Genomic DNA, 57,671 nt, shown 5'->3' with positions numbered 1-57,671 from the left:
TGACTAATTAGATCTATAATGTCACTACCATAGTTTGCACCGCCAATACTGGTTACTGAGGCAATTAAATCTGGCCTGACTGAGGCAACATAGCGCACTGTTTGCGCGCCTTGGCTGTGGCCAATCAAATTTACTTTTTTTGCGCCAGTCAGTGCTAAAATTGCTTTTACGCGAGTGAGTAATTGTTCGCCCCGTACTTCAGAGCTATTAATAGCCGAGACCGCTGGCGTGAACACCAAGGTACCATCTTGATTGAGACTTGTAGCAACATTATAAAAATAATCTAGGCCGAGTAGGTTATCGAATCCCATTAGCCCATGAACTAAAATTACCGGATATTGTGTCGTTGTTTTTTTTGCATGGCAGTAGGGGGTCATTAAAAAAAGTAAGGTAGCAAATAAAATTAAGGGGATTTTTTTCATACCTTTTACTCTTCTACTGCAATTTTTATCACTAACAAGCCTTGAAAAAGCCTGATTTTTGCGTGCTGTTGATTCACTTTACCCTAAATTACGGTTCGCTGTAATGTTAACTTTAAGTAAACAAGAAAAGATGGTTTTAGTGTTTCGTTATATGTTTATCAATTTGTGTTGTTTCTGCGGTTATGCAATTTATTTTTAATCCGGTATTTGCTAAAGTCCGCGCCGTCCTCATCCTGTAGGACATCCTGTTGATGATGCATCTGAAAGGATGCAACGTATTGATAGCTTCTCCCCAGTTTGCTATACCGGCTCACTCCTTGTTGAGTGAGTCGCTTTTTCTTTCTCTTATCATACAATTCATTGCACAAATTAACGCAAGTGATACCATCAAAGTGATTCTTATTTACTTTCGAAGGAATGCGTTATGTTTAAATCTTTGGCAATTGCTGCCTTTTCATTATCGAGTATTTTAGTTGCCCCTTTAGCCAGCGCAAACTGGCAAGTTAATAATGAGCAAAGCAATGTGAGCTTTGTGTCTATCAAAAAGAATTCAGTTGCAGAAGCGCATCATTTCAAAAACGTGTCGGGTACACTTAACGAGCAAGGTCAATTTAAGTTGATGATCGATCTGACATCGGTTGAAACTCTGATCCCTATCCGCAATGAGCGCATGACCAAGTTGTTATTTGAGACAGCTAAATTCCCTAATGCAGTGTTAACTGCTGATTTAAGCAAAGCGCTGTTAACGCTAAAACCAGGTCAACATGTGCTTAAAGGTTTGAAAGCTGAATTAGACTTCCATGGCAACAAGAAAGAGTTAACAATTGATGTACTTGCCAATATGTCACCGAAAGGCGATGTTACTGTTTCATCGTTTACGCCGGTGATTATTAATGCAAGTGATTTCAAAGTAACAGAAGGTATTAGTGAGTTACAAAAACTTGCGGGTTTACCATCAATTGCGACAGCTGTTCCTGTAACATTTTCTTTGACGCTAGATAAAGAAAAATAATGCAATCACTTGCTGACTTAGAAGCCGCTCTTCAGGCACCCGATAAACCTTTTGATCAATGGCAGCCACAAAACTGTGGACAAGTGCCTATATTGATTGATGCGCAAGGGCGGTGGTTTTATGCCGGCAGTGAAATAAAGCGCGAGGCAATGGTTAAACTCTTTGCCTCTGTGCTTTGCAAAGAAGCAGGTAGTTATTTTTTAAAAACACCCGTCGAGAAAATGGCTATCACGGTCGATGATGTACCTTTTATTATTGTTGATTGGCGCTTTGAAGATACAGAGCAAGGCCGTGCGCTTTGTTGTGTTGATAATTTACAGCGCGCTTGGTTGGTTTCAGCAAAGCAACCACTATTACTGAGAGAATTTGAAGGTGTCAGTGTGCCTTATCTTCAATTAGCACATGGCTTGGCTGCGAGGGTATCGAGAAATGTTTATTATCAGTGGGCCGAAATAGCCTGCTCAGACGAGCAGGGCTACTATATAGAATCATTAGCCAAGCGTTATTACTTGGCCTAAGCGATTAAGCTTCTGGTTGTTCGTCAGACTCAGGTGCTTGAGCTTCAATGGGCCCTAAGAACCACTCATCAAGCTTTTTAGCAACTTCAGGTAAGCCTGTGCCTTTTAGTGAAGAGAAGGCATGTACTGTAATATCACCATCTAAACTACTTAACTCACGACGAACTTGTAAAACTTGAGCTTTTCGCGCGCCCTGTTTTAGCTTGTCGGCTTTAGTTAATAGTGCCAGCACTGGAATTTCGCTGCCCACGGCCCAGTCGATTAAGTCACGGTCTAAATCTTTTAACGGGTGGCGAATATCCATCAAAACAACGATACCTTTTAAGCTTTGACGTTTTTGTAAGTATTCACCTAGTGACTTTTGCCATTTCTTCTTCATTTCGATAGGAACTTTAGCAAAACCATAGCCTGGTAAGTCGATAAGGCGTTTATCGGCATCAAGTTCAAAGGTATTGATCAGCTGAGTACGACCGGGTGTTTTAGAAGTACGCGCTAACTTTTGATCTGTTAACGTGTTTAAAGCACTTGATTTACCCGCATTAGAGCGACCAGCAAACGCGACTTCAATCCCCGTATCAGCAGGTAAGCGTGAGATATCAGGTGCGCTGGTAACAAAGGACGCAGTATTGTATTTGATACGAGATTTGAGCACAGGCTCTCCTAGTCTTTTATAAAAAATAACAAACAGTGGCTAATTTCCACTTAAGGCACGTATTTTATACTATTAAAGCAGCATTCAAAAGCGTATTTAAGCGTGCTAAATTGGCTTTAAATTAGGAAAATTACTAGGTATAAACTTAATCTAAGTCAAATCCCTATAAATTATGAGCTTAATGTGGGCAGAAAACGTGCCAGAGAATTTATTATCGTGTAGAATATAGAAATCACAACATCCATATTGTAGATGATACAGGGTCGGAAACAGAGAATTCACCATGAAAAAAATAGCACTATCTTTAACTATATTGCTTGGTACGTTGTCAGCAAGCAACGCAACAGCATTTGATGGCGATGTAAACGCAGGTAAAGAGAAATCGGCAACGTGTGCGGCTTGTCACGGCCCAGACGGTAATGCACCGGTTAATATCTACCCTAAAATTGCAGGCCAACACGCAGATTATATCTATAAACAATTACAAGAGTTTAAATTAGGTATGACATCTGGCGGCAAAGAAGGTCGTATGGATCCAGTAATGAGTGGTATGGCTATGCCGCTTAGCGATCAAGACATGAAAGACCTAGCAGCTTACTTCTCTTCTTTAAATATGTCTGAAGGTACAACGCCTAAAGATGTAGTAGAAGTAGGTCAGCAGCTTTATAAAGCCGGTGATGCAGAGCGTGGTATTCCAGCATGTGCTGCGTGTCACGGTCCTCGTGGTAACGGTACATCACTAGCTAAATTCCCGAAAGTTTCGTTCCAACATCCAGAATACATCAAGTCACAACTTGAAAAATTCCGTGATGGTACGCGTAATAACGACTTAAACGGTATGATGCAAGACATCGCTAAAAAGCTAACAGACAAAGACATCGAAGTACTTTCAAAATACTTAGGTGGCTTACACTAAAGTCTGATTGCGGGTAGTAATACTCCGCAGTAATATGTGATTAGTGTGAAAAAAGCAGCGCAAGCTGCTTTTTTTGTATTTAAACTATGTCGAAATCTCCTACGCCTTTGTGAGACATTGTCCATATCGAGCTGTAAGCTAAATCTTATTTTTATTTCAATTTTATACATAACTCTTTGTTATTAAATAAGTTGAGCTTGTTGCAATATCTTATCTGTAAGAAAAATTATATAAATCAGTTGTAACAAAATTATTAATGAGTAAATTAACCACTGTCGCTGAGACAGCAAAAACAACATGGACAATGTAATAAGGAAAGTGACTGCGGCAAGTCTTTAGGGGTTGACACTGGTTAGGTGTCCTAAAGGAAATAACAAAAAAGCGTCAGGATTGACCGAGAATAATAAAAGCTCATGGAAGTTTAATAATAAAAACAAAATGGAATGCTACACGGAAGGTTAAAACAATAACAAAATGGATAAACAATAATAATAAAAATAATAAAGACTAAAAAGTCGAAGGGAGAAGTGTCCAGATAATTGGCGCTCAGATTAGTAGGCGGTAGAGATGTTTTCTCTACCGCCTTTTTATTTGTCCTGTTACAATAGCCACCGTTTGTACTAAAAGTATGAAAAGTGCGCAGTTCGTCAAGTTGACCAACCACATCCGCACATCGAATTCTTCTGGTTATGCCAGCATTACAATGCCACAAAGGCGTTGTGCACAACCTCTTAAGTGAGATGATCAAGATATGAGTAGAAAGAAAAAGTCGCGTAAAATTCCATCGAATGGTCCTGTACGTCTAAGCAAAGAAAAGCTTAGAGAGATGCGCGCGTTAAAAGAGCAGCGAGTTAAAAAGACCAAAGGTGCTAAACCTGGGTCTCGAAATGCACCTGATGCACAAAATGCAGAAAACACTGCTGTAAACAATCAACCGAAAGATAAGCGTGTTGGTAGTAAAAAGCCGGTTTCTTTAGTTGCGCCTAAGGCTGAGCCGAAAGTTGAAATGAAACGCAACTTAAAACCTATGGTTGAGCTTAAGAAAGTGGCTGAGCCTGAACTAACACCAGAGCAAGAGTTAGAAGCGCTAGAGAATGACGAGCGTCTACTTAAGCTAGTTGAGCGTCATGAGCGCGGTGAGTTATTAACAGGTAAAGATGCTAAGTACTTCAATAGCCGTATTGCTCGCCACCAAGCACTGTGTGAGTTATTAGGCATTGAAGATGAAGACGAGTACGAAGATGACTTTGAAGATGATTCATACGATGAAGGTGAATCTGACTTCGATAAGTACTTATCTGATGACTTAGCCAATGAATGGTTTGATGACGAAGATGAGGATGAGCGATGAGCACAACCTTGATTATTGCCATTGTAATTGGTGCGGCAATTATCGCAGGGCTTGCGTTTTATGCAGGGCAACTTCTGTATAAACTAAAAGAGCAAAATAAGCTTATCGCCAAGAAGCAAGCTGAGCATGAGCAAAAGCTTGCGGCATCAAAAGCAAAGCGTAATGCAAAGCTAGCCGATAGCATTCATTTAATTGCCCGTGCAATGAATGAAGAGCAATGTGAGTTCTCAGAAGGTTGCTTACGTATTTGGGTGCTGATCTCTCAATACAGCTTTGCAGAAGAGTTTGAGCTAAGTGAGCGCTACCCAGGCATATTTAAAATGTACGAAGTCGTAAAAGATATGCCAACGCACGATGCCCGTAAGAAATACTCTAAAAAAGAGATTTTTAAAATGGACACCGCTCGCTGGCGTGCTGAAGAACAGCATAGCGATGAAATTAAAGCAGATTGCGCACGTATAATTGAAGAGTTTAAAGCCGCTCCAGGCAGCGAAAACGTAGTATTCAATTAAACAAACATGCTGCGATTTAAGCAAAATAGAAGCAGAGCCTAGGCTCTGCTTTTTGTTGGGCTAGATAACTCGTGAGAAACGAGTTTGCTTGATTTGTTGTTGTAGGTGCGCATCAAAGCACATACAAATAATACGAATAAATAAATTACCGCGAGCTGTTACTGTGATCTTATCTTGGCTAACAGACACCAAGCCATCAGCTAGTAATGGGTCGAGTGCCTGTAGTGCCTCGCAGAAGTAGCTGGCAAAGTTAATATTAAACTGTTTTTCGATTGCTGGAATATCCAGCTCAAACTGGCAGATCAATTGTTTGATCACTGCGGCACGTAACGTATCGTCATCAGTTAAAGCAACACCTTTACAGATTGCACTGCCATAGCCTTCTTGCACAGCTTTGTAATAGTGCTTCAACTCTTTTTCGTTTTGTAAAATGGCATTGCCTATTTGCGAAATCGATGACACACCCAAACCTAATAAGTCACATTGGCCATGCGTTGTGTAACCTTGGAAATTACGGTGTAATTGACCTGCGTTTTGTGCAATCGCTAGTTCATTGTCTTTACGGGCAAAGTGGTCCATACCAATAAACTGATAACCCGCCGCTAACATCTGCTCAAGGGTATTTTTGAACATAGTGAGCTTATCGCCCGCAGATGGTAAGTCAGCGTCTTTAATTTTACGCTGTGCAGCGAATCTATCTGGTAAGTGAGCATAGTTAAATACCGACACGCGATCAGGGTTTAGCTCAATCAGCTGTGCAATCGTCTCTTTAAAGCTCTCAGGTGTTTGCAGTGGCAAACCGTAAATCATATCGGCATTAATAGATTTAAAGCCAAGTTCACGAGCCTCACTAATTAAACCTTTTACAGATTGCACGCTTTGCGGGCGATTAACTGCCAGTTGCACATCATCATTAAAGTCTTGAATACCAAATGAGACACGATTGAAGCCAAGCTGACGTAGGTGTACTAGCATGCCATCAGCTAAAGAACGAGGGTCAATCTCAATACCGCGCTCGGCATCATCAGCAAAATTAAAATGCTGCTCAACCAATACCATTAAGCGGCTCATTTGCTCTGCCGATAAGAACGTTGGCGTACCACCCCCTAAATGCAGTTGTTCAATGTTATAATCGGCAAATAGCGTTGCTTGCTCAGCAATTTCAAGCGCTAAATTATCTAGGTATAAATCGGCTTTAGATTGATGACGAGTGATCACCTTATTACAACCACAGTAATAACAAAGCTGACTGCAAAAAGGGATATGGATATACAAAGATAAAGAACGGCTTTTCGACGCCGCAATCGCGTTAATCATATCTTGTTGGTTATAACCATCAGCTAAAGACAATGCTGTTGGGTAAGATGTATATCGAGGACCAGAAATATTGTACTTGTTGATCAGAGATTGATCCCAGCTTGGTAAATTTATCACAGTCAGCACTCCGCAATTGATTGAGCGGCTATTTTAACGAGTTTAGTGATTTAGCTATTTGATCTAGAACAATGTCGGAGGCTAGAAACTAATCGGCATGCTTTAAGGTCGTTGTAAAAACAAAGAGTTTACTATTTGAGCAGTTGATTTAGTGATTGTTAAAATAAAGGGTTTTGCTAGTGACAAGGTTACAAAAACTTTTTATACTGCATCCCGCTTTAGTCAGTTAAACCTGCTAAACGCATCAAAAAAATTTAGCTTTCGCTAATACAATGGCCCCTTAGCTCAGTTGGTTAGAGCACACGACTCATAATCGTTAGGTCCCCAGTTCTTATGTGGTATACGAATTCTCGTATATTAAATAAGACAGAAAGGACAAAGGGAAGAGAAGAAAAAAGAGGACAAGAAGTCCTTGAACTGCGAGTTTACTCGTAAGTAAAAATGGAATTGAGAATATACATTTAAAACAAGTTTATTAAATTGTTTTAAATGTATATTCTTCTAGATTATACGAAATGAAGAGATGGCCCTTTAGCTCAGTTGGTTAGAGCACCCGACTCATAAGTTATTTGTGACCTATAGCAGTAATGTTATATGGAAAAATCGGATGAATTGCTGGAAAGCTTCGTTTATTTCTAAAATAAACATGCCAATCAGCAGCCAAGCCTGATAAGCGTATCAGGAAGGTTCAGAGACTAGGTGGAGTAACACGATCTTGTTACGTAATACACCATTAGCGTCCGACACCCCACCGTACTAATACGAGGGTGATGATATAGTCCAGGCTTATGTGAAAACATAGGATTATCTGAATCGGTAGGTCCACAGTTCAAGTCTGTGAAGGGCCACCATTTCTTCAATCTTCCTTTACTAGTAAATTCTTTTTTAGTTCATAATAAGTAGACTTTAACGACTCAACACCTCCTTCAGAAATAACTTCAACTGGTTGTTTTCCATTAAAAAATTCATTTTTGTTTGGCATTCTCATAAAGCCATATATATTACTTTCATTATTGAATTTTGTTCTTAAAACAGCATGAATGTTTGCAATGTAACTGGCTCGTATGAGCTGCTGATCTGATAAGACTATTTCCTTCTCTTTCCAAGAATTAGGCTCTAAACCAAGTATTTTACCTTTTTGTTCAACCCCACACTCCCATTTGTCCAAAATATTAATGACTAACTTAACAACGACACAATGATCTACATTAGCAGCATGTAAAACTATCTCTTCGTTTCTTCTCAATTCAGTGTATTCGAGATCAAGCATCGCAACTTAACTCGATTGCTTTTATGTAATACTTCAATGCCTCAAATTTGCCATTATTTAATAGCCATTCGGGGGTACGTGAGCCTAAGCTAGCAATAATATCGTTTTCAAACCAGAACATAGCCTCAAGTTCATTATTGAACCAAGGGAGTATTTTCCTCAATATCCAATCTTTTTCCTGCTCGTGGGTCATTGACCTTTTGTCGATAGTGAGAGGAAGTTCGGAAGTATCGTAAAATGGTTTGCCTTGGTTGTATTGAATCCAATGATCTGATTGCTGCAATTGACGAACAAGTCTGTCTTCTAAAGAGCTATGGAGTTTAGATCTTTCATCAACTACATAATCAATTTTAAGTGCTTTGAAAACCTTATTGAGCTTTTCAACAGATAATCCGTTCAATTCCATTAACTCAGCAGGACTTATGCAGAAATCGTAACCATCTATATCATTTAAAACTGCCCTAATTCTAGAATTCCACAGAGAGTCGTACTCGAATAGAAAAGGGATTTTATCTAATGGCTTTCTAACTTCTTTTCTGAGCCGCTTAATCTTATTATCCGAGTATATTTGATTCATGGTCTCTAAATCATGGGTGAAATGATAAAAGACATAGTCAACACACTTATTTAATTCTTCAGCAATGTTGTAAATCGACTGGCCTCTATAACAAAAGCCTACAATGCGAGAGATATAATCATGTGTGTATTCAACATCAAACTTTAAACAAGGGGCTACTGAATTATGATCTAGTCGAGAATAGGTTTTGGATCGGTCGTAAACTACACAACCACACTTAACGGACAATGCACTCATAATGATACCTATAAAACATAAACCCACCACGCGTATGTCACATAAATCATTAAGTTTTTACGGATGCTGAGCTTCGTCGTATATTGGCGGCACAGGCTGTCCGCACAGCCCTGAATTCATATTGATAACGAATACACAATTAGTCTACGCCAATTAACTTATTTAACTCAAGTCTGGCTACACCAATTAAGAAAAATCGCCGACCTTAATAGTAGTTGATGCGACTTCCCTATGAAGCATCATAGTAAAACTAGCTGGTCGGCAATATATATGAATTGTCTTTTCAAGCGCACTGACTCTTAATTTAAAAAGCTTTAACTACGAGGAAACACAACGAGAATGGATAAGAAATCGTTAATCTTGATTGATGACTTTCTCTAATTCAAGCTCATCAATTTTAAGGATATGTGAAATAATTTTTTTAGTCTCAATTCCCTTTAGGTATTTAATCTGAGAGAAGTTTATAGACCAGTCTTGCCAGTTAGTTTTTATAACAGAAATTAATAGAGCTGTGTCTTCGTGTTCCCAGTCCAGTAAACAAGCTTTTATCTCTGGAAGCTCACCTTTTTCTATCGCCGATTTTAGTTTAGCCCAAGACATATAACCAAATACATCAATAGCTAAAGTCATTTGAGCCTGATTTAGCTTGCACCCTGACAAATCAGACAGCGCTCTGGCCTGCCGTTGTGCAGTTCTTAATAATCGTGATTTTCCTTCAGACACTACTAACCCTCAGAGTATCAAGAAATCCACAGCACTTCTGATACCTAGACAATAAGTAGCAATTTTAAAAATGGGCTTTCGCTTCGTAATTGTGGTCACAGGCCGCCATTACGGCCTTTATCAACTATACACAAAATCAATATTACTTTCTTGAAATTGTTAAGCAATTTCGGCTCACTAGCTGCAATATATTTAGTTCAAAGCGTCATCCTTAAAGTTTCTAATATCGACAGAATCCACTAGAGGAGTAGACTCAATATTGATTTATCCAACATTTCAGGTAAACTTCAATTATTGGATAAGCTTAATTTAAATAGTTTGTCAGGCACACTAACTTGGAGCATTGAGTAATGCCAACCGTTGAAAACTTTATAGATATTTTTGACGCATTGTCTCGGAAGGATTGGAATGATGTGAAAGCCGTTGCCGACAATATTTATGAGTCTGAGAGAAAGAAAAAGCACTACAATGCCGCAACTAGAATAAAAGAAGCGGCTGATATAGCAATTAATAACAATCTAATCTCAGATACATTTGTTATGTCTGAACATAGCCTTTCTGCTCCTCCTATAGATCTACTTGAAAGATTCAACGATATCAACGCAGAAAAGCCAGTTCTCCCAAAGTGGATGAATAATGAATTAGCTCTCTATTTTAGAGAGTGGAATATGTTCAAAGAATTAAAGTTACAAGATATAAAACCTAGAAATACTCTCCTATTACATGGTCTTCCGGGGTGCGGAAAGACTATGCTTGCAAAACATATAGCATCAGAAATGAAACGAGAGCTTTATACGGTTAGATTTGATTCTCTAATATCATCATATTTGGGAGAAACGGGCGAAAATATTCGAAAGATATTTAGCTTTTTGAAAACTAATAATTGCATTCTTTTCCTAGATGAAATTGATGCAATAGCCAAACTGCGTGATGATAAGTCAGAATTAGGTGAGCTCAAACGAGTCGTAATATCATTACTTCAAAATATTGATAACCTTCCAGAAGATAGAATTCTCATAGCTGCTACTAACCATGCTCATATGTTAGATCCCGCAATTTGGAGGCGTTTTGACGTAGTATGGGAGTTAGTTCCTCCTAAAGATAACGTGAGAGATAACCTGTTAGAAACCGAGCTAGGTGAAAGTTATACTAGCTCAGAATACAAAAAAGAAATCCTCGAGCTGACAGCTGGCATGACTGGTGCCGATTTGAATAGAACTATTAATGAGTCTAAACGGCGAAGATTAATTGAAAAAACTGACCTTATTGAATCGTTTCTCTTGTCTACAATCGAAAACGCAAGGCGAGGAGACTCAAACCAATCAACTAATGAAGGGCGCTTAATACAAGCAATTAAGTGTTTGAAATTAGCATACAAAAAGAAATATACATATTCAAAATTAGAAGACATTACAGGTATTTCTCATTCAACAATCCACCACAAAATAAAGAGCTCATAACATGGACGTAGGAAATCAAAGGCCGCATATTTTTATCAAAGATGAACCAGCTCCTCCCGTTAAAAGAGAATATGACGGCGGAGGTGGCGGTACTTATCCTAGGGATAGCTACCGCAAGCATGCTCACAAAGTATTTGCCGAAGCAGATCGTCTAAAGGCTATTTTCGCGACATCACAAGATAAAACAATCGGTAATAGATACTTTAAGGTTGAAATACCAGAGGAACAAAAAGTATCTACATCAACAGGTAAAAAGTTAGAGGAGAATCTACTTTCAAAAATTGTTGGGTCACCTAAGAGTAACATTGCTCACGTTAGCACGTCTAAAGAATCATTTGACGACTTAGTTTCACAATTAAATACTTATAGTGAGTCGTCAGAAAGTAAAGGGAAATCAAAATACGCATCTATAGAAGAATTATCTCTAATCCCTTTTGAAGAGAAGGTATCCGAAAGGTTTCAATTAGATTTTACTGAAGACAATACCGAAGGAGATGCATTAATTTCTCTTTTTCCTGATATAGATTCAAATGATCTCGATGTGATTTATGCTGGAGTTAAGAGTTATATCGAAGCTCTTGATGGTGAAATACTCTCTTTCCTGCCTAGAGAGGAAGGAACATTACTTAGAGTTAGGTCAAAGAAATCTGTTCTAAAAAACTTAGCTGAATCGTTTGTATCTATTCAATCTTTGGACTCTGCTGATGAGATTATTACTGAAATGGCCAGTGTTGGCGAACCTTTAGACAACACAATTAACGTCACACCAAATACATCAAAAGCATACGCATGTATGTTCGATACTGGGATTCAAAAAGACAATCGCTTTTTGATTGATAGCATCATCGAAGATATCTGCCCATTTGGAGACAATCGAGGTGTAAACACAGCACACGGAACTTTTGTGGGCAGCAGAATCATTTATGGTGATTCTATAAAAGATCAATTAACGACTGGCAGCCTTAGCCCTGACGTGAAATTGTTGAGTGTTTGTATTAATAAGTTTGATGACTTAGGTAATAAAGTAAAAGTAACCGTTGATCAATTAATAGAACTTATTCGTTCAACGGTCGAAAAGTGGCACAAGCAAATTCGAGTTTACAATTTGTCTATTTCTTGCACACCTCAAAACCCATATGCTCCAGCTTCAATCAAAGATGACATCGTACACCTTTTAGCCAGTGAAATTGATATTTTATCTAGGAAGTATGATGTTTTGTTTGTTATATGCACTGGAAATATACCATGGTCACCAAGCTGCCCACTACCACAAGAGAGCTACCCTAAATATTTTGATCTCGATGAGAGTAGACTAATGTCGCCCGGCGAGTCCATGCTAGGCTTGACGGTTGGTTCTGTTGCATTTGAGGATGCAACAGGAAGTATGGCGAAATCTTCAGAGCCCTCCCCTTTTACTAGAAGAGGTCCCGGCTTTTCGGGATATCACAAGCCTGATCTAATCGCACATGGCGGGAACTGCGGAAATAATTGGTCACAACACGACTTTCTTAATGTTGTGGGTTTATCTAACACAGGTGATTATTTGTCTTACGCCAGAGGTACAAGTTTTTCAGCGCCTCTAATAACTCGCTTAGCAGCAAAGCTATTCGAGTTTATTCCTAGTGCTTCGGCTTGCTTGGTCAAAGCAATGCTAATACATTTTGCGAAGAAAACTGAGTTATTAGACTTCGAAACTAAAAATTTAATGCATTTGCAAGGACATGGATACCCTGATGTCGCATTCTTATGTAATTCAACTAAAAACATACAGTCTTATTTATATCAAGGAGATATGGATTTTCGGGACATGATTGAAATCCCCTTCTACGTCCCTTCAGTTTTAGTTAACAGAAAAGTTCGAAACAAAATAAAAGTAAAAGTAACGATATCTTTCTTTCCAGAAACAAGTGCTGTTTTGAAAAGTGGATACTGCAAATCCCATATCCGCACAAAAATAATAAAACTGAATAATAAAAATGAATATAAAGATGTTCCGTTTTCTAAGTCTTCTGCCCTTGATAGCGATAGGTACTCCACCGTTATCAAGATGGAAAAGACATTTTCAAGTGCAATTCATAGTGGAGACTGGAAAATACTAATAGCTCACGAATCGAGATGGACTTTGAAGAACCCCAAAACTAAATACGCGGTAGTAGTAACGATTGAGGATCCTCAAAATGACCCAAACATTGATATACATAATGCAATTAGAAACGAGGCTCCTAACAGGTATCAATCAGAGCTTGGAGTTCAAGAGCGACTTAAGATCTAGAGGATAGGTTCAGAAAAAGATCTCAACAATTTTTAGTTGGGCATATGTCAATAAAGCATGTGCCCCTTTTATTTAAGTTAGCCTCAATTGAGATTTGTCACTTATTATTCTTCAAAATTTTTAAGAGTTACTACTTTCAGAAAATGTGAGATTTTTAAATTTATCAGGATTAAAGCATCACTGGCCTCAACTTTTTTTATAATATTTTCAACTACGATAAGGAATTTACATAAGGGAAAGTTATTAAAACCCACATTCCTATGTAGTTTTCATCCTAACTTTGACATTCGAATATATTAATAGAATATTATGTATAAATTTCAAAAGGTTAGACTATTGATATATAACTAAATGCCTTGCTATAACTAAATAAGATTTTCTTAATTTAGTGAATTACATTGGCATATATACCTACCTTCCATACTCCAAAATCAATATTGAATGCTCCTCTACTTATCCGAGGTAACTCCGAGTATTTGCCTTTTACTCGCTTTATTGAGTTTCTGAAAGATAAAAATTATGCGAATAACACTATAGAGCAGTACGGTCAAATCCTGATCAAGTTCTTAAACTATTTTACACGGTATATCGAGTTACTGAATTACGATATAGGGCCTGACGAAATCAAAAATATTTTGCAAAACTATCCTAATTTCTTGCTTCGAGGGAAAAAATCTAGATTTAAGATTACACAGCAAATCGCTTCTGATTTAAATCACAACAAGAATACAAAACGCTCTTCTCTACCTGTAATCGATGCTGCAATAACCAAATTCATTTTAATTAATGAAATAGAAGGTGCGAGCATAATTGATATCTCTGACTCAGCTTTCCTTCACATCAACAAGAGAATAAAAAGTAAATCTGAGATAGGGAATATCTTAAAAAACTCTGCTCTATCTGGGTTTATTAGAGGGGGGATTAAAAATAACAGAAAGCAAAGGGCTAGCGCTCTAAAATTACCTAAACCCAAGAAGAGAAATAAGTTCTACACCACAAAAACGATTGAGTTTGATCAGGTAGTTAAGTTAATAGAGTCAGCTAGCTCTTATCGAGATAAAGCAATTTACGCACTCCTTGCTGCATCAGGTGCTCGAAGCCATGAAGTACTACAGCTTCGATTGTCGGATATCGATTTTAAAAATCAACAAATTACTTTGAATAGCCCATTTGAATTTAGTGAAGATGAACTCAACTTAACTGATGATGAGTATTCTCAGTTGGCATGGAAAGGACGAGAAACCACCGCTACTTTCCTTATAGAACCATTTAAAAGCCTGTTTTTCGAAAACATTGCTAAATACTTGACTCAAGAAAGGATGAGTTTATGTAACCACCCATTTCTATTTACTAATACTAAAACTAATCGTCCCTATTTTTGCTCAGATAGAAGCTCAAGAATAAAGATGTTTAAAAAATCAGCAAAAATATCAGGTATCAAGAATCTAGATGGAATAAGCCCTCATTCGTTAAGGCATACCTATGCGACATATATATTGAATTGGCTGCCGTTAAAAGGTGGTGTATATGGTTTACCTTTAGCCTATGTGCAGAAACTCCTTGGGCATAGCTCACCTTCTTCTACAGAGTTATATGCAAAAATTGATGAGGAACTTGTAAAGGCACATGTAGCTGAAGCTAATGAAAAGCTGTTTAGTAATGGTATGAGCTTTGACGAAATACAACTTGAATTCCATAAAGGACGCATCGAAGAAATCGAACTGCGCTTGGCTGCTTAGCATGTTCAATTCAACCTACAAATTGAAATTTATTGTTGAAGGTAGAGCACTAGAAAACGCTATACATTTAGCACTTGATGATTCATTCAAAGTGCTTAAATCACATATCGATACCAAGCAGACAATTACCCCTTCAGTAATATCTACAAAGACTTTTCCGTCACTTATAATTTTTAAATACCTTCATAATCATAAAAGCTCAACAAGTATCGGATTTGACACTAACTGGTGCGAATTAATGTTTGAGCTGTGCACCTGCGACGAGTTGCCTCAAGAAAAGGTATCTCAAGTTGTCAATTGCCTATCTGCACCACCTGCAAACAAGAAAATAGTAAAAACAGCAGAAAAGCATTTAAAGATTGGACTAAGAGTTTTCTTTTACGCCCTTTGGGCTCAAAAAGCAGTATTATTGCCACTAAACTTTTCGTTTCCTAGAACTCAAAAAAATAAACGTTGGATTGAAACAGCTCTACCAATCTACCCAGAAACGTTGAAACTCATTAAGAATACTTTCATTGAAGATGAAAGATTTAAAAGCTTAAAGGGTTGTGTAGACGCAAGATCCACATATCTTAAAGATTATTCTTATAACATTTTGATCGCGACGGACTGGTATAGCATTGAGGATATTGACTTAACTGATATAGCTAGCTTTAGAAGCTTTTATTTTTCTCATTCAGAAAGAACAGGAAGTAATAATCGAAAAACCTTACCCTTTTATCCATTATTAGCTGGATTCAAGGCATACTCCCCGACACGGTGTAGCTATTCTCTCAAAGAGCTCGCTGATGCATGTGATTCTGTTGTAATAGATGAAAACGGTAAAAAACGGAAAATGGGAAAAAAACCTGAAGTTAATGACTCAGTAAAAGCTGGAGAAAATAACTCACTACCCGCTCTAAATTATAACTCATCAAATAAACTTCACGTTATTCCAACAGATAGAGAGTTTCAAAGACTGAGTATTAGTTTGATTGAAGATACGTTTTCAGTTCTTTTATCTCGGCATTATAGCAGTCCTAAGTCGTATTCAAGCTATGAAAAAATAAATAAAGCAACACCGCGATTGATTTTCATTTACGTATTTGAAAAATGTTTACAAATTGACTCCCACCAAATATCTCAGCTATACGCTCTTTCTAAGCTAAGAGAAACTTCTTTAAGTGATATAGCAAACGTCCTTAAAACTAACTTTGACGAAATACGAGACAAGTGGACTATAGATTTTTCTAACGAGCTCAAGATCTCGCTAAAAATAATGCTGCAAATAGCTTATTGCAAACAGCTAGTGTTACTTCCCAGAGACTTCCAAGCTTTCTTTGCCAACAATACAGATTGGATGCTCGATCACTATCCAACAACTATTTTAACTCTATGCCCTGACGGGCTGATTAAGGCAAACAGTAAACAAAAACTTCTACGTCCTTTAATGGCTGTTAACAGATATCGTTTTTCCGACATCACATTAAAAGACGTTCGCAAAATGGAGAATGAAGAACTCAATTGGGATGATGACTTTGGCACTCTCCCTTTAACAAACTTTGAAGAATTTTCTAAGCAAATAGAAGAACCGAGTACTACTTGTAAAACTGCTCCTGAAAACCGTAATCTTTGGCGGGAATATATAGACAGATACTTAGACCAACAGAACGTTACTAAAAGAACTAAAATTAAAAAAAAATCAGCTCTCAATAAGTTAATAAGCTTCATTGAAAAAAAGTTACCCAACAGCATAGGTCTGAATAGCAAAAAAATTCCTCTAAAACCCGCTGACCTTACTCGTGAACACGTTTGCAATAAAGACTGGGAAACAGACTTAGTCCGCCATTTAGGCAAAAAAGTTAACGCTGATACTTTCAATGTCCAGTTAAAACATATTTCTGATTTTTTCGACTGGTTAGAGCTTTACAAGCACGACGAAAATATTAAAGATTTTAGAAACCCTATATTAGGTTTAGACAAGAAGATATCAAAGCGACCAAGTGGTACAAACAAAGAGATTTTTGATAAATCACAATTCCCTGTAACTTGGTCATTTACAGCTGCTATTTGTGATTTCTATTGGTATTTAGTCTCAAATAACTTATACCAACTTGGCTTAGCGACTAAAAATCAGGTATATGATTGTGAAGAGTTAGGTTTTATCCCTATTTTCTACATGGATGGCAAATGCTATCCCATACCCTTTATCCCGACTCGTTTTACATATGAAGCGGTAACTACTTATAATAATTCAGCTTATTATTACCCAACTTTCCAACAAGTTTTTGAGAATTTTATTGCACTAGAAACAGGTATTCGACATATACATATCAGACACCTAGACGCGAACATGTGGAAAACTGGCCTCCCTAATTCGGATATCAATATTGATAAAGGTACGATCATACCCACCAAAAAACTCAATAATAATACAGCGTATGAACTTTTGGTTAACACAGACAAAGTAAAGCAAACGTCCTGGAACGCTATAGTTAGTAGCAGAGTTATTAACACATTACTTCGATTTGAATCATTTGCTGATTTTGTCGACCCAAAAATCGAAGAAATATTTTACAATGACGATGAAGCTAGTCCCTATCCTCTAATTTCTCCGCTGACACAAATTTTTGATGAAAAAGACTCTTATTCTGGGACATTATCTGAGGCAAGTGTAGCGGGCCAATACCGAAGACTATTGTTTCTTTTCGATATTTATAGAGAGTTTTATGAATTACCATTACCTGCGGTTGGTAACTTAGGAGAAGACTCTATAGTATCAATCAAAGCTTACCATCAGCGACAAAATGAGCTAAAGAATGTTATCACAAAGCCTTACAGCAATCGTTTGTTATTTAAACAATCCATACTTAAGGCATATTATAGTAACACAAAATATGAAACCAAACATACACCACATGGAACTAGAGCTACCGTCGCTAGTGAAAAAATTACATTACTTCCTCCTGGTGCTATTAAGGAGTATATAACTGGCCATGAATCTCTTGCGTGCCTTTACTACTATATTAAGCTGGATCTTAACTACCTTGAAGAGTTAGTCAAAAATGATGAGACAGGCTCCCCCGATAACTTTAATAGTTTACTGGAACGCTACTTTCAGCTTTCACAAAAAGCACTGGAAAAGAATATCCGAGATATAGTTGAGTCCCAGCCAGAGACAGCAATGCGAGACTTGGGAGCAATTTCCTTCTCATCACAAACTGAACGACAAGGAATGCCAAATAGTGGCTTAATTGCAATTCAAAACATCAACAATTCACAGCTTGCGTATTTTCCAACTCATATATGCCCTTTCGGTGCCAAGTGCCCAAAAGACGTAATCGATGAGTTTGGAGAATACAATTGCGGACCATGTTATTACTCGGTAAAAACGGTTGATAACATTCCCTCAATACTTGGAGAGATTAGAAAGCATGTTGACTCTTTCGAGCATTTAGAGTCAACGCTAAAAAAAATTAAGTCTTACCCTCAGAATGCATCTGGTCAATTAAGTAAATTAGAAGGAGAAAGGCAAAGGGCTGCATCTGCTATTACCGCATGGGTGGCGTCATTTCAAATTCTGGCTCGCAAAGTAGTGGATATGAAAAATGAATCATCAACCGAAGTTTCCGGCAAGCTTTTAGTCGAAAAACCCAAAGCCTTAATACTCCATTTTGAAAACAATAAATTAGCCGATACACCTCTCAACAAAGCCTTGGTTCGCGAAATGGATAGCTTGGCAAACTCTGAGTACGCCACACCTTCAGCAAAAGCTCAAATGGACAAATTTAGAAGAAAGCTGCTTATCAACGGTGATGAGTTGGGAACATTAATTAAGGAGCAAATTGAGTTATCTTCGGAGGACACAGATACAAAAGGCTTGCTTGCCTCCATCAATATCACTAACCCTATTTCATTAAACAAAACACTAGACGACATTGAAGAGACATTCAAAAAACTTTCTAATCTAAAAGTAATAAGCTAGATATGAAAAAAATTGAACCTGCTAACAAAAGTAACGCTAATAGATACCACTCTACCAAGTGTAAGATAAGGCTTAACGCCATTTGCGAAATACTTAGAGACTTGGAGCAAAGTAAATCTCAATTTGAATCTCTTTGGCAACTAGCAATTTTTATCGCAAAAAAATACAACGAAAAAGAGATAAATATTGCGACAAAACGTTGCCCTAACAAAATAGATAAGATTTCAGTTTCAACTTTAGTTAGTGACAAAGCCCCTTATAGGGAGAAGGTTCTCAAGCACTTTAACAGTCAGAAAAACTCGAATGAAAAGTATTCTATGGCGTTATTAGAAGTAACTAAAGAATCACAGATCGCTAGCCTTCAGAATCAAATCAAAAAACTAGAATACAAAAATAAGAATTTATTAAAAAAGGTGGAACAGCCTCATTTGCTAACATCGAACTTTTCCCAGAATGAACTCCTTGAAGCTTTAGATGCCAGTCACAAAGTGATAGTAGCTCTTCTGTGTGAGTTCAAAGATTCAGTTGTAATTGATAAAGAAAGTCTCATAGATTTATCCAAAATTGTTGACAATGAACTAGTTGCTAAAGACATATTAAAAAAGTCTAAAATTCTTGAATCTTCAATTATTAAAATAATTGGAGCGGGAATCTAAATTAGTAAGATGATACAGAGCGATTTAACTACTTTATAAGACTGCCTGATTACATGTACAGCATTTGATTAAATTGTATTGGTATAACGAGATCGCCCACTTAATTAAAGGAGGAAATAAGTATTCAAGCAAATATAGAAAACGTAACCAACTTAGTAATGAATTACTCAGATAATAATTCCGGAATAGACGCTAAACGACAACCAAATATGTTTGATCTTTTATAATTAGTGAAATACAAAGAGGTTTTGTATAGCTAAGATTGAATGTTGTTCAAAATATTATACTACATAATTTCGAGGGCAGCATGAAATGCTTCACAAAGGAACAAAAGACTTATTTTGAAATTTCTTTACCCGATATTGTTTTACCAAGTGAAGACTTTCAAAATTAGCCAAAACATATCTGAACGCTTAATTAGTAATAGCACTAATTTCCAATTAAGTTGCTCATTAAGCCCTTTAACAAATTTATATCAATTACTTTAAATGCGTAGCAAGATAATCGACTAACACCCTTATTTTAGGTGATAAATGGCGGTTTTGAGGGTATAGAGCCCAAATACCTTCATCTGGAACTCGATAATTATCCAGTAATGTTATTAGCTCCTTACTTTTTATATGCTCTTGTACATAATAGTCTGGCAATTGCACTATGCCTAAGCCCTTTAATGCTGCATCAACTAAACCAGAGCCACTGTTATAGCGCAACCTTCCTTTTACGCGAATATTTTTTTCTCTACCCGCTTCTCTAAAATGCCAATAATCAAGAGTCCCTAATAAACAGCTGTGTTTATTTAGCTCTGATAAAGAATGGGGAATGCCATGTGTACTTATGTAACTGGGAGATGCACAAACATAGTTTGTTCTTTTACCCAACTTTTTTGCCATCATCGATGAGTCACTTAAATTACCAAGACGGATAGCTAAATCAAAGCCTTCTTCTACTAAGTCAATCTGTCGGTTGCTTAAATAAGCTGAAACCTCAATGTCATTATATTGTTTCATAAAATTATTGACCAAAGGCAAAATCTGTTGCTCACCATAAGTAACTGATGCGGTTAATTTAATTTTTCCTTGAGGCTTAGACTGTAAATTGGTTACCGCTCGCTCGGCTGCATCTAAGCCATCGAGCACACTACGACAGTGTTGATAAAAGACCTGTCCTTCTTCAGTCAGTGATACTTTACGTGTTGTACGGTAAAACAACTTGATATTCAGCCTATTTTCTAACGCACTAATTTGACGACTAACTTGTGCTGTAGAAATCGCCATTTTTTTTGAAGCTTTAGTAAAGCTCTCATTTTCTGCAACAAAGACAAATTCGCTAATACCTTCCCACTGCATGATTGTTACCTATATGTACAAGTGATTTTCCAAATTAGCATATTATCATCCAACAGGAAATAAATATAATAGCCATCATTGAAAACAAGTTGTTGTGGTTTAGCTAGTTGGCAATCCAAGTAAGACAAAGTGCTAAGGCTTTAAACAACAGATTAAAAATATAGTTAGGAGCAAATATGAGTTGGTTATTTCTTTTATTTGGTGTTGCTGCCGAAGCAATGTCCCATGTTGCATTAAAGGAAACAAATGGTTTTACCAAACCACTAGCGAGTGCTTTGGTGTTGTTTGGCCACCTCGCCGCCTTTGTATTTTTAAGTCAAGCGATGAAAAACATGCCTATTGGTATTGTGCATGCTATTTGGGCAGGTTTAGCAATAATTACAGTTACTTTATTGTCTACCATTATTTATCGTCAACATATTGAGTTAAGCACATGGTTTGGTATGGCCTTTGTTGCCATAGGTGTTGCCATGATTAACCTTTCGCAAGGTCATGGTCACTAAAGGGAGTTTAGAAAAGTAGTTAATAGTTTGATTTTAAAGGGTAAAGTCATGCAGATTGTTACTGAGGAGTAAAAGTGATAGTATTATCGATACATTATCATGTTTAAAAAAATTTATTAGACTAGACTAACATGTGTCATCTATGTCTACGTTATTAATCTATTGAAGTTTCATCAATTTAAAGTGAGAAAAATATGTCAGATCAATTTATTAAATCAAAAGCTGCCATTGCTTGGGGACCTAAACAACCATTATCTGTTGAAGAGGTTGATGTCATGCTACCTCGCAAAGGTGAGGTATTAATTAAAGTTATTGCTTCAGGTGTATGTCATACCGATGCTTTTACTTTATCTGGTGAAGATCCAGAAGGTATTTTCCCAGCAATTTTAGGTCACGAAGGTGGCGGTATTGTTGAACAAGTGGGTGAAGGTGTTACCAGTGTACAAGTGGGTGATCATGTTATTCCATTATACACTCCAGAGTGTGGCGAGTGTAAATTCTGTACATCAGGTAAAACTAACCTTTGTCAGAAGATCCGTGAAACTCAAGGTAAGGGTTTAATGCCTGACGGTACAACGCGTTTTTATAAAGATGGTCAACCTATTTACCATTATATGGGGTGTTCAACTTTCTCTGAATATACTGTATTACCTGAAATTTCTTTAGCAAAAGTAAATAAAGACGCACCATTAGAAGAAGTTTGCTTGTTAGGTTGTGGGGTTACCACAGGAATGGGTGCGGTAATGAATACCGCTAAAGTTGAAGAAGGTGCAACTGTTGCTATCTTTGGTCTTGGTGGTATTGGTTTATCTGCCGTTATTGGTGCAACTATGGCAAAAGCTTCTCGCATTATTGCTATTGACATTAACGAGAGCAAATTTGACTTGGCGAAAAAATTAGGTGCAACTGATTTTATTAATCCAAAAAATTACGATAAACCTATTCAAGATGTCATTGTTGAATTAACTGACGGCGGTGTAGATTACTCTTTTGAGTGTATCGGTAACGTTAATCTAATGCGTTCAGCGTTAGAGTGTTGTCATAAAGGTTGGGGTGAGTCTGTTGTTATTGGTGTTGCTGGTGCAGGGCAAGAAATTGCAACTCGCCCATTCCAGTTAGTGACAGGTCGTGTATGGCGAGGTTCTGCTTTTGGTGGAGTTAAAGGCCGCACTGAGTTACCTGATTATGTTGAACGCTACTTAGCGGGTGAATTCAAATTAAGTGACTTTATTACTCATACTATGGGCTTAGAAGATATTAATGAGTCATTTGACTTAATGCATAAAGGTGAAAGTATTCGCACCGTTATTCATTTCGATAAATAAAAATTATTCAGCTACCTCGTTAGGTACTCCCAACCGAGGTAGCCTTTAATTTAAGGTATTAAGATGACCATTGAAAATTTAAGTGTAAACAAGAGCTTTGGCGGCTGGCATAAACAATATAGCCATCATGCCAAAACACTCAACTGTGATATGCGTTTTGCTATCTATTTACCGCCACAAGCATCAAACGGAAAAAAAGTGCCGGTGTTGTACTGGCTGTCTGGCTTAACTTGCACTGACGAAAACTTTATGCAAAAGGCTGGCGCACAACGTATCGCGGCAGAATTAGGTATTGCTATTGTGGCACCTGATACTAGCCCACGTGGTGAAGATGTTGCTAATGATGAAGGTTATGACCTAGGACAAGGCGCGGGTTTTTATGTAAATGCTACCCAAGCACCGTGGAATCGTCATTACCAAATGTATGATTATGTGGTTAATGAGTTACCTCAGTTAATTGAGGCGACGTTTCCTGTATCTAATGTACGTTCGATCTCAGGTCATTCCATGGGTGGACACGGCGCGTTAACCATTGCCATGTTAAACCCAGATCGTTATCGCTCGATGTCGGCATTTAGCCCAATTAGCAATCCAATGAATTGTCCTTGGGGTCAAAAAGCCTTTACTGCTTATTTAGGTAAAGATAAAGACACTTGGCGCAACCATGATGCCAGTGAACTGATGCGACAAGCAACACAGTTTATTCCTGCTAAAGTAGATCAGGGTGAGTCTGATGACTTTTTAGCTGAGCAATTGAAGCCTGAGGTATTAATAGCAGCAGCAAAAGCAAGTGGTTACCCACTAGAGCTAAACCTTCATGAAGGTTATGATCATAGCTATTACTTTATCGCTAGCTTTATTGAAGATCATTTACGCTTTCATGCTGCCCACCTGAACAAGTAACTCATATCATTACCGTCAAGAAAACTTGGCGGTAGTTTTTTATTTTTAACTACATGCACCAGCCAATTTATTGATAGGAATACTGTCTTGTCTGATTTGTACCAAACTCACCTACAACATCTTGGTGACGCTAAAAATTTGCCATTGTTAACACGTATCCAACGCGGGATTGAAAAAGAAGGGTTAAGAGTTACATCAACTGCAACCATGGCACAAACTCAGCATCCACAAGCACTTGGCTCTGCATTAACACATAGTAGTATCACCACTGACTATTCCGAAGCCCTATTAGAATATATTACGCCAGTATTTCATCGTGTAGATGACAGCATTAATTACCTTGCTGATTTACATCGTTTTACCTTGAATCACTTACAAGGTGAATATTTATGGCCAGCCAGTATGCCATGTCGATTATCAGGGGATAACAGTATTCCCATTGCACAATATGGCCGCTCAAATATTGGTAAAATGAAACATGTTTATCGTCAGGGACTTGCGCATCGTTATGGTCGCACTATGCAGTCTATTGCAGGTATTCATTACAATTTTTCCATGCCTGATGACTTCTGGTCTTACTATCAAAAACTTAGAGGAGAAAGTGGTGATATCCAACAGTTTAAATCGCAATGTTACTTTGATTTAATCCGCAATTTTCGTCGCCATTCTTGGTTATTAATATACTTATTTGGTGCCTCTCCCGTACTCGATCGCAGTTTTGTTGCTAATAATGATAACCATAATTTAAGCCAGGTAGGCCAAAATACCTTAGGTTTACCTTTTGCCACATCGTTAAGAATGAGCGATTTAGGTTACCAGAGTACAGCGCAGAGTAATTTAGCGATTAGTTATAACGACCTTGACAGTTATTGCCAAGGCCTTAGCCAAGCCATTACTCAACCTTGCCCTGATTATGAAAAAATAGGGGTTAAAGTTGATAATCACTATCGTCAACTTAACGCCAATATTTTACAAATTGAAAATGAATACTACAGCGAGATTCGCCCTAAACGTACGACACAATCATATGAAAAACCGTTAACAGCACTTAAGCAAAGAGGGGTGGAATATGTTGAGGTGCGTATTTTAGATACTAACCCGTTATTGCCCGTTGGTATTGACCAACAACAAATTCGTTTCCTTGATGCATTTTTGCTTTATTGCTTGTTAGCCGACAGCCCTAAGCTTACTGCTGATGAAAATAAAGTCATCGCAGAGAATCAACAACGCGTTATTTTAGCAGGGCGTAACCCGTCATTATTGCTACAACAACAAGGAGAAGAAGTTACTTTTAAGCAATTAGCTAACGCCTTATTAAATAACATCATACCTATTGCAAACTTGTTAGATCAGGCGCACCAAATGAGTACAACAGATCCAAGTGCTGAGCAGCATCAAGCCTATGGTCAAGCAGTGAATGCTCAGCACGATAAGGTTGATAATAGTGAACTAACCCCATCTGGTTTGATAATGCAAATGAGCACTAACCAAGGTGGTTTTATTGAGTCAATGTTATTTCAAGCTAAAAAGCATCATGCTTATTTTAAATCACAAGAACTTTCTGCTGAGGTGTCGAACCAGTTAACACAAGCTGCCACTACATCATGGCAACAACAGCAGCAAATAGAGGTAAGCGATGAGCTATGTTTTGATGAATATCTTCAACAGTATATCTCAGCATAAAAGATCTAAGGTCAACCAGTTTTAATTAGCATCATCTTATTTTGCTTTATTACATCAATTATCGATTAAACAGGAGGAAATTTTGATTGTTCGTGAAAAACCTAATGCATTTCAGTTATTTTTTATTTTACGTGGCTCAGTTGTGCCTCTTATTTTTCCACAAATTGCCTTCGTCACCTTACTAGGTATCGGTGTCGCTATTACCCAGTATTATTACCCTAATATATTTCCAAGCTTTACCTTAGCACCGTTGGCCTTATTGGGGGTTGCTTTATCACTGTTTCTTGGTTTTAGAAACAATGCTAGTTATGACCGTTGGTGGGAAGCCCGTCAACAGTGGGGACAACTTATTGTTGCCTCACGTAGCTTGTCGCGCCAGATTTCTTCTTACATTGACATAAATACTGAGGTTGGCGCTCAAATGCAAAAACGCATGATATATCTGACCATTGCTTTTAATCATGCCCTACGTCATCAATTACGCCACACTGAGCCTTGGGATGATATAAAAAAATACCTTACCAAAGAGGATATGTTGTTATTAGATCAATCACAAAATTTGCCAGATGCGATATTACGCTTAATGGGACAAAAGCTTGGTGCTTGCCGTGATAAAAACCTATTGTCCGATTTTTTAATGCAGAGTCTAGACGATCACATTGCCTCAATGGCCGAAGTGCAGGCTGCCTGCGAACGTATTCATAACACACCTTTACCTTTTGCTTATATGTTATTAGTTCAACGTACAGCCTATTTATATTGCTTTATTTTGCCTTTTGGTATTGTTGCTTCACAGGGCTTAGTTACGCCATTATTTTGCGCCATTATTGCTTACACCTTTTTTGGTCTGGATGCGCTGAGTGAAGAATTAGAAGAGCCGTTTGGCTTATCAGCAAATGATCTACCATTACATGCCATGTCACGGGCAACTGAAATTAATTTATTAGAAATTTTAGGCGAAACTAACTTGCCTCAACCTATTCAAGCTAAAAAGCATCGTCTTGAGTAAAATTGGAAGGATATAATAATGAAAGAAACATTTAATATTTTTAGATTTATTAGTTGGATAGCGATTGTCTGCTCCTTATTAGGCTCAGTGCTATTATTCATTGTTGGCGCAATGAAAACTTATGCTGCCTACACCACTGTTTTTCTTGGTCAAGTCACGAACGAAAGTTTAGCTCACCTCGACACTTCGGAAGTAGCAACAACTTACTTAATTAAATCACTCGACACGTTTTTAATTGCTTTAGTGTTATTTATTTTTGCTCATGGCATTTTTACCTTATTCATTTCAGATAAAAAATCAAAAAATAAAACTCTCGTTTTAAAGTGGATCAGTACGCCTAATATTGGCCGCTTGAAAAACATTTTAGGGGAAGTGATTGTTATTATTTTATTTGTGAAGTTCCTTGAAATTATACTCATCAACTTAAATAACTTAAGTTGGGAAATACTGATTCTCCCTTTTTCTATCTTATTGTTAGCAATCAGTTTAAAATTCTTAGGCTTAGGTAAAGAGAATCATGAGTAATGTACAAACTAATTGGATCTTCACAGTGCTTAGTTTAATTAAACTTTTTAATTAAAAATTCACGAAATAATTTTCCAATATAATATATGCAACTTAAACAAAGAATAAAACTGCTTTAGGTTGCTACTTAATATAAGTTAACTATTTCCTTAGAGGGTAAAGAGTAAGTGTCACTTATATCATCAATTGATGAGCTTTTGCATAGTCTTAATTACAAAAGACATTAGGGAATGATAGAAAAGACGCCAGTAAAAAATTACTGGCGTTCAGCAGATACTAGAGATAAATCCACAATTCAATTTATAAGCTTGTGGTTAACTTTTTACTCTGATTGGTGTTACTTTTGTTTAAAAAAATCATCTAGCTTGTTAATGGCTTGATTAACATATTTATCTTGGTCATAAAGATCAAAATGAGTTGCACCTTCAATAGTAAAGAGTTCTTTATTACCTAATGCTCTAGTAATTGCACGTTGACTAAAAGGGTAGGTAAAAGCTTTGTCACCTGCAATAGCTAAAAATGGCGTATTTAAATCAGCTAAACGTTTAGCAAATTCAGTTGTGGCATTAACTGACAACCTAGCCTCAAATGAGTGTGAAGAGCGCTTATTTTCCCAGCCATTGATAAAACCTCGTTCAGTCAGGTAATAGTCATAACCTTGCCGCCAAAAGAAAGATGTTTGTGGCGTTAATGCTGGCACTAAAGGGGTATAATCCATGATACCCGTATCAAAATATTTCTGCCTTGCCAATGCTGATGCTTTCATCTTTTGTTGAAAGGTTTTGACTTGTGCGGGTTTACTCGTGGCAATATCATTTAAACCTGTTTCTCGTTCTCTAAAGTTAAATACTCCACTAACTGTTGCGAAAGACTGCACACGATAATCATTTGAGCTAGCCATCAAGCCATAACCCGCGCCAGAGCATATTGCTAGTACTGATACTCTATCGTCAACACCAGCAAGTGTAGACATATAACTCACAGCTCCTTTAATATCTTCAGCTTTATAATGTGGGTTCTCATAATGTCTAGGTTCACCACCACTTTGACCATAAGTACGATGATCAAACGCTATTGTAATAAAACCTTTTTCTGCTAGCTTTTTGGCATAAATACCTGCCGTTTGCTCCTTTAATCCCCCTTGTGGGGCAACTACAACAATAGCTTGGTATTGGTTTGTCGATTGATATGCATCAGGGTAGTACACATTTGCCGCGATAGGGTGGCCTTCTACCATAAAAGATGCAGCAACACCCCCTTTTGATTTTACTGCTGCTAGGCTATCTTGTGGTTGCTTTATTTGCCCTAATTCAGCATAAGCATTGCTTGCTAATACAATAGACAATATAGCGAATATCTGTTTAAACTTTATCTTTTTCATACTTTGATTTTGTCTTGAGTGATACACTATCAGCACTATACGGGGAATATTTTCACCGATATATAAGTCAATTATAAAATCAGATTTTGGTTTTTATTTACAATGTGAGCTCAAAGTTAATGCACGATATATATTGGAAAGGCATCCACTCTTTTATTGTTGTGGTTAAGGAGGGTAGCTTCACTGCTGCGGCAGAGTCTTCAGGACGGTCTAAAGCTATTTTAAGCCAACAAGTGTCTGAACTAGAAAAAGTTATTGGCGTCCAACTGTTATATCGAACTACACGAAATTTACGGCTCACAGAAGCTGGCGAGCAATACTACGCCAAAGCAATATTAGCTGTTCAACAGCTAGAACAAGCGCAAGATGATGTCATTCAATCAACAAATTCTTTAAAAGGCGAAATAAAAGTTAATATGGTGGGTGGTATTTTAGGTGAAGAAGTCATTGCCCCACTACTCATAGCTTTCCAACAACGCTACCCAGGGCTCAATTTACAATTAAGTTTTTCTAGCAAACGTGAAGATTTACTAACTAGCCCTTATGATCTGGTCTTTAGGCTAGGTAAGCAGCAAGACTCTTCATTAATCACAAGACACCTTTATACTGTAGCTAATCGATACGTTATAAGCCCTAAGTTAATGGATAACAATGCAACAATTAATCAACCAGAGGATTTAAAGGATTTTCCGTTTATATATGGTAGTGTCAAGGAGTGGCTTTTTGAAAAAGACAATATTCAACAAACCGTTATCGCTACCACAGGCTTTCAAGCAACTAATGGTCTTATTATGCTTAAGGCTGCTAAAGCCGGGTTAGGTATTGCAAGAATGACTGCCCTGAGAACGCAACAAGCGATTAATGAAGGAAGTTTAGTAGAAGTATTGGCTGACTGGGCTAAGCCATCACAGCTGTCGATTGTATGTCCGCCGCACCGTTATCAACTTAAAAGAGTTAATTTACTTATCGAGTGGATGCTTGAACACTTTGCAAATCGTTACAATCAAGTACTTAACCGTAAAAGTGAGTATTGAATAAATGATGCTAAACTGTCGATTGCAGAAAATGTTTTATTTTGCTCATTACCACTAACCTCAAACAGTAAAAACAACCAGCTTATTATCCATTAATATTTTTTACCTCAGAACGACGATAAATCGCCCAATAAGTCATACCAACTAACAAACCACCACCAATAATATTACCGAGAGTGACTGGGAGTAAGTTATTAACTATAAAACGGGTTGTAGTTAAATCCGCAAAATCTGCGGGGCTATAGCCGACCATGGCCCAAAATTCAGGGCTAGCACAATTTTTAATTACAATAGCCATCGGGATCATAAACATATTGGCAATACTATGTTCAAAGCCACAAGCAACAAACATAGCTACTGGAAGAATCATCACCATCACTTTATCAGTGGCACTACGACAGGAAAATGTCATCCATACAGCAAGACAAACCATTAAATTACAAAGTAAACCTAATGCAACCGCTTGGCTAAAGCTATAAGTCAACTTATGTTGTGCAATTACCATTGCATTAAGCCCCCATTCCCCCCCGCCAAGCAAGTGTTGTTGAGCAAACCAAATAATGCCAACAAACAAGAAAGTGCCTACCATATTACCTAAGTATACCGTAAGCCAATTGCGAACAAGTTGAGAGGTGCTAATTCTGCCACTTGCTCGAGCAATGGTGGTTAATACTGAAGAGGTAAACAGTTCTCCACCACATATAACCACTAAAATTAAACCAATACTAAAGGCTAAGCCGCCAATAAGCTTAGCTATACCAAAAGGCATGTTACCTGTACCTATTGTCACTGTAGTATAAAAAACAAAGGCAATAGCAATAAAAATGCCTGCGGTAATGGCAAGATAAAAAGATTGAAAAGGATCTTTCGCCACCTTAACAATACCAACTTCTTCAGCTTTTTGTGCCATGGCTTGAGGTATTAATGCATCAAAAGGGTTAATCTTTTTGTTCATAGGTAATATTCACTTGGGTTACTTTTGTTCGCTCGAGTAACCAAATAATAGGATAAGAAATACTGACATTATCTGTGATAATAAAAGTAGAAAGCGAATCATAGCCAACACTCCACCATTAGTGAAGTGTTGGCTTAACACGAAGCTTACATTGCCGATTGGTATAACTTAACAATTTCTTCAGTGCTTGCTTTTCTAGGGTTTGTTAAAGAGCAAGCATCGTTTAATGCATTAATAGCCATAAATTCTAACTTGTCTTCTTTCACACCTAAGTCAGCAAGTTTTTGGTCTGTACCAACGGCACTAGATAGCTGCTCTATAGCAACAATACCTGCCTCAGCAGCATCTACTGAGCTCATCCCTGTAATATCTACACCCATTGCCTTGGCAATATCAGCAAAGCGCTCTGCCTTTTCTACTGCATTAAAGCGTGAGACTTTAGGTAATAAAATGGCATTACACAAGCCGTGAACAAGGTCATAAACACCACCTAATTGATGCGCCATTGAATGCACATAACCTAATGATGCATTTGAAAATGCCATTCCTGCGAGGTACTCGCCATATTGCATTGCATCACGTGCTTGACGATCTTCACCATCTTCAACCGCTTTTATCAAGTGTCGGCTAATTAGTTCAATTGCTTTAATAGCAACGGCATCAGTAATCGGTGTTGCTGCTGTTGAAACATAAGCCTCTACCGCGTGAGTTAACGCATCCATACCTGTGGCAGCAGTTAGTGCTTTTGGCATCGCTACCATTAACTCTGAATCATTAACAGCAATAATTGGAGTGATATGCTTATCAACAACGGGGTATTTAGTTTCATCTTCTTCATTAGTAACAATCGCAAAAACCGTCATTTCAGCAGCAGTACCTGCTGTAGTATTAACAGTTACTAAAGGTAGCTGAGGCTTTGCAGATAAGTGAACACCTGTAGAGTAATCTCTAATATGACCGCCATTAGTGGCAACTAGTGCTATACACTTTGCACAGTCGTGTGGTGAGCCTCCACCAAATGAAATGACAAAGTCACAATCCTGCTCTTTTAATAAGTCTAAACCTTGTTCAATATTTTTTTCCGTTGGGTTAGGCTTAACACCGTCAAAAATTGCGAAATCAATATCATAATTTGCTAACTCTTGAGTCAACCTATCTACTAATTTAATATCAACCAATGCTTTATCAGTAACAATTAGTGCTTTTCTAAATTTTCTTGCCACTAATTCAGTACCAAGCCCCTTAATAGCATCTTGTCCCATCAAAGACATTGGTGGCATATAAAATGTGTTACTCATAACTTTTTCCTCTTATAAAAATAAAAAGCGGCAACCACATCAAATCACATACAAGCTGTTATTTATTAGAAGTTGTGAACTGACATGGTGCAAATACTGTGTCTACAGCAACCTAATAAAGCCATTATATTTACCGCCTAATTTTAAACAATTAGTCAAATGTGAAATTCACTTTTACACACCTGTAACAATTATTGATATGTTCTATGCTGGATAGCAATACTAGTATTGGCAATATTTTTACCATTAAAAATTAATGTATTGATCTTGGGCGACAGTATTGAGTTGCGGTTGCAGTTCACCTTAGATGCTAAAGAGGAGGACAGTAGATTAGAAAAAGGCCTTATAAAACTATTGTTTCTTTAAAAAGTCTAGAGCAGATAACAGCTAGTTCTTCTCTCAAAATTAGTTTAAATTGTAGTGTTCAAAGTTTCATATAGTTCGAACAAAGCTCACCATCAATTTAATATTATATAGAATGGCTCATTAAACACTCAGACAAACCATTCAAGAATGATAAGGGAGCTACTACCAGACAATAATAGCCTGTCGATAAAACCTTAATGACAGTAATTTTAGCTCGCTCAATATAAGAGTTACTCGTATATTAAACTGATAAGAAAATCATCCCTTATGTTCTACACTCTCTACAATATAAATCACCTAACTATCGGTGGTAAAAATTTCATACCACATTTCGGTTCAAGTCTGGGAGGGGCCACCATTTTCTTACTGTAAAAATCCAAAATTAAAGCTGTTTTTATAGCTGCGCTCAATTTCTTTTTATCCTTAAAATTCAATGAAATAAAATTATTTTTAATTTTTTAAAAATATTTTGTCAGGTTTTCTGTGTTTGTCTCGTCTATAGCTGCAAATGACACGAAGTTGTTCTATTTGGTGGTAGCAATAGGCAGTGTCTTATGTATCTATTTTTACGAAAAGGACAAACTCATGACGACTACAACATCAACTGTGAATACGCTAAAACTTGATTCAACGAATGCACCATTTAGTGATGCTGCTGTTTGGTTAAAAGAAGGGTGGGGGCTATTTAAAAAAGCACCGTTTAAACTTTTTTTACTTATGACGCTGTTCGCTATTGTGCCAGGTTTAGTGCAGCTATTACCTGCACCTACAGGTTTAACTTTATCAAAATGGTTAGCGCCTATGTTAATGGCAACGGTGTGGCCATTGTTGTTTAACCTGAATAATCAGCAAGGCTTTTCATTTAAGCACAATGCAACATGGACGAAGTGGGGGCGAGTTGCCGTGTGGTCAGTTGTTGGTATTTTACTGGCGCTGGTGCAATTTGCTGTTGGGAGTACTTTGATTGGTAGTGAGCAGTTATCGGCTTTATTGTCAGGTCAGTTTGTTGATGTTGAGCGCTGGCGCGTAGGGGTCATGTTTGTATCAATTGTTCCTGTAAATATGTTGCTTATGTTTGTGGTACCTCTGTTACTTTTAAACAATGCTTCGCTTAGTGCAGCTGTTAAAGAAGGCATTACAACGGCACTAAAGGTGATTAAACCATTAAGCATGCTTTGTTTGATTAATATGCTCGTTACCTTTGCTGCCCCTTATAGTCTTTTACCTATGTTGTTGGTAGGGCCGGTATTAGCATGTACCTACTTTTGTGCCTATAATCGTTTGTTCAAATAATAATAAAAACATGGAAGTACAGTGAAAGCTGATGTTCAAATAAACACATTGCTGAATGAATACGCGCCGCTGTTGGCGCGTGTTGCTGCAACCTACGAGATCAATCAAGCGCTACAAGATGAGCTAATTCAAGAGATGTCGCTGGCTGTTTGGCGCGCTTTTGAAAGTAATGACTCATCACCCGATGTTGCCTTTCGGGGCGATGCCAGCATAAAAACCTATATTGCCCGAATAGCTCATAATAAAGCGGTTGATCATGTGATAAAAGAGCAAAACCGCAAAGAGGTGGCAAGCTCTGAAAGTATTGATTACACCCAAGCCTTAAGTGCGCATAAATCACCAGACGACAATTTAGATTTAATGGCTGCCCTTCGTAAATTAACGCTGAAATATAGGCAGGTGCTTGCTTTACAGCTTGAAGGGTTTAATCAAAGTGAGATAGCTCAAACACTGGGGCTGTCTGAAGATGCGGTTGCTAAGCGTGCAAGTAGAGCAAGACAGCAACTTGCGAGCCTAATGGAGTAAATAACGTGGATAAATTCGAAGCAGATGATCAATTAGCTAAGTGGCAGCAGGCATTTGTGCAAGCAACGCCGAAAGTGGATAGTGCAGCGTTAATAGCACAAACGCAAAAGTCGCGAACTAAGTTAAAGCTAAAAGGGTTAATCGACTCATTTTTAGGTGTTGTGGTAACTGTATTTTGTATTTACGCCATGTTATTTGAGGCAAAAAACACCTATGAAACCATTATGTTTGCGTTATTAGTGCCTATTCCTCTAGGTTTTGGAATTTGGTCATACCGTTTAAGACGAAAGCTTTGGCGAGCAGAAACGCTAGATGTCAATGCAATGCTTAATTTTAAAGAGAATCAGCTGAAGCACCAAGTTCATTACTGGCGTGTGAGTTTTATTGGCTGCGTTGTGCTTTGGTGCGCTTTGCTAATCGTTGCCTTGTTTAATATGGTTATGTTTAAAACATACAGCCTATGGCTTATCCAGCTTGGTATTAATGGCATTATCGTGCTGGTTGTTTATATACGCTATAAAAAACTAAAAACTCAGCTAGCTGTAGCGCTTGAGAGCATTCAAGCGATGCGCTGATGTGCGACTTGACGAGCTATTCCTAAAACTTATATAACTTACAATTCAAATAATAATAAAGGATATAGAGATGGAAGTTTTATACAGTATTTTGTTTTGGGGATCGCCTGTCGGCTTAGGGTTATTCTTTTTCTTATCGTGCACGGGGGCAGGAATACTTTTCTGGGGTATTGCGCAGCTTAAGAAAGCCTCATCAAATTAAAAAGCCGATGTGTGAACATCGGCCTTATAATGACTTTGACTATTTGTAACCGTTCGGGTTATTGCTTTGCCAGCGCCATGTATCTTGCATCATCTCATCGATACCACGCTCAGCTTGCCAGCCAAGCTCTTTTAACGCTTTTTCTGGAGCTGCGTAGCAAGCTGCAATATCGCCCGCTCGACGCGGCGAAATTTGGTATGGTACGGCTTGACCACTGGCTTTCTCAAAAGCGGTAACCATCTGCAGTACTGAATAACCATTACCTGTGCCTAGGTTAAATACGTGCGCACCTGTATCACTTGCAATTCGGTTCAGCGCTTTTAAGTGACCTAATGCTAAATCGACGACATGGATATAGTCACGAACACCTGTACCATCTACAGTATCGTAGTCATCCCCAAACACACCTAGCTTTTCTAGCTTACCCACAGCGACTTGCGAAATATAAGGTAATAAGTTGTTAGGAATACCATTTGGGTCTTCACCAATAAGGCCAGATTCATGTGCGCCGACTGGGTTAAAGTAACGTAAGATAACAAAGGCAAAGCGTTCATCTGATTTCGCGATATCTTGCAGCATCATTTCAACCATAAGCTTTGATGTGCCATACGGGTTAGTCGTGCCACCAACTGGGAAGTCTTCGCGAATTGGCAAACTTGCTGGGTCACCGTATACCGTTGCTGATGAGCTAAAAACTAACTTAAATACGCCAGCATCACGCATTGCATCAACCAGAGTCAGTGTACCTTGTACGTTGTTTTGATAATACTCGATAGGTTTTACAACCGATTCACCAACCGCTTTTAAACCAGCGAAGTGAATAACACTATCAATTGTGTGTTCACTGAAGATTTTGTCTAAGCAGGCTCTATCTAAAATATCACCTTGATAAAACGTGACGTCTTTGCCTGTTATTTTTTTTACGCGAGCCAATGACTCATTTGATGAATTGCTTAAGTTATCGAGTACAACAACGTCAGTGCCTTGTTGTAATAACTCTAATACGGTGTGAGAACCGATGTATCCGGCTCCGCCGGTGACTAAAATGGTCATAAAATATCCATGAACTATACCTGGTTGAATTAGCCTTATTTCATCACATTTCGGCCTAAATTACATGAATTAATTGTGATTTACGGCGATAAAGCAAAAACATGAATCGCTTGTTTTTGATTACATTTTGCACCATATTGGTTACACCTAAGTGTTTAGATATTAAGCTATAGTTAATTGTCAGCAGCTAAAATTTAATCATTAGCTATACCTGTTAAGTGGAGAAACAGATGAATACAGTAAAAAAAATTGCCTTAGCAATGGTCATTGCACTACCCGCTTTTGCTCACGCAGGAGAAGCAAAAGTTAAATGGCATGACTTTAACGATTACCGCGATGTAGAACCTGGTAACAACTCACCGAAAGGTTCATTTCATAAAAATGTGGCAAAGAATTTTGAAAAACACTTTAATAAACTTGCTGAAAAGCTACCCGAAGGTTATACCTTCAATGTTGAGGTGACAGAGCTCGATCTAGCTGGTGATGTGCGTTTTGGTACCATGAATGAGCTACGTATTATCAAACCAATTTACTTTCCGCGTATCGACCTAAATTATTCAATTACCGATAAAAACGGTAAGGTCGTGAGCGAAGCAAACGATGTAAAACTCAAAGATATGGGATTCATGGATCGTATGAAGATAGGTCGTGACGAGGCTTATTATTACGATAAACGTTTAATTACTGATTGGTTCGAAGATGAGCTATTACCGTCGTTAAACCTGAGTGAATGATAGCCGTCAGTTTTAAGTTGAGCTGCGTTGTTTGTGGGTCTTGTAAAAGACCTGCAACGTGGGAGGCGTTTTAACGCCGAAAACAATGCTCGGATAAAGCTGCTCCCACATGTAGGCGTGAAATTTATTTCGCGAGAAGTATTTGCACAAAGAGAAGTGAATGAGAAAAGAATGAGGAAACCAAAAGGCTCTACCTCTGAAGCGAAGCGTCTCTTATCCTCTTTGTGATAATTTGGTTGTCTCTGTGTAGCGCGCAGCGCCTCTGTGTTCTCTGTGGTTCAACATGTTTTTGCACAAAGAGAAGTGAACGAGAAGAGAAAGAATAAACTAAAAAAGTAACTTAATTTAGTAGCTGCTAAGCGCAGCGTCTCTTATGTCTCTTTGTGAAATTAAAGCTCTTTGATGTAGGCGTGAAATTTATTTCGCGCGTTAGCCTCTATTCACAATAAATGAAATAGAGGCTTCTACGTTACTTAAACGTCGCTAACAGTTGTAATAGCTGTTGCAGTTTAATAACGGTTTTTTTCAGTTTTTCTTCGTCCATACCGTCGTTGCTTAAGCTTTCTACATCAGCAGCAACATCAAGAACGTAAGGTTTAAAGCGTTTAGCTTCAAAATCAAAGCCAGCATCTTTTGCAAATAAGGCTGTGAATTTGCCGTGCCCTTGCTGCTGTAAGTCATCTAATTTTTTATCGGCATCAAGTGCCTGACGGTAAACGATTTTTAGGTTAGCATTTAGCTGTTCTATAATTGAATCCATTTTTTTCCTAAAGCTTTAGACTGCAATGCCGATATAGTACGTGGATTGTCTTAAAAAGTCAGGTAATGAACTATGAATATATCAGGATCAAGCTTACCAGCGATGAGTGGCGGTGGCGAAAGCGCAGAAGTTTACAGCGCATCGCTTGCTAAAAAACAGCAAAAGGCTGATGGTGCTGCGGCACTTGCACTTATCGAAGGCGCAGCAATGAACACCAGTGCTGCACAAACACCTGCTAAGTCGGTAACTGCGACACTAGGTAATAACGTAAACGTATACGTTTAGTTGTTAAATTAGATAGGGCGTGTTGACCCTTTATGATTGATTTTGCAGCAGTGTGTTTGGTATTTAGGCAAGGCAGAGCCTATGTAGTGTGGTTGTTCCACATAAATAGGCGATAACGCAGCATTAATGCCAAACACGCGCTGCCCTTCGGGTTCTTCCTAGGGGCGATTAACTCTTTGTTACTCGATTTTTACTTAGCCCACTAGGTTACAAATCTCGCGCCGCGATTAAATCGCCCATAGAGTGAACAAATTTCAATCAATAAAGGTCAGCACGCCCTTAGATCGATAGGCGTTTTACTTTTTTCGCCGCCGATCTCGCGCACCAGCTTAGGAACTAAGAACCCCGGCAATGCTGCCAGCATAGCCGTCACGATTTCCCGTGCCTGACTCTCAGAGATATCAAAATGGCTAGCACCCTCAACTTTATCGAGTAGATGTAAGTAGTAAGGAAGTATATCTGCCTCAAATAGCGCTTCACTTAATGCAACTTGCGACTCGACAGAATCATTCACATCTTTTAGTAATACCGCCTGATTTAATAACGTCACCCCTGCAGCTTTTAATTTTTGCATGGCCGCTTTAAAGTCATCATCAATTTCGTTAGCGTGATTGATATGGTTTATAAACACCACTTTTAACGGTGATGCAGCAAGGCGTGCACATAGCTCATCGGTAATTCTTGCAGGGATCACCACAGGTAAGCGGCTGTGAATACGCATGCGTTTAATTTGCGGAAGTTGCTCTAACTCATCCATAAACCAACTAACAGCATCGTCTTTGGCCATCAATGGATCGCCACCACTTAATATGACTTCGTTGATGTTGCTGTCTGCTTTTATGTAAGCCAGTGCGTCAATCAAGCTGCGTTTGTTTAATTGGTTTTCTTGATAAGGAAAATGGCGTCTAAAACAATAACGGCAATTTACAGCACAGCCGGTTTTAAACATCACTAAAACCCGAGAGCGATACTTGTGTAACAAACCAGGTTGGTTGTTATCTTGCTCTTTTAGAGGATCTTTGTCGTAACCTGTTTTTGCTAAAAACTCTTGGTGTCTTGGCATCACTTGCAGCAAAAGAGGGTCGTTTATGTCGCCATAACGCATTTTTTTGATAAAAGGCAGTGGCACGCGGACAGGAAAAAGACTGCGTGCTTTGAGGTCTTTTTCGTCTACTTTGCTTGATAATCCTAGCATTTCTAGCAAGCGTTCAGGACAAGTGACAACATTTGCCAATTCTTTTTGCCAGTTTTTATGCAAATTTACTTCATTTCTTTGTATCATTGACACGTAGATTACTCGAAATTATTTAGACAGAGGAAACGATGGCGAATTATAGCACCAATGAGTTCAAGGGCGGCCTAAAAATTATGTTAGACGGCGAACCTTGCAGCATCTTAGAAAATGAAATGGTAAAACCAGGTAAAGGCCAGGCGTTTAACCGTGTTCGTATTCGTAAACTTATCACAGGTAAAGTACTAGAAAAAACATTCAAGTCAGGTGAATCAGTTGAAGGTGCAGACGTAATGGATACAGATTTAGCGTATCTATACACTGACGGTGAGTTCTGGCACTTCATGAACAACGAAACATTTGAGCAAATCGCTGCTGACGAAAAAGCGCTTGGCGACAATGCAAAATGGTTAGTTGAAAATGACGTTTGTACAATCACGCTTTGGAACGGTAGCCCAATCGCTGTGACTCCACCAAACTTCGTTGAATTAGAAATCACTGAAACAGATCCAGGTCTAAAAGGTGATACAGCGGGTACTGGCGGTAAACCAGCAACATTAAGCACAGGTGCTGTTGTTCGTGTTCCTCTATTCGTACAAATCGGCGAAGTGATCAAAGTTGATACTCGTAGCGGTGAATACGTGAGCCGTGTTAAGTAATAGGCTTTGTTAAGCAATTTATTATAAAATCCCAGCTTCTGCTGGGATTTTTTTTGGGAAACACTTTATGTCTAATGTCCTCTGGCAACCAAGCGCCGATATTGAAACTTTACGCCACCGTGCCGCTATCATCCGCCGTATTCGCGAGTTCTTTTATGATCGTGATGTTATGGAGGTTGAAACGCCAAGCTTAAGTGCGGCCAGTGTAACCGATGTGCATTTAGCGACATTTAGTACCGAGTTTGTTGGTCCTGGTCATGCTGGTGGCTTACCACTTTATTTGCAAACTTCCCCTGAGTTTGCCATGAAGCGTTTACTTGCTGCAGGCTCTGGGGCTATTTTCCAGCTATGCAAAGCCTTTCGTAATGAAGAGGCGGGTAGTCATCATAATCCTGAATTTACAATGCTTGAGTGGTATCGTCCGGGTTTTGATGAATTTGCGCTTATGGATGAAATGGATGAGCTTATGCAATTAGTGCTTGGCGTAGAAAGCGCAGAGCGACTCACATATCAGCAAGCCTTTATGAACGCCTTAGGTGTTGATCCTTTAACTGCTGATATCAGCACATTGCAGCAACTAGCAACAGAGCAGGGCTTTGCCGATATTGCGGCGAATGAAACGCACCGCGATACCTTGTTGCAGCTATTATTTTGTATGAAGGTTGAACCAACGATTGGCCAAGAAAAGCCTTGTTTTGTTTATCATTTTCCTGCATCGCAAGCCGCTCTTGCGCATATTTGCCAACATGATGAGCGAGTCGCAGGGCGCTTTGAGTTATATTTTAAAAATATGGAACTGGCAAACGGCTTTAATGAGCTGACCAATGGCAAAGAGCAAGCAGCTCGTTTTAGTGAAGATAATCAATATCGTGAAGCAAATGGCTTAAAGCAAGTGCCAATGGATGAGCGTTTAATAGCTGCACTAGAGCATGGCTTACCACAATGTGCGGGTGTCGCACTGGGTATTGATCGACTCATTATGCTGGCAATGAATAAACAAAAGATTAAAGACGTACTCGCCTTTGATGTTGAAAGGGCTTAACTTATTTGGCTCTAGGCTCTAGGCTCTAGGTGTTTGGGTGCTAGATAAAAAACCTAGCACCCTATTGCTTATAACTCGTAAATAAATGTCACACCGGCAACCATAGGTTCGCCAAGCTGTGTGTATGTATGAGTGGTGTAACCGTCTAATGGATCGTTACCAAACTCAAAACCACGAGTCGGTACGTCTTCGTCAAATAAGTTACGTGCCCATGCATTAATGCTCCAATTATCACTTTCATAACCAAATGAAGCATTCACTAAATTAGTGCTTGGTGCTTGTGAGTTATGGCTGTCAGAGAAGTAGTAATCGTCTTTGCCTTCTACACCAATTGATGCATAAAGTGCTGGCGTAAAGTTATAACGCGCAGTGAATGCATATTGGTATTTAGGAGCTTGTGCTTGATCTCGACCATCTTGATCTAGGCCTGATTGCGCAACAAAGTCATTGATTTCTGTATGTAGATAACCTGCACTACCCGTTAGTAGTAAATTGTCAGTAGCTTGGAAGCTGCCTTCAATTTCTAAACCATAGTTTTCGCCAGAGCTGGCGTTATCGATATAACCTGTGAATTTTTGGCCTTCAACTTGCCACGATTTTAGCTGCATATCTTCACGGTACATGTAGAAAGCGGCAAGACGTAACACAAACTTATCGTCCAAAGAGCTGCCTTTCACACCAAACTCACCGCTCCATAGGTATTCAGGGGCAAATGATGTGTGATTAGCAAAGAAATCAGCATCTAGGTTTAAGCCTTCGTCTTTTGCTTTTGCTAAAGCTTCAGAGTTAATACCGCCAGCTTTATAGCCACGAGTAATGCTGGTGTAGATCATGGTGCGATCAATGACTTGGTATTCAAGTGCAAGCTTACCGCCCACCATGACATCATCGGTTTCTTCAATAAAACCGTTGTTGTCGGTGTAGTCGCCCTGATACTGCTCAACACGTAAACCTGTGATTAAGGTTGTTTTTGGGCCGATAGGTGTTGCTAATTGACCGTATGCAGCAATATTGCTGGTTTCATAAGTTGATGCAAATGGTTGCGCAAGCCAAGTGTATTGACGTTCTAAGTCAACTTCGCGGCCTTGATAGTAAATGCCTGCGACCCACTCACCAGATTTACCACTAAATTGCAGCTCAGCCGCTTGATCTTGGCGATCGCGAAAGTAAGCATCTGTTGAGCTATAACCCCAATCATGTAAGCCAGCGGCACATAATTCAGGTTGGGCTTCATCATTACACACCCAGTCTTCGTCATAGCTGTATAACAGCTCGCTGTCGATACCAGATAGGTTTAAGCTAACATCAAAAAAGTCAAAGCCGGTGTATATGTTTGCTAGGCCAACCGCAATGCTTTCTTGGTTGTCTTGGCCTGGCTCATCAGCAACACTGTAACGGCTGTTATCTAGTGTGAATGCGTCATAGCCGTTATTTATATCGATGTAATGTACATTCAGTTCAGTACGCAGATGATCGGTCAATTGGCTGTGTAACTTAAAGCGAGAAACAAGCTCATCTTGTTGCTGGGTATCTTCACCTAAATAACGGTTTTCAACATAGCCATCCGATTCACGTTGATAAATGCTGGCGCGTACTGCTGTGTCGTCAGTAATACCCGTACCTGCGGCTATACCTGCTTCATAGCTGTTGTAGTTGCCAGCACCTAATTGTATTTTCACACTTGGGTCAAGAGTGGGTGTTGCAGATTCCATTTGAATCATGCCAGCTAAGGCATCAGCACCAAAGCGAGTCCCTTGTGGGCCGCGATAAATTTCAACTTGGTCGATATCAAATAACAGTGAACTGCCGCCTAAACCAGAGTAGTTAATACCGTCGATCACTAAGCCAACCGAAGGATTAATAGGGTCAACAAACTGTGAGCGTAAACCAACACCACGAATTTGCACGAAACGACCACGAGATGCACCAGAGGTAAAGTTTACATTCGCTGCACTAGCAAGCATCTCATCTAAAAACTTTGCACCACGTTGATTGATTTCATGATCAGAAAACAAGCTTGCGCTGGCACTAAGGGTTTGAATGCTTTCTCTTTTGAAATCACCGGTAACTTCAATCGTTTCTAGATCACCGTCTTCAGCGTAAGCAATTGAAGATGCTGCGAATAAAGGCAGGATGGCAGCAGATAATAATGATAAACGTCGTTTCATGCGGATTCTTAACTCCATTTTCGGGACTGCTATTCTAGCAACCTAGCTAGCCAAATGGCTATAAAATCAATTTTTATGGTATAAACGCAGGCAATTATACGTAAATTGATTAGGAATACGACTATGACCTTTAAAGTAGACTTTAAAGTGCGTGATTATGAGTGTGATTTACAAGGCATTGTTAATAACAGTGTTTATTTTAATTACCTAGAGCATGCTCGCCATGAGTTTTTACATGCTCAAGGTATCGACTTTGCAAAGCTAGCAAGAGAAAAAGTAAACCTGGTCGTGCTGCGAAGCGAAATGGATTACAAGGCATCACTAGTGCCGGGCGATGAGTTTTACGTTGCAGTTGAGCCTGAGCGTATCAGCCGTTTAAAGTTTGCTTTTAGGCAAACGGTGTATCGTAAACATGACGATAAAGTGATGCTGCAAGCTTTGGTGATTGGCACGTCGGTAAATGAAAAAGGTCGTCCTTTTTTACCAGAAGAAGTCGATAACTTATTCAAATAGTCTGCGTTGTTATTTAAAAAGCTAACTTAGAACAATTTTTTACAGATAAAACATGTTTTTTTAACGATCAATTGCGTTAAATGTTGTTATTATTACTACATTGAAATTTGAATCGTAAAAAAATATGAAGTTAGTAGCCTTGCCCCTCCTTTTAGTATTATTTTGCATGGGCTGCTCATCGACAGGGACAGTCACTAGTGAGCAATTAAAATATACACAGTGGCAATTATCAAAAGTGAATGGTTTAGCCATTCCTGTATCCCAAACAGCCTCGCTGCGTTTTATCGAAGCGATGCAGGTTAACGGCTTTGCTGGCTGTAATAAATTTTTTGGTGAAGGTGCGCTCAGCGAAGATACGCTAACAGTAAATAAGTTAGGTATGACGCGTAAATCTTGTGGTGAGCAAGTTGATGCGCTTGAGCAGCAATTACTGTCAACGCTAAAAGAAGGTGCGGCCATTACTTTAACTGCTGAGCAACTGACCTTGCAAGGTGAGCACCACTTTACCTTCATTGCAAAAAACTAAAGTAGCTGAGCTTGCAGCAAATTTTTAACTGACGTACACTCAGGGCGTTTTAAAAGAAACGAATTTATACTTGTCGGAGTGCCTTTAATAAGGCTGAGATCGCGAAAGCGGGATCCGTGAACCTGATCAGGCTAACACCTGCGTAGGGAACAAGCTGCCTCACTGGGCGCTTGTGCGCCAAATTTTTGGGGCATAAGCGGTACAGGCTGCACTAGTAAGCACTTAGCTTATTGACGATCCAATGGCGTTTGCCACTCTCTATTGCATTTGCAATATCTGACAAGACAACCCTTAAAGCAATGAGGTAAGTCATGTCAAACACAACAACTAAACCATCTCGCCGCGAAGTCCGTGCGGCTGCATCAGATTATATTTATAACTTAACGGGGCAACCGTTTCCTAATTCTCATAAAGTTTATGTAGAAGGTACACAAGACAATGTACGAGTAGGGATGCGTGAAATCACCCTCAGCGATACCTTCATCGGTGGTACAGAAGAAAACCCAGTATTTGAGCCTAACGCGCCAATTCGTGTTTACGATACCTCGGGCCCATACACTGACCCAGATTTTCAACTTGATGTGCGCAAGGGTCTTGAGAAATACCGTGAAAAGTGGATTGAAAGCCGCGGCGACACTGAAATTTTAGACTCAGTGACTTCGCAATTTTCTCAACAGCGAATGGCAGATGAAGGGTTAGATCATATCCGCTTTGAACACCTACCAAAGATCCGCCGTGCAAAAGCCGGTAAAAACGTAACGCAAATGCATTATGCGCGACAAGGCATTGTGACGCCTGAAATGGAATATGTGGCGATCCGTGAAAACATGGGACGCGCTAAAGTTCGTGAAGAGTTACTTGCGGCCCAGCACAAAGGCGAATCGTTTGGCGCTAGTATTCCTGATTTTATTACCCCTGAATTTGTGCGTGATGAAATTGCCCGTGGTCGCGCCGTGCTTCCTAACAACATCAACCATCCAGAAACTGAGCCGATGATCATCGGCCGAAACTTCTTAGTTAAGGTGAACGCGAATATTGGTAATTCGTCGGTCACATCATCAATCGAAGAAGAAGTAGAAAAAATGGTGTGGTCGACTCGTTGGGGCGCCGACACGGTAATGGACTTATCAACGGGTCGCTATATTCACGAAACCCGTGAATGGGTGGTACGTAATTCGCCAGTGCCAATTGGTACCGTACCAATCTATCAAGCGCTTGAAAAAGTAAACGGTGTAGCTGAAGACCTAACGTGGGAGATTTTCCGCGATACCTTGATTGAACAAGCAGAGCAAGGTGTTGATTACTTTACTATTCACGCTGGGGTATTACTGCGTTACGTGCCGATGACGGCAAAGCGTGTTACCGGTATTGTTTCGCGTGGTGGCTCTATCATGGCGAAATGGTGTTTAGCGCACCATAAAGAAAACTTCTTATACACGCACTTTGAAGAAATCTGTGAAATTTTAAAACAGTATGATGTGTGTTTCTCATTAGGTGATGGCTTGCGTCCGGGCTCTATTGCTGACGCTAATGACGAAGCCCAGTTCAGCGAATTACGTACTTTAGGTGAGCTGACAAAACTTGCTTGGAAACATGATGTGCAAGTGTTCATCGAAGGCCCTGGCCATGTGCCAATGCATATGATCAAAGAGAACATGGAAGAGCAGCTTAAACACTGTGAAGAAGCACCGTTTTACACGCTTGGTCCATTAACCACGGATATTGCACCGGGGTACGATCATTTCACATCAGGTATTGGCGCTGCGCAAATTGCTTGGTACGGCTGCGCTATGCTTTGTTATGTAACCCCTAAAGAGCATTTAGGCTTACCAAACAAAGAAGACGTTAAAGAAGGTTTAATCACTTACAAAATTGCTGCTCATGCTGCCGATTTAGCAAAAGGCCACCCAGGTGCGCAAGAGCGTGACAACGCATTATCAAAAGCACGCTTTGAGTTCCGTTGGCACGACCAATTTAACCTAGGTTTAGACCCAGAACGCGCCCGCGAATATCACGACGAAACACTGCCACAAGAATCAGGCAAGATTGCACATTTCTGCTCTATGTGTGGCCCTAAGTTCTGCTCGATGAAGATCACTCAAGAAGTACGTGATTACGCCAAAGATCTTGAAGCAAGAGGTATCGATCCAAATAACGTAGGCGATGCTATCGAAATCAAAATGGTCGATGTTGAAGCCGAAATGAAAGCGAAATCAGACGAGTTCAAAAAAACAGGCTCTGAGATTTACCATAAAGCAGTTTAATTGATGGAGCTAGGCATCAGCGATGGGCTCTGGGTTTTTACCTAGGGCCTAGAGCCTAGCGCCTAGAAAGTTTATGTCTTTAAAGATAGCGATACTGGGTTTTGGTTTAACTGGCCGTTTAACTGCATTGGCACTTGCTAAAGAGCATCAGTTAAGTGTGTTTGAGCAAGATGATGAACATGCTAGCAACAGTGCCGGCAGCGTTGCTGCAGCGATGTTAGCCCCCCTTGCAGAATCAGTCCTGTGTGAACAGGATTTAGCCCTACAAGGGCTTAATAGCATCACGCGTTGGCAGCAAATTCTAAGTGAACTCGATGACGCTGTGTATTTTCAACAAACAGGCAGTTTAGTGGTTGCTCATCAGCAAGATAAGGGCGATTTACAAAGTTTTGTGAGCCGCTTAAAACCACTTGAAAGCTATCAGGCACAGGCTTTGGTTGGCACTCAAATCGCTGATCTTGAGCCAGAACTAGCTGGGCGTTTCCACCAAGGTGTGTATTTACCTTGTGAAGGGCAACTCGATAATCAGGCATTTTATAGCGCTAGTTTTAAAAAGCTTACCTCGCAAGGAGTGCAATTTAACTTTGGCTGTAAAGTTGAATTGAACGCCCATCAAGTGAATGGCCAAAGCTTTGATTATGTATTTGATTGTAGAGGCTTAGGTGCTAAACAGGCTGAACCTTTACTGCGTGGAGTAAGAGGAGAGGTGGCGCGTTTATATGCACCAGAGGTGAACCTAACTAGACCGATACGACTGATGCATCCGCGTTACCCAATTTATATTGCTCCTAAGCCAAATCATCAATTTGTGATTGGTGCGACTGAAATCGAATCACAAGACCGCGGTAAAGTCACCGTGCGCTCGGCGCTGGAGTTATTGTCTGCTGCTTATACGGTGCATAGCGGCTTTGCTGAAGGGCGTATCGAGAGCTTGCAATCGGGGCTTCGTCCTGCGTTTACAGACAATCGTCCGAAAGTCACTAAGCAAGGTCGAGTGATCAGTATTAATGGCTTATACCGTCATGGCTATCTACTTGCGCCTCAGGTGGTTGATGATGCAGTGAGCTTAATTGCTTAAGGATAAAAATGAATATTTTAATTAATGGTCAGTCAGTTACAGTGAACGACAATACATCGCTGACTCAGGCGTTAAGTCAATTTGGCGCAAGACCGCCATTTGCGGTTGCCGTTAATGGTGACTTTGTACCGCGCAGTCAATGCGATGCTAAAACCCTCAACGAAGGCGACAGCATTGAGTTATTGTCGCCAATTCAAGGAGGCTAAGATGGATAGTTTTTCGGTTTATGGTGAGCAATTTACGAGTCGGTTACTGGTTGGCTCAGCATTGTATCCTTCACCTAGTGTTATGCAGGATTCGATAGTGGCCTCACAGGCTGAGATTGTCACCGTTTCATTAAGACGCCAGCAAAGCGCTGCTGCGGGTGATGATTTTTGGCAATTGATAAAAAACACTGGGTTAAAGGTGCTGCCAAATACGGCGGGTTGTCATAGCGTAAAAGAGGCGGTGACCTTGGCGCAAATGTGCCGCGAAGTGTTTGCCACTGATTGGATCAAGTTAGAACTAATTGGTGATGAATATAATTTACAGCCAGATCCAATCGCACTGCTCGAAGCCACTAAAATTTTATTGGCCGATGGCTTTAAAGTTTTACCTTATTGCACAGATGATTTAGTGCTGTGTCAGCGCCTCGCTGATTTAGGCTGCGAAGTACTAATGCCTTGGGGCGCACCGATTGGCACAGGTAAAGGCTTGCTGAATCCTTACAACTTAAAAATGATCCGTGAGCGCTTGCCAAACCATACTTTAATTGTTGATGCAGGCTTAGGTTTACCATCTCATGCCTGCCAAGCGCTTGAATTAGGGTATGATGCCGTATTATTAAACTCGGCAATTGCAGGGGCAGGTTGCCCAGTGACGATGAGTAAAGCGTTTAAAAGTGCGGTTGAAGCGGGGCGATATAGCTATGTGGCTAAAGCGATGCCAGAAAAAGACGTAGCAAGCCCATCAACGCCGACGCTCGGTATGCCATTTTGGCATCAAGAATAAAATGTGAGGAATAACATGAATCAGGTTGTATGGACCATAGCTGGCTCAGATTCGGGCGGCGGTGCAGGAATTCAAGCCGATATCAAGGCAATGCAAAGTTTTAATGTACACGGCTGTACGGTTATTACTGCTTTAACGGCACAAAATAGTTTAGGTGTAGAAGCACTTAACCCGATTTCAACAGAGGTGATTGAGTCGCAACTATTAGCCTTAGCCAGTGATATGCCTGCCAGTGTGATTAAAATTGGCATGCTTGCCAATGTGCAGCAAATACAGCTTATTAGTGAGCATTTAAAACATTACAAAGCAACTTGGGCAGAGCCGCCTTTAGTTGTTTATGATCCGGTTGCCATTGCCTCAAGTGGTGATTTATTAACAGAAGAAGATACCGTTAGTGCCATTAAAGAGTGCTTATTGCCATTAGTCGATGTAGTAACACCGAACACCCACGAAACGCAGCTATTAACCGGTGTTTATTTGATTGGCCCAAGCGCAGTGAAAGAAGCCGCAGAAAAGTTAACTGACTTTGGTGCAAAAGCGGTGATTATCAAAGGGGGGCATTGGGATTACCCAAGTGGCTATTGCATTGATTACTGCGTGCAAGGTGAGCAGGAATATTGGCTTGGTAACGAAAAAATTCAAACTCCGCATAGTCACGGTACTGGATGCAGTATGGCCTCTGTGATTGCCGCGTGTTTAGCCAAACAGTATCCACTCAAAGATGCCTTTATTTTAGCGAAAGCCTATATAAACCAAGGTTTAAAAGCAGCCATTCGATATGGTGAAGGGATTGGACCTGTTGCACACACTTGCTTTCCAACAAATCTAGCAGATTACCCACAAGTCATCGAGGCGGGAAGTTGGCTCGGTGATGAGCTCGACTTTGATTGCCCGGTTGATTTTACCATGGCAGCAGGCTTTGCCGAGTGCGACTCTAAACAACTTGGGCTGTATGCCGTTGTAGATACGGTTGATTGGTTAGAGAAGTGTTTAGCCGAAGGGGTTAAAACAGTTCAATTAAGAATGAAAAATGCAGACGATGCAGCACTTGATGAGTCGATTGCAAGTGCGGTTATGCTGGGGCAGAATTACGATGCGCAGGTGTATATCAATGATTATTGGCAGTTGGCGATTAAGCACGGTGCTTATGGTGTGCATTTAGGACAAGAAGACTTACAAACCGCTAATTTAATTGCCATAAAAGAGGCGGGGTTACGCTTAGGTGTATCGACTCATGGCTTTTATGAGATGCTGCGTGCACATAATTACAGACCAAGTTATATGGCGTTTGGTGCTATTTATCCAACCACCACTAAAGACATGACTGGGCAAATTCAGGGCTTAGAAAAGCTCGAAAAATTTGTGCCGTTGATGGCCGATTATCCAACGGTCGCGATTGGTGGAATTGACTTATCTCGTGCTGAGCAAGTTGCGAGCACGGGTGTTGGCAGTGTTGCCGTAGTACGTGCGATTACTGAAGCCGAAAACTACCAAGCAGCCATTGCCAAGTTAAAACAGCTGGTCGAAGGTCAGTCATAATATGAGCGCGTTAAGCGACAAAGAGCAAATTCGTTATAGCCGCCACTTGCTACTCAAAGAGGTGGGGCATGCAGGGCAGCAAAAGTTAAAGTCTGCACATATTGTGGTTGTCGGAGCGGGGGGGCTTGGCTCACCTGCACTGTTTTATTTAGCGGCTGCAGGAATCGGAACGCTCACTTTGATTGACGACGATAAAGTTGAGCTTTCAAATCTACAGCGACAAATACTCTATAAAGTAAACCACATGGGGCAGGCAAAAACACAGGCGGCTGCCAAGGTGTTAAGCAGTTTAAATAATCAAATTACGGTTAAGCCTTTATGCCAAAAGCTTGATGAAAGTAACTGTGTTGAGCTACTTGAAGGTGCTGACATCATCCTCGATTGCAGTGATAACTTTGCTACCCGGTATTTGGTTAATCGCTATTGTTTAGCTAAATCTATCCCACTTGTATCAGCTGCCGCTATTGCAACGCAGGGGCAGGTGATGAGTTTTGATTTTCGTGATGAACAGAGCCCTTGCTATGGCTGTATATTCCCACAAACGGAGGAGCAAACAGCGCTTAATTGTGACAATGCAGGGGTATTGAGCCCGTTGCTGGGTGTTATGGGGAGCATGCAAAGTTTATTGGCTATCAATATATTGCTTGGCCATAAAACGGGTAGCGAGTTTATTCAATTTGATGGGCTAACACTAATGCAGCAGTGCTTTAATATTCAAAAAGATAGTGAATGCTCAGAGTGTAATCGTGGGGTGTAGGCGCGGTTTATAATGAATTTTAAGCAAACCACTATTGCTCAAGTGGTTTGCTTAATTGAACTTATTAGTCGTTAATTTTCGCAAATGGTGTGCCCATGCGGGTCACTGTTTCTGGGTGTTGATCTGATAAGAACTCAGCTTGATTTGCTCCCCAGGCTAAAATAACGGTAGAGCCTAACTTAAAGCGACCCATTTCTTCACCCTTCTTCAGAGTAATCGCGTTGTCACCTGTAGTTGGGTAATTCCAACTAAATACATCTTTACCTGCTGGTGGCGTGACTGTGCCTGCCCAAATAGTCTCGATGCTAGCAACAATTGTCGCACCAACAAGTACCATGGCTAGCGGGCCAATTTCAGTTTCAAAGATAGCTACAACACGCTCGTTACGAGCAAATAGGTTAGGTACATTTTGTGCTGTTAACGGGTTTACCGAAAATAAATCACCCGGTACGTAGATCATTTTGCTCAGCGTACCATCAACAGGCATGTGAATACGGTGGTAATCTTTAGGCGCTAAATAAATAGTTGCAAACTTCCCGCCTAAAAACGGTGCAGTGTCTTCTTCTTTGCCACCAAGGAGTGCTTGTAAGCTGTAGTCATGGCCTTTTGCTTGGATGATTTGACCGTCTACTACATCGCCTAATTGGCTAATTGCACCATCAACTGGGTGAGCAATAATGTCGCTTTCTTCAGCAAGTGGACGAATACCTTCTTTTAACGGGCGAGTGAAAAACTCATTAAAAGTTTTGTAATGAGCTGGATCTGGGTATTTAGCCTCACTCATATCAATTTTGTATTGTTTGATAAACAATTTAATTAAGGCCGTTGTTAAGCCACCCGCTTTTGCTGCTGCTAACTTGCCAACCATGCGCGAAATGAAATGTTTTGGCATGGCATATTGCATAGCAATTTTGAATTTATCTAAACTCACTTGTTATTTCCTAAATAGTTATACGCGAGGAGCGCGTGCACCAGCACGGCCGTCGGCCATAGTTTCTAAAATTCGGTGGTAACTGTCAAAGCGAAGTTCTGAAATTTCACCATCATCAACAGCTTGGCGAATTATACAGCCAGGATCGTTTAAATGTTTACAATCGCGAAAACGACAGCCACCAATAAAATCACGGAACTCTTTAAAGCACCATGTAACGCGCTCAACATCTAAATGCCATAAGCCAAACTCACGAATTCCCGGTGAGTCGATTAGGTTACCACCACTTGGTAAATGGTGTAATCGCGATACGGTTGTTGTGTGTTGACCAAGGCCGCTGTTCTCAGATACTTCTTGGGTTAAGATGTCAGCATCAGGCAGTACAGTGTTCACTAAGGTTGATTTACCCACACCACTTTGACCAACAAAAATGCTGTTTTTATCAACCAGTTTTTGTTTAAGCTCAGCAATGCCTTGACCGGTTTTATTACTGACTAATAGTACTTGATAACCTAGCTCACGATAGATATCGAGAATTTCATCAATAAAAGCAAGGCCTTCATCGTCAATTAAATCTATTTTGTTAAGCACTAAAATAGGCTCAATCCCCATGTCTTCACAGGCAACTAAATAGCGGTCGATAATGTTTGGCGTAAACTCAGGCAATACAGCAGAGACCATTAAAATTTGGTCAATATTGGCAGCGACGACTTTCACCCCGTCATAAAAATCAGGGCGAGTTAGTTGTGAACGACGCTCATGAGTTGCTTCAATAACGCCTGCTAAGTCGCCTTCGCTAACTTTTGCACGGCGAAAAATAACTTCATCACCACATACAAGGCTCGATACTGTTCTGCGTATATTACAGCGCAATACTTCGCCTGATTCGGTTTCGATATCGGCATGTTGGCCAAATCGACTGATCACAACCGCATTTTCGGCAGGGCCTAAATTGTCATTTTGCCATTGCACAGTTGCCCCTTTCTGTTGCTTTTTGTCTGCATTAGAGAGGCGTTTTTGATGATTGGCCTTAATTCGACGTGATTGGCCTTTACTTAATTTCTTTTGTTTTGCCACTTTTGGCCTATAACTTGAGTAAATGTCGGGCTTTTTGAAAAAAAAGCTTTAGGTCGACTGATGATACTAATATGATATATCTAAATGCGTTGGATCTAAAGGAAAGCACCGCTAAGGTAACTATGTCTTTTCATAAATCAAATCTTATCTGGCTCGACCTGGAAATGACAGGCCTCGAACCAGCAACAGATAAAATACTCGAAATTGCCACTGTTGTCACCGACAGTGATTTAAACATCTTGGCTGAAGGCCCTGTTATTGCTATTCATCAAAGCGATGAACTGCTTGATGGCATGGACGAGTGGTGCACGACTCAGCACGGTCAATCTGGTTTAACAGCTCGTTGTAAAGCAAGCACATTCACTGAACAAGATGCTATTGATCAAACATTGGCATTTCTAAAGCAATGGGTACCTGCGGGTGCTTCACCTATGTGTGGTAATTCTATCGGCCAAGACCGCCGTTTTATGAATAAGTACATGCCTGAATTGGAAGACTACTTTCACTACCGTAACCTTGATGTGAGTACAGTTAAAGAGCTTGCACGTCGTTGGAAACCTGACGTATTAGCGCAAGTGAACAAAAAAGGTTCACATCTAGCCCTCGACGATATCAAAGATTCGATCATGGAATTAAAGGTTTACCAAGAAAAATTCTTTAATTTGTAAAAAACATTTGCAAACACATCGGATTATTGTAGAATCCTGCCCCGCTTAAGACGTTAACCCCCGCGGGGTTAGTGTGTCTTTAGCTAAACTTTTATAGTTGAAAGTTATAATTTGCGGCACTAGCTCAGTTGCCAGAACGTTTTACCGCAACCTTCAGGTTGTGCGCCAACGGACAAATTACTGACTACTTTAAAGCGGCACTAGCTCAGTTGCCAGAACGTTTCACCGCAACCTTCAGGTTGTGCGACAACGGACAAATTACTGACTACTTTAAAGCGGCACTAGCTCAGTTGGTAGAGCGCAACCTTGCCAAGGTTGAGGTCACGAGTTCGAGCCTCGTGTGCCGCTCCAATTTCTTCACCAAAAGAAATTGATATAAGTTTCAAGGGGAAAGTTGAAAGCATTAGCTTGAAACTAGAAACTTGCAGCTTACAACTTATTCATGCGGCACTAGCTCAGTTGGTAGAGCGCAACCTTGCCAAGGTTGAGGTCACGAGTTCGAGCCTCGTGTGCCGCTCCAATTTCTCACCAAAAGAAATTGGCTTAAGTTTCAAGAAGAAAGTAACTAACTTGAAGCTTGTAACTTAAAACTAGTAACTTATTGTGCGGCACTAGCTCAGTTGCCAGAACGTTTCACCGCAACCTTCAGGTTGTGCGACAACGGACAAATTACTGACTACTTAAAAGCGGCACTAGCTCAGTTGGTAGAGCGCAACCTTGCCAAGGTTGAGGTCACGAGTTCGAGCCTCGTGTGCCGCTCCAATTTCTCACCAAAAGAAATTGATATAAGTTTCAAGGGGAAAGTTGAAAGCACCAAGCTATTCAAACTTGTAACTTGAATCTTGTAACTAGAAACTATTTAAAGCGGCACTAGCTCAGTTGGTAGAGCGCAACCTTGCCAAGGTTGAGGTCACGAGTTCGAGCCTCGTGTGCCGCTCCAATCTCTAAAAAATCCCAAAAACACTTTCTTAAATAATTTAGTTAATACCAAGATTTGCTTACAGCTTACAGCTTACAGCTTACAGCTTACAGCTTACAGCTTACAGCTTACAGCTTACAGCTTACAGCTTACAGCTTACAGCTTACAGCTTACAGCTTACAGCTTACAGCTTACAGCTTACAGCTTACAGCTTACAGCTTACAGCTTACAGCTTACAGCTTACAGCTTACAGCTTACAGCTTACAGCTAGTTTTAGATCTGGCCTTGAACCGTCGCGATAATACGTCTAGCGCCACCATGATCTCGGTGTTCACCTAAATAAATACCTTGCCATGTGCCTAGCATTAAGCGGCCTTGATTAATTGGTATGGTGAGTTCAGCACCTAATGTACTGCTTTTTATATGGGCTGGCATATCGTCATCACCTTCATAATCATGACGATAATAACTTTGTCGTTCTGGCACAAAATGATTGAAGTGACTTTCCATATCCATTCTTACTGTAGGATCTGCATTTTCGTTAATAGTTAAGCTTGCAGAAGTGTGTTGAATGAATAGGTGTAATAAGCCGACTTTGTATTGTGCTATCTCTGGAAGTTGACGAAGTAGCTCGTCATCAATGATGTGAAAGCCTCGTGAGCGAGGCTTCAATTGAATGGTTTTTTGCTGCCAGCTCATAGTTTATCAAAGCTAACTTCAATATTGGCGTTACCATCAGCAGATGTGAATGGAATTAACACTTTAGCGCCTTCACATTTATGTGCAATTGTATGTCCCTTACCAGACACTACAACTGGCGTTGCCATATCAAACTCATAGCCTTTTTCGCCAAGTAGGTTTTTAGCGCCACCTGTTACCATGTTAGTAATTTCACCTACCATGTCGGTTACTTCTTCGTTAACCGTATCAGGGCGTTCACCTAGCATTCTTTCCATAATGGTCAGTGCTAGATTTTCATCAAAGGTGATTGAAAGTGAACCTTTAGTTTGTGGGCCAACCATACCAATCAAACCTGATACATCGCCACGGGCTAGTTCGTCTTTCTTTAAACTAGGTTTACCCGGCTTTAATTCTGTTTGAGCCATAGTGCTCAATACATTTAATAATGATGATAAAAAAGGGTTGATGAACTCCACATTCATTATTTATTTTCCCTTAGGTTTCGAAATGCCGTTAATCATACTTTAAGTGTAGTGGTTGTTTCAAACACCGCACTTATTCTTTGCATTTTTCGCATTTACCGTGCGCTTCAATTGTTTGTCCTGAGACAATAAATCCACTTTCTGCCGCTAAGTTATTAAGTTCATGAGAAATTACTGTTGAATGCAATTCTTTTACATAACCACAGCTGTCACAAATTAATAACTGTACAGGGTGAATGTGATCAAAATGATGGCACAGCATAAATGAGTTGGTGCTTTCAATTTTATGAATAAAGCCAAGTTCCGATAAAAAATCGAGCGCTCGATAAATAGTGGCCGGTTTTGCGCCTGACTCAGTTAATTTGAGTTGTTCTAATAAGTCATAAGCACCCACACCACCTTGCGCACTAGCTAACAGGCGGAATACTTTTTCACGGATAGGTGTGAAACGTGCACCACGATTATCGCATACTTGTTTTGCTTTACTGACGAGTGATTCTATATTCATCTTCTCTTATCCTTACGCTACCGTGATATACTAACATACTGTATTGTAGTTGCAGTGTTTTTATTCGCTAACACGTTTTCAGGGAGTTTTCTTAATGAGTGAATTGCTAGCTGCATTCATTTTCTTTTTTGCCGTCATTGATCCTATCGGAACCGTGCCTGTTTTTATTGCTGTTACACGCTGGGATGACGCCAAATTTAAGCGCAAAGTTGCATTAAAAGCGGTTGGTGTTTCGGCATTAGTGCTATTGTTTTTTGTTGTTGCGGGCGAGTTACTTTTAAACGCGATCAATATTCCACTTTCGGCATTTCAGATTGCCGGAGGTATCGTATTATTACTGTTTGCTCTGTCGATGATCTTCGGTGAAAGTAAACCAGAAACAGAAATCAAAAGTGTTCGAGATAGCACAGAAACCGCTATTTTCCCTTTGGCGATTCCTTCTATTGCCAGCCCCGGTGCCATGCTTGGTGCAGTACTGATGACTCGAAATACCGAATACACTTGGTATGAGCAGCTAATTACCTCATCGATTATGCTTTCTGTGTTAATAATGGTACTGGTTTTATTACTACTTGCCACGCATGTTCATAAGTTAATTGGTGATAGTGGCGCGAGCATTATCAGTCGAGTGATGGGCTTAATTTTATCGTCAGTAGCGGTGACTAATATCTTAGGCGGTATCGCTCACTACTTCGGTTTGAGTGTTGTCGGCTAGTTTTAATTTAAAGTGCATTTTCAGTGATTTAAACTTTGAATAATTGCCTTCTTTTATCTAACTTTAAAGAAGGCAATATAAAATTTAAGGAACAAAGAATGCTAATCAAAAATGTCGTCTTATCTGTTTTTCTGATTTTTAGTTTAGGTGCTTGCATGGAGCCGACCTATGATAGTGGTAAGCTAAAAGTTATCGAAGTAACAGATCATGATTTTAAAATTAATGGTGAAAGCGCAGTTACCGTAATTGTTGGTCATGCCAATGTGGCGGAGTACAGCTTCTCACTTCGTAAAAGTGATTTAAAGAAAGGCACGCTTCTGCAGTCTGTGTCTGACAGTAATCCAAATGTACGTGCAGATGGTACCTTCTTTAGTGAATATTATGTGCAATCAAAAGATCATGATACGCGTGCATCAATTGAAATTGTCGAAATGGACCCCGTTGAGAAAGTAGCGCGAATTGCAGTGGGTGCTAAGTTAGTTAACCTGAAAAACGAGGACTACAAAGAGCTTGAAATTACGATTTTGGAACTTACGGGCCAAAACCTTGAACATCTCCTAAGTAAAGTAAAAATGTAGACTTAGCATTTTACCTTATTCATCAAAGAAGTGAGATTGCAGTACACTTCTTCGCCTCTTTTCATTATCAGATCTTCGATTAAGCCATGCCGCGAGCGAGCTTCGGTGGTATAATGGTCGCAATTTTTCATTTCGGTGCATACCTAAAGGGTATGTGTCATCGCTATATTAAGCGTTAATCGTATTAGGTAATTTAAGTTGCAAGTAAATGCATTGATCTTTAAAGGGGCCATGTTATGAGCACAACGACATTAAACCGCCGTTTTTCCGTGGCACCCATGTTAGATTGGACAGATCGTCACTGTCGAACTTTTCACCGCAAAATGACTAAGCATGCTGTGCTATATACAGAGATGGTGACAACCGGCGCTATTTTATTTGGTAAAGGCGATTACTTACACTTTAATGAGCATGAAGGGCCAGTGGCATTGCAACTTGGTGGCTCAGATCCTGAAGCGTTGGCTAAGTGTGCAAAGTTAGCGGCGGAGCGCGGCTATCATGAAGTAAATTTAAATGTTGGCTGTCCGTCTGATCGTGTGCAAAATGGTCGTTTTGGTGCTTGTTTAATGGCTGAGCCTAAACTGGTTGCTGACTGCGTTGCTGCAATGAAAGCCGAAGTGACTATTCCTGTTACTGTTAAAACGCGCATTGGTATTGATGAGCAAGACTCGTATGAGTTTTTATGTGCTTTAATTGAAGCAAGTCATGATGTTGGCTGTGATGACTTTATTATTCATGCGCGTAAAGCGTGGTTAAATGGCTTAAGCCCAAAAGAGAATCGTGAGATCCCACCTCTTGATTACCCGCGGGTTTACCAGTTGAAAAAAGATTATCCGCAACTTCACTTAAGCTTAAATGGTGGCGTGAAAACAATT

56 protein-coding genes, 4 tRNA genes and 1 riboswitch (2 of these 61 cut by a window edge) are annotated in these 57,671 nt (G+C 39.7%); of the genes, 41 read left to right on the top strand and 19 right to left on the bottom strand.

The genetic code is table 11. The features are described 5' to 3' along the window. Nucleotides 1-422 carry the 5' end (the start) of a lipase family alpha/beta hydrolase gene (locus J8Z28_RS15785; RefSeq protein WP_062566573.1) on the bottom strand. It extends 499 nt beyond the left edge of the window, so 422 of the gene's 921 nt are visible here — the first part of the coding sequence; the start codon lies at nucleotides 420-422; the stop codon falls past the left edge of the window. Between the two features lie 424 nt (nucleotides 423-846). Here J8Z28_RS15785 and J8Z28_RS15780 point away from each other — a divergent pair, with 424 nt between their 5' ends. Together J8Z28_RS15780 and J8Z28_RS15775 are read left to right on the top strand one after the other, a co-directional pair. Then, on the top strand, nucleotides 847-1,434 hold the full coding sequence (locus J8Z28_RS15780) for a YceI family protein (protein ID WP_058585960.1): 588 nt from the start codon (nucleotides 847-849) through the stop codon (nucleotides 1,432-1,434). Further along, entirely contained in the window at nucleotides 1,434-1,952 is a 519-nt protein-coding gene (locus J8Z28_RS15775; protein WP_062566572.1) for a DUF1285 domain-containing protein, read from the top strand. Before J8Z28_RS15780 ends, J8Z28_RS15775 begins: the two co-directional genes overlap by 1 nt. Nucleotides 1,953-1,956: 4 nt before the next feature. On the opposite strand, the gene yihA is transcribed toward J8Z28_RS15775, so the two are convergent. Continuing rightward, a complete protein-coding gene (yihA, locus tag J8Z28_RS15770) occupies nucleotides 1,957-2,604 on the bottom strand; it encodes a ribosome biogenesis GTP-binding protein YihA/YsxC (protein WP_054561154.1) in 648 nt (215 codons plus the stop codon). 283 nt (nucleotides 2,605-2,887) lie between these two features. On the opposite strand from yihA, the gene J8Z28_RS15765 reads away from it, so the two are divergent. From J8Z28_RS15765 to J8Z28_RS15755, 3 genes are all read left to right on the top strand, one after another. Then, nucleotides 2,888-3,520, top strand: a complete 633-nt coding sequence (locus J8Z28_RS15765; protein WP_054561153.1) for a c-type cytochrome — start codon at nucleotides 2,888-2,890, stop codon at nucleotides 3,518-3,520. Nucleotides 3,521-4,271: 751 nt separating this feature from the next. Further along, a complete protein-coding gene (yihI, locus tag J8Z28_RS15760; protein ID WP_062566571.1) occupies nucleotides 4,272-4,871 on the top strand; it encodes a Der GTPase-activating protein YihI in 600 nt (199 codons plus the stop codon). Continuing rightward, nucleotides 4,868-5,383 carry a DUF2489 domain-containing protein gene (locus J8Z28_RS15755; protein ID WP_054561152.1) on the top strand — a complete coding sequence of 172 codons (516 nt, stop codon included), beginning with the start codon at nucleotides 4,868-4,870 and terminating at the stop codon, nucleotides 5,381-5,383. Before yihI ends, J8Z28_RS15755 begins: the two co-directional genes overlap by 4 nt. 60 nt (nucleotides 5,384-5,443) lie before the next feature. Here J8Z28_RS15755 and hemN read toward each other — a convergent pair whose 3' ends face one another. From hemN to J8Z28_RS15735, 4 genes are all read right to left on the bottom strand, one after another. Further along, nucleotides 5,444-6,817 carry an oxygen-independent coproporphyrinogen III oxidase gene (gene hemN, locus J8Z28_RS15750; RefSeq protein WP_062566570.1) on the bottom strand — a complete coding sequence of 458 codons (1,374 nt, stop codon included), beginning with the start codon at nucleotides 6,815-6,817 and terminating at the stop codon, nucleotides 5,444-5,446. An 856-nt stretch (nucleotides 6,818-7,673) separates the two neighbouring features. Continuing rightward, complete coding sequence (locus J8Z28_RS15745; protein WP_250659674.1) at nucleotides 7,674-8,087, bottom strand: hypothetical protein; 414 nt, start codon at nucleotides 8,085-8,087, stop codon at nucleotides 7,674-7,676. Continuing rightward, a complete protein-coding gene (locus J8Z28_RS15740) occupies nucleotides 8,080-8,901 on the bottom strand; it encodes a P-loop NTPase family protein (RefSeq protein WP_250659673.1) in 822 nt (273 codons plus the stop codon). Before J8Z28_RS15740 ends, J8Z28_RS15745 begins: the two co-directional genes overlap by 8 nt. Nucleotides 8,902-9,255: 354 nt before the next feature. Continuing rightward, a complete protein-coding gene (locus J8Z28_RS15735) occupies nucleotides 9,256-9,624 on the bottom strand; it encodes a hypothetical protein (RefSeq protein WP_250659672.1) in 369 nt (122 codons plus the stop codon). 350 nt (nucleotides 9,625-9,974) lie between these two features. Here J8Z28_RS15735 and J8Z28_RS15730 point away from each other — a divergent pair, with 350 nt between their 5' ends. From J8Z28_RS15730 to J8Z28_RS15710, 5 genes are all read left to right on the top strand, one after another. After that, the gene (locus J8Z28_RS15730; RefSeq protein ID WP_250659671.1) at nucleotides 9,975-11,084 is read left to right on the top strand and encodes an AAA family ATPase; all 1,110 of its coding nucleotides are present in this window, start codon (nucleotides 9,975-9,977) and stop codon (nucleotides 11,082-11,084) included. A gap of 1 nt (nucleotide 11,085) precedes the next feature. Continuing rightward, nucleotides 11,086-13,356 (top strand): S8 family peptidase, encoded by a 2,271-nt coding sequence (locus J8Z28_RS15725; protein ID WP_250659670.1) that lies wholly within the window; start codon nucleotides 11,086-11,088, stop codon nucleotides 13,354-13,356. Between the two features lie 398 nt (nucleotides 13,357-13,754). Beyond that, the gene (locus J8Z28_RS15720; protein WP_250659669.1) at nucleotides 13,755-15,095 is read left to right on the top strand and encodes a tyrosine-type recombinase/integrase; all 1,341 of its coding nucleotides are present in this window, start codon (nucleotides 13,755-13,757) and stop codon (nucleotides 15,093-15,095) included. 1 nt (nucleotide 15,096) lies between these two features. Further along, nucleotides 15,097-19,059 (top strand): site-specific integrase, encoded by a 3,963-nt coding sequence (locus J8Z28_RS15715; protein WP_250659668.1) that lies wholly within the window; start codon nucleotides 15,097-15,099, stop codon nucleotides 19,057-19,059. A 2-nt stretch (nucleotides 19,060-19,061) separates the two neighbouring features. After that, nucleotides 19,062-19,715 carry a hypothetical protein gene (locus J8Z28_RS15710; RefSeq protein WP_250659667.1) on the top strand — a complete coding sequence of 218 codons (654 nt, stop codon included), beginning with the start codon at nucleotides 19,062-19,064 and terminating at the stop codon, nucleotides 19,713-19,715. A 479-nt stretch (nucleotides 19,716-20,194) separates the two neighbouring features. Here the strand turns inward: J8Z28_RS15710 and J8Z28_RS15705 are convergent, their stop codons facing one another. Continuing rightward, a complete protein-coding gene (locus tag J8Z28_RS15705) occupies nucleotides 20,195-21,061 on the bottom strand; it encodes a LysR substrate-binding domain-containing protein (protein WP_250659666.1) in 867 nt (288 codons plus the stop codon). A gap of 176 nt (nucleotides 21,062-21,237) precedes the next feature. Between J8Z28_RS15705 and J8Z28_RS15700 the strand changes: the two genes are divergently transcribed. The 6 genes from J8Z28_RS15700 to J8Z28_RS15675 all read left to right on the top strand — a co-directional run bounded on the left by J8Z28_RS15700 (nucleotide 21,238) and on the right by J8Z28_RS15675 (nucleotide 27,009). Next, a complete protein-coding gene (locus J8Z28_RS15700) occupies nucleotides 21,238-21,564 on the top strand; it encodes a DMT family transporter (protein ID WP_250659665.1) in 327 nt (108 codons plus the stop codon). Between the two features lie 194 nt (nucleotides 21,565-21,758). Next, complete coding sequence (locus J8Z28_RS15695; RefSeq protein WP_284693431.1) at nucleotides 21,759-22,889, top strand: S-(hydroxymethyl)glutathione dehydrogenase/class III alcohol dehydrogenase; 1,131 nt, start codon at nucleotides 21,759-21,761, stop codon at nucleotides 22,887-22,889. 63 nt (nucleotides 22,890-22,952) lie between these two features. Continuing rightward, a complete protein-coding gene (gene fghA, locus J8Z28_RS15690; RefSeq protein WP_250659664.1) occupies nucleotides 22,953-23,792 on the top strand; it encodes an S-formylglutathione hydrolase in 840 nt (279 codons plus the stop codon). 87 nt (nucleotides 23,793-23,879) lie between these two features. Beyond that, complete coding sequence (gene gshA, locus J8Z28_RS15685; protein ID WP_250659663.1) at nucleotides 23,880-25,475, top strand: glutamate--cysteine ligase; 1,596 nt, start codon at nucleotides 23,880-23,882, stop codon at nucleotides 25,473-25,475. A gap of 82 nt (nucleotides 25,476-25,557) precedes the next feature. Continuing rightward, nucleotides 25,558-26,484 carry a bestrophin family protein gene (locus tag J8Z28_RS15680; RefSeq protein WP_250659662.1) on the top strand — a complete coding sequence of 309 codons (927 nt, stop codon included), beginning with the start codon at nucleotides 25,558-25,560 and terminating at the stop codon, nucleotides 26,482-26,484. Nucleotides 26,485-26,502: 18 nt separating this feature from the next. Beyond that, nucleotides 26,503-27,009, top strand: coding sequence for a YqhA family protein (locus J8Z28_RS15675; RefSeq protein ID WP_250659661.1), 507 nt, complete (start codon nucleotides 26,503-26,505; stop codon nucleotides 27,007-27,009). A gap of 337 nt (nucleotides 27,010-27,346) precedes the next feature. Here the strand turns inward: J8Z28_RS15675 and J8Z28_RS15670 are convergent, their stop codons facing one another. After that, nucleotides 27,347-28,390 carry an alpha/beta hydrolase gene (locus J8Z28_RS15670; RefSeq protein ID WP_250659660.1) on the bottom strand — a complete coding sequence of 348 codons (1,044 nt, stop codon included), beginning with the start codon at nucleotides 28,388-28,390 and terminating at the stop codon, nucleotides 27,347-27,349. Between the two features lie 119 nt (nucleotides 28,391-28,509). On the opposite strand from J8Z28_RS15670, the gene J8Z28_RS15665 reads away from it, so the two are divergent. Continuing rightward, nucleotides 28,510-29,424, top strand: coding sequence for a LysR family transcriptional regulator (locus J8Z28_RS15665; RefSeq protein ID WP_250659659.1), 915 nt, complete (start codon nucleotides 28,510-28,512; stop codon nucleotides 29,422-29,424). A gap of 85 nt (nucleotides 29,425-29,509) precedes the next feature. Here the strand turns inward: J8Z28_RS15665 and focA are convergent, their stop codons facing one another. Both focA and J8Z28_RS15655 read right to left on the bottom strand, forming a co-directional pair. Beyond that, on the bottom strand, nucleotides 29,510-30,379 hold the full coding sequence (gene focA, locus J8Z28_RS15660; RefSeq protein WP_250659658.1) for a formate transporter FocA: 870 nt from the start codon (nucleotides 30,377-30,379) through the stop codon (nucleotides 29,510-29,512). 146 nt (nucleotides 30,380-30,525) lie between these two features. After that, nucleotides 30,526-31,677, bottom strand: a complete 1,152-nt coding sequence (locus tag J8Z28_RS15655) for an iron-containing alcohol dehydrogenase (RefSeq protein ID WP_250659657.1) — start codon at nucleotides 31,675-31,677, stop codon at nucleotides 30,526-30,528. A 951-nt stretch (nucleotides 31,678-32,628) separates the two neighbouring features. Between J8Z28_RS15655 and J8Z28_RS15650 the strand changes: the two genes are divergently transcribed. The 3 genes from J8Z28_RS15650 to J8Z28_RS15640 are packed head-to-tail and all read left to right on the top strand — an operon-like array spanning nucleotide 32,629 to nucleotide 34,436. Then, on the top strand, nucleotides 32,629-33,336 hold the full coding sequence (locus J8Z28_RS15650; protein ID WP_062566554.1) for a hypothetical protein: 708 nt from the start codon (nucleotides 32,629-32,631) through the stop codon (nucleotides 33,334-33,336). 21 nt (nucleotides 33,337-33,357) lie between these two features. Then, nucleotides 33,358-33,861, top strand: a complete 504-nt coding sequence (locus J8Z28_RS15645; protein ID WP_062566553.1) for an RNA polymerase sigma factor — start codon at nucleotides 33,358-33,360, stop codon at nucleotides 33,859-33,861. A 5-nt stretch (nucleotides 33,862-33,866) separates the two neighbouring features. Beyond that, nucleotides 33,867-34,436, top strand: a complete 570-nt coding sequence (locus tag J8Z28_RS15640; protein ID WP_062566552.1) for a hypothetical protein — start codon at nucleotides 33,867-33,869, stop codon at nucleotides 34,434-34,436. Between the two features lie 241 nt (nucleotides 34,437-34,677). On the opposite strand, the gene galE is transcribed toward J8Z28_RS15640, so the two are convergent. Next, complete coding sequence (galE, locus tag J8Z28_RS15635; protein ID WP_062566551.1) at nucleotides 34,678-35,691, bottom strand: UDP-glucose 4-epimerase GalE; 1,014 nt, start codon at nucleotides 35,689-35,691, stop codon at nucleotides 34,678-34,680. A 230-nt stretch (nucleotides 35,692-35,921) separates the two neighbouring features. On the opposite strand from galE, the gene J8Z28_RS15630 reads away from it, so the two are divergent. Beyond that, nucleotides 35,922-36,425: a DUF3016 domain-containing protein gene (locus J8Z28_RS15630; protein ID WP_062566550.1), complete on the top strand. Its 504-nt coding sequence runs from the start codon at nucleotides 35,922-35,924 to the stop codon at nucleotides 36,423-36,425. Nucleotides 36,426-36,894: 469 nt separating this feature from the next. Here J8Z28_RS15630 and J8Z28_RS15625 read toward each other — a convergent pair whose 3' ends face one another. Then, a complete protein-coding gene (locus J8Z28_RS15625) occupies nucleotides 36,895-37,185 on the bottom strand; it encodes a hypothetical protein (RefSeq protein WP_054561134.1) in 291 nt (96 codons plus the stop codon). Between the two features lie 72 nt (nucleotides 37,186-37,257). Here J8Z28_RS15625 and J8Z28_RS15620 point away from each other — a divergent pair, with 72 nt between their 5' ends. Then, the gene (locus tag J8Z28_RS15620; RefSeq protein ID WP_054554124.1) at nucleotides 37,258-37,470 is read left to right on the top strand and encodes a hypothetical protein; all 213 of its coding nucleotides are present in this window, start codon (nucleotides 37,258-37,260) and stop codon (nucleotides 37,468-37,470) included. A 268-nt stretch (nucleotides 37,471-37,738) separates the two neighbouring features. Here the strand turns inward: J8Z28_RS15620 and epmB are convergent, their stop codons facing one another. Beyond that, complete coding sequence (gene epmB, locus J8Z28_RS15615) at nucleotides 37,739-38,752, bottom strand: EF-P beta-lysylation protein EpmB (RefSeq protein WP_062566549.1); 1,014 nt, start codon at nucleotides 38,750-38,752, stop codon at nucleotides 37,739-37,741. A 41-nt stretch (nucleotides 38,753-38,793) separates the two neighbouring features. Between epmB and efp the strand changes: the two genes are divergently transcribed. Both efp and epmA read left to right on the top strand, forming a co-directional pair. Then, entirely contained in the window at nucleotides 38,794-39,360 is a 567-nt protein-coding gene (gene efp, locus J8Z28_RS15610) for an elongation factor P (protein ID WP_054554126.1), read from the top strand. A gap of 67 nt (nucleotides 39,361-39,427) precedes the next feature. Further along, nucleotides 39,428-40,402: an elongation factor P--(R)-beta-lysine ligase gene (epmA, locus tag J8Z28_RS15605; RefSeq protein WP_062566548.1), complete on the top strand. Its 975-nt coding sequence runs from the start codon at nucleotides 39,428-39,430 to the stop codon at nucleotides 40,400-40,402. 68 nt (nucleotides 40,403-40,470) lie between these two features. Here epmA and J8Z28_RS15600 read toward each other — a convergent pair whose 3' ends face one another. Continuing rightward, nucleotides 40,471-42,570: a TonB-dependent receptor gene (locus tag J8Z28_RS15600; protein WP_062566547.1), complete on the bottom strand. Its 2,100-nt coding sequence runs from the start codon at nucleotides 42,568-42,570 to the stop codon at nucleotides 40,471-40,473. 123 nt (nucleotides 42,571-42,693) lie between these two features. Between J8Z28_RS15600 and J8Z28_RS15595 the strand changes: the two genes are divergently transcribed. The 8 genes from J8Z28_RS15595 to J8Z28_RS15560 all read left to right on the top strand — a co-directional run bounded on the left by J8Z28_RS15595 (nucleotide 42,694) and on the right by J8Z28_RS15560 (nucleotide 50,237). After that, a complete protein-coding gene (locus tag J8Z28_RS15595; RefSeq protein WP_054561129.1) occupies nucleotides 42,694-43,083 on the top strand; it encodes an acyl-CoA thioesterase in 390 nt (129 codons plus the stop codon). Between the two features lie 166 nt (nucleotides 43,084-43,249). Continuing rightward, a complete protein-coding gene (locus J8Z28_RS15590) occupies nucleotides 43,250-43,609 on the top strand; it encodes an META domain-containing protein (RefSeq protein ID WP_283206515.1) in 360 nt (119 codons plus the stop codon). Between the two features lie 64 nt (nucleotides 43,610-43,673). Beyond that, nucleotides 43,674-43,775, top strand: a riboswitch (TPP riboswitch). Between the two features lie 145 nt (nucleotides 43,776-43,920). Beyond that, complete coding sequence (thiC, locus tag J8Z28_RS15585; protein WP_062566545.1) at nucleotides 43,921-45,873, top strand: phosphomethylpyrimidine synthase ThiC; 1,953 nt, start codon at nucleotides 43,921-43,923, stop codon at nucleotides 45,871-45,873. Between the two features lie 73 nt (nucleotides 45,874-45,946). Further along, the gene (locus J8Z28_RS15580; protein ID WP_062566544.1) at nucleotides 45,947-46,951 is read left to right on the top strand and encodes an FAD-dependent oxidoreductase; all 1,005 of its coding nucleotides are present in this window, start codon (nucleotides 45,947-45,949) and stop codon (nucleotides 46,949-46,951) included. An 8-nt stretch (nucleotides 46,952-46,959) separates the two neighbouring features. Further along, a complete protein-coding gene (gene thiS / locus J8Z28_RS15575; protein ID WP_171041525.1) occupies nucleotides 46,960-47,157 on the top strand; it encodes a sulfur carrier protein ThiS in 198 nt (65 codons plus the stop codon). A 1-nt stretch (nucleotide 47,158) separates the two neighbouring features. Further along, nucleotides 47,159-47,941 carry a thiazole synthase gene (locus J8Z28_RS15570; RefSeq protein ID WP_062566543.1) on the top strand — a complete coding sequence of 261 codons (783 nt, stop codon included), beginning with the start codon at nucleotides 47,159-47,161 and terminating at the stop codon, nucleotides 47,939-47,941. Nucleotides 47,942-47,956: 15 nt separating this feature from the next. After that, on the top strand, nucleotides 47,957-49,480 hold the full coding sequence (gene thiE / locus J8Z28_RS15565) for a thiamine phosphate synthase (protein ID WP_062566542.1): 1,524 nt from the start codon (nucleotides 47,957-47,959) through the stop codon (nucleotides 49,478-49,480). A gap of 1 nt (nucleotide 49,481) precedes the next feature. Then, the gene (locus J8Z28_RS15560) at nucleotides 49,482-50,237 is read left to right on the top strand and encodes a HesA/MoeB/ThiF family protein (RefSeq protein ID WP_062566541.1); all 756 of its coding nucleotides are present in this window, start codon (nucleotides 49,482-49,484) and stop codon (nucleotides 50,235-50,237) included. Nucleotides 50,238-50,301: 64 nt separating this feature from the next. Here J8Z28_RS15560 and asd read toward each other — a convergent pair whose 3' ends face one another. Continuing rightward, a complete protein-coding gene (gene asd / locus J8Z28_RS15555; protein ID WP_175083551.1) occupies nucleotides 50,302-51,168 on the bottom strand; it encodes an archaetidylserine decarboxylase in 867 nt (288 codons plus the stop codon). 18 nt (nucleotides 51,169-51,186) lie between these two features. Continuing rightward, the gene (gene rsgA, locus J8Z28_RS15550; protein ID WP_058585944.1) at nucleotides 51,187-52,245 is read right to left on the bottom strand and encodes a small ribosomal subunit biogenesis GTPase RsgA; all 1,059 of its coding nucleotides are present in this window, start codon (nucleotides 52,243-52,245) and stop codon (nucleotides 51,187-51,189) included. Nucleotides 52,246-52,367: 122 nt separating this feature from the next. Between rsgA and orn the strand changes: the two genes are divergently transcribed. The 6 genes from orn to J8Z28_RS15520 all read left to right on the top strand — a co-directional run bounded on the left by orn (nucleotide 52,368) and on the right by J8Z28_RS15520 (nucleotide 54,103). Beyond that, nucleotides 52,368-52,913, top strand: a complete 546-nt coding sequence (orn, locus tag J8Z28_RS15545) for an oligoribonuclease (RefSeq protein WP_054554138.1) — start codon at nucleotides 52,368-52,370, stop codon at nucleotides 52,911-52,913. Between the two features lie 275 nt (nucleotides 52,914-53,188). After that, nucleotides 53,189-53,264 (top strand) — tRNA-Gly (locus J8Z28_RS15540). Between the two features lie 93 nt (nucleotides 53,265-53,357). Beyond that, a tRNA-Gly gene (locus J8Z28_RS15535) sits at nucleotides 53,358-53,433 on the top strand. A gap of 166 nt (nucleotides 53,434-53,599) precedes the next feature. Beyond that, nucleotides 53,600-53,675, top strand: a tRNA-Gly gene (locus J8Z28_RS15530). Between the two features lie 102 nt (nucleotides 53,676-53,777). Beyond that, a tRNA-Gly gene (locus J8Z28_RS15525) sits at nucleotides 53,778-53,853 on the top strand. Beyond that, on the top strand, nucleotides 53,843-54,103 hold the full coding sequence (locus tag J8Z28_RS15520; protein WP_250659656.1) for a hypothetical protein: 261 nt from the start codon (nucleotides 53,843-53,845) through the stop codon (nucleotides 54,101-54,103). The genes J8Z28_RS15525 and J8Z28_RS15520 overlap by 11 nt, the downstream gene beginning before the upstream one ends. A gap of 2 nt (nucleotides 54,104-54,105) precedes the next feature. Here J8Z28_RS15520 and J8Z28_RS15515 read toward each other — a convergent pair whose 3' ends face one another. The 3 genes from J8Z28_RS15515 to J8Z28_RS15505 all read right to left on the bottom strand — a co-directional run bounded on the left by J8Z28_RS15515 (nucleotide 54,106) and on the right by J8Z28_RS15505 (nucleotide 55,503). Beyond that, complete coding sequence (locus J8Z28_RS15515) at nucleotides 54,106-54,531, bottom strand: secondary thiamine-phosphate synthase enzyme YjbQ (RefSeq protein ID WP_054561120.1); 426 nt, start codon at nucleotides 54,529-54,531, stop codon at nucleotides 54,106-54,108. Further along, nucleotides 54,528-54,995 (bottom strand): chemotaxis protein CheX, encoded by a 468-nt coding sequence (locus J8Z28_RS15510; protein ID WP_054554140.1) that lies wholly within the window; start codon nucleotides 54,993-54,995, stop codon nucleotides 54,528-54,530. Before J8Z28_RS15510 ends, J8Z28_RS15515 begins: the two co-directional genes overlap by 4 nt. A 73-nt stretch (nucleotides 54,996-55,068) precedes the next feature. Continuing rightward, nucleotides 55,069-55,503 carry a transcriptional repressor gene (locus tag J8Z28_RS15505; protein ID WP_054554141.1) on the bottom strand — a complete coding sequence of 145 codons (435 nt, stop codon included), beginning with the start codon at nucleotides 55,501-55,503 and terminating at the stop codon, nucleotides 55,069-55,071. A 94-nt stretch (nucleotides 55,504-55,597) separates the two neighbouring features. On the opposite strand from J8Z28_RS15505, the gene J8Z28_RS15500 reads away from it, so the two are divergent. The 3 genes from J8Z28_RS15500 to dusA all read left to right on the top strand — a co-directional run. Then, nucleotides 55,598-56,218, top strand: coding sequence for a MarC family protein (locus tag J8Z28_RS15500; RefSeq protein WP_250659655.1), 621 nt, complete (start codon nucleotides 55,598-55,600; stop codon nucleotides 56,216-56,218). 155 nt (nucleotides 56,219-56,373) lie between these two features. Then, nucleotides 56,374-56,796 (top strand): hypothetical protein, encoded by a 423-nt coding sequence (locus tag J8Z28_RS15495; RefSeq protein WP_130166181.1) that lies wholly within the window; start codon nucleotides 56,374-56,376, stop codon nucleotides 56,794-56,796. Nucleotides 56,797-57,032: 236 nt separating this feature from the next. Beyond that, on the top strand, nucleotides 57,033-57,671 hold the 5' portion of the coding sequence (gene dusA / locus J8Z28_RS15490) for a tRNA dihydrouridine(20/20a) synthase DusA (protein WP_082422939.1). It continues 339 nt past the right edge of the window; 639 of the gene's 978 nt are visible here — the first part of the coding sequence; the start codon lies at nucleotides 57,033-57,035; the stop codon falls past the right edge of the window.

This window comes from Pseudoalteromonas sp. SCSIO 43088 (genome assembly GCF_023650795.1).
Classification (GTDB): Bacteria; Pseudomonadota; Gammaproteobacteria; order Enterobacterales; family Alteromonadaceae; genus Pseudoalteromonas; species Pseudoalteromonas shioyasakiensis.
The sequence above is the reverse complement of the archived record's forward strand: the minus strand, read 5'-3'. Positions and strand labels throughout refer to the sequence as shown.

Excerpts from the sequence above, each read along its gene's own strand:
- J8Z28_RS15500 (WP_250659655.1), top strand. The coding sequence starts at position 55,598 with ATGAGTGAATTGCTAGCTGCATTCATTTTCTTTTTTGCCGTCATTGAT.
- J8Z28_RS15740 (WP_250659673.1), bottom strand. The coding sequence starts at position 8,901 with ATGAGTGCATTGTCCGTTAAGTGTGGTTGTGTAGTTTACGACCGATCC.
- J8Z28_RS15725 (WP_250659670.1), top strand. The coding sequence starts at position 11,086 with ATGGACGTAGGAAATCAAAGGCCGCATATTTTTATCAAAGATGAACCA.
- fghA (WP_250659664.1), top strand. The coding sequence starts at position 22,953 with ATGACCATTGAAAATTTAAGTGTAAACAAGAGCTTTGGCGGCTGGCAT.
- J8Z28_RS15630 (WP_062566550.1), top strand. The coding sequence starts at position 35,922 with ATGAATACAGTAAAAAAAATTGCCTTAGCAATGGTCATTGCACTACCC.
- J8Z28_RS15780 (WP_058585960.1), top strand. The coding sequence starts at position 847 with ATGTTTAAATCTTTGGCAATTGCTGCCTTTTCATTATCGAGTATTTTA.
- J8Z28_RS15765 (WP_054561153.1), top strand. The coding sequence starts at position 2,888 with ATGAAAAAAATAGCACTATCTTTAACTATATTGCTTGGTACGTTGTCA.
- J8Z28_RS15655 (WP_250659657.1), bottom strand. The coding sequence starts at position 31,677 with ATGAGTAACACATTTTATATGCCACCAATGTCTTTGATGGGACAAGAT.
- J8Z28_RS15755 (WP_054561152.1), top strand. The coding sequence starts at position 4,868 with ATGAGCACAACCTTGATTATTGCCATTGTAATTGGTGCGGCAATTATC.
- J8Z28_RS15730 (WP_250659671.1), top strand. The coding sequence starts at position 9,975 with ATGCCAACCGTTGAAAACTTTATAGATATTTTTGACGCATTGTCTCGG.
- yihI (WP_062566571.1), top strand. The coding sequence starts at position 4,272 with ATGAGTAGAAAGAAAAAGTCGCGTAAAATTCCATCGAATGGTCCTGTA.
- thiC (WP_062566545.1), top strand. The coding sequence starts at position 43,921 with ATGTCAAACACAACAACTAAACCATCTCGCCGCGAAGTCCGTGCGGCT.
- J8Z28_RS15700 (WP_250659665.1), top strand. The coding sequence starts at position 21,238 with ATGAGTTGGTTATTTCTTTTATTTGGTGTTGCTGCCGAAGCAATGTCC.
- J8Z28_RS15675 (WP_250659661.1), top strand. The coding sequence starts at position 26,503 with ATGAAAGAAACATTTAATATTTTTAGATTTATTAGTTGGATAGCGATT.
- J8Z28_RS15650 (WP_062566554.1), top strand. The coding sequence starts at position 32,629 with ATGACGACTACAACATCAACTGTGAATACGCTAAAACTTGATTCAACG.
- J8Z28_RS15705 (WP_250659666.1), bottom strand. The coding sequence starts at position 21,061 with ATGCAGTGGGAAGGTATTAGCGAATTTGTCTTTGTTGCAGAAAATGAG.
- J8Z28_RS15665 (WP_250659659.1), top strand. The coding sequence starts at position 28,510 with ATGCACGATATATATTGGAAAGGCATCCACTCTTTTATTGTTGTGGTT.
- J8Z28_RS15695 (WP_284693431.1), top strand. The coding sequence starts at position 21,759 with ATGTCAGATCAATTTATTAAATCAAAAGCTGCCATTGCTTGGGGACCT.
- J8Z28_RS15595 (WP_054561129.1), top strand. The coding sequence starts at position 42,694 with ATGACCTTTAAAGTAGACTTTAAAGTGCGTGATTATGAGTGTGATTTA.
- J8Z28_RS15505 (WP_054554141.1), bottom strand. The coding sequence starts at position 55,503 with ATGAATATAGAATCACTCGTCAGTAAAGCAAAACAAGTATGCGATAAT.
- thiS (WP_171041525.1), top strand. The coding sequence starts at position 46,960 with ATGAATATTTTAATTAATGGTCAGTCAGTTACAGTGAACGACAATACA.
- epmB (WP_062566549.1), bottom strand. The coding sequence starts at position 38,752 with ATGATACAAAGAAATGAAGTAAATTTGCATAAAAACTGGCAAAAAGAA.
- J8Z28_RS15495 (WP_130166181.1), top strand. The coding sequence starts at position 56,374 with ATGGAGCCGACCTATGATAGTGGTAAGCTAAAAGTTATCGAAGTAACA.
- J8Z28_RS15775 (WP_062566572.1), top strand. The coding sequence starts at position 1,434 with ATGCAATCACTTGCTGACTTAGAAGCCGCTCTTCAGGCACCCGATAAA.
- epmA (WP_062566548.1), top strand. The coding sequence starts at position 39,428 with ATGTCTAATGTCCTCTGGCAACCAAGCGCCGATATTGAAACTTTACGC.
- J8Z28_RS15710 (WP_250659667.1), top strand. The coding sequence starts at position 19,062 with ATGAAAAAAATTGAACCTGCTAACAAAAGTAACGCTAATAGATACCAC.
- J8Z28_RS15510 (WP_054554140.1), bottom strand. The coding sequence starts at position 54,995 with ATGAATGTGGAGTTCATCAACCCTTTTTTATCATCATTATTAAATGTA.
- J8Z28_RS15715 (WP_250659668.1), top strand. The coding sequence starts at position 15,097 with ATGTTCAATTCAACCTACAAATTGAAATTTATTGTTGAAGGTAGAGCA.
- efp (WP_054554126.1), top strand. The coding sequence starts at position 38,794 with ATGGCGAATTATAGCACCAATGAGTTCAAGGGCGGCCTAAAAATTATG.
- galE (WP_062566551.1), bottom strand. The coding sequence starts at position 35,691 with ATGACCATTTTAGTCACCGGCGGAGCCGGATACATCGGTTCTCACACC.
- J8Z28_RS15580 (WP_062566544.1), top strand. The coding sequence starts at position 45,947 with ATGTCTTTAAAGATAGCGATACTGGGTTTTGGTTTAACTGGCCGTTTA.
- J8Z28_RS15590 (WP_283206515.1), top strand. The coding sequence starts at position 43,250 with ATGGGCTGCTCATCGACAGGGACAGTCACTAGTGAGCAATTAAAATAT.
- orn (WP_054554138.1), top strand. The coding sequence starts at position 52,368 with ATGTCTTTTCATAAATCAAATCTTATCTGGCTCGACCTGGAAATGACA.
- J8Z28_RS15570 (WP_062566543.1), top strand. The coding sequence starts at position 47,159 with ATGGATAGTTTTTCGGTTTATGGTGAGCAATTTACGAGTCGGTTACTG.
- focA (WP_250659658.1), bottom strand. The coding sequence starts at position 30,379 with ATGAACAAAAAGATTAACCCTTTTGATGCATTAATACCTCAAGCCATG.
- J8Z28_RS15670 (WP_250659660.1), bottom strand. The coding sequence starts at position 28,390 with ATGAAAAAGATAAAGTTTAAACAGATATTCGCTATATTGTCTATTGTA.
- thiE (WP_062566542.1), top strand. The coding sequence starts at position 47,957 with ATGAATCAGGTTGTATGGACCATAGCTGGCTCAGATTCGGGCGGCGGT.
- J8Z28_RS15560 (WP_062566541.1), top strand. The coding sequence starts at position 49,482 with ATGAGCGCGTTAAGCGACAAAGAGCAAATTCGTTATAGCCGCCACTTG.
- J8Z28_RS15620 (WP_054554124.1), top strand. The coding sequence starts at position 37,258 with ATGAATATATCAGGATCAAGCTTACCAGCGATGAGTGGCGGTGGCGAA.
- J8Z28_RS15745 (WP_250659674.1), bottom strand. The coding sequence starts at position 8,087 with ATGCTTGATCTCGAATACACTGAATTGAGAAGAAACGAAGAGATAGTT.
- J8Z28_RS15600 (WP_062566547.1), bottom strand. The coding sequence starts at position 42,570 with ATGAAACGACGTTTATCATTATTATCTGCTGCCATCCTGCCTTTATTC.
- J8Z28_RS15625 (WP_054561134.1), bottom strand. The coding sequence starts at position 37,185 with ATGGATTCAATTATAGAACAGCTAAATGCTAACCTAAAAATCGTTTAC.
- J8Z28_RS15515 (WP_054561120.1), bottom strand. The coding sequence starts at position 54,531 with ATGAGCTGGCAGCAAAAAACCATTCAATTGAAGCCTCGCTCACGAGGC.